This is a genomic window from Aquimarina sp. AWH4_224 (assembly GCF_056160245.1).
Genome location: NZ_JBSWWU010000010.1, coordinates 115,344 through 173,014, shown reverse-complemented (window position 1 = coordinate 173,014; position 57,671 = coordinate 115,344). Strand labels below are relative to the sequence as shown.

Sequence of the window (57,671 nt, the reverse complement as noted above, 5' to 3'; positions counted from 1 at the left end):
ATTATGATCTATCTCAAGCTGATGTGGCTATCGACTTTAGTATCCCAACAGCGGCGGTGACCAATATTTCTAATTGTTTTGAGGCTGGGGTACCCGTGGTTTCGGGAACCACAGGATGGCTTGATCATTATGAAGAAATGATCTCCTTATGTAAGGAAAAAAAGGGCGCTTTTATTTATGCTTCTAACTATAGTTTGGGTGTCAATCTTTTCTTCGAACTCAATAAAAAGCTAGCAAAAATGATGAATCCTGTAGAAGGATATTCAATAGCTATGGAAGAAATTCATCACACTCAAAAATTAGATGCACCAAGTGGAACAGCTATCACACTTGCAGAAGGAATCATAGACAATACTAATAAAACAGGATGGCAATTGGATCAAGGAGACCAAAACACTATACCTATTGTTGCCAAAAGAATAGAACAAGTTCCTGGCACACATACCGTTACTTATTCTTCTGAAGTAGATGATATAGAGATTACTCATACCGCTCATAACCGACATGGTTTCGCTTTAGGTGCGGTGGTTGCAGCAGAATGGCTGAAGGATAAAACCGGTATTTTCGGAATGAAAGACGTTTTAGGTCTATAAAAACGTAACACTTTTCCAATATAGGGTACATATACTAAAAAAATAAATACTTATGGCGCTCACAGAATGGCTTATATTTTTCCTAGTACTTCAGGTGATTCACTTTCTAGGAACCTGGAAATTATACACAAAAGCGGGTAGAAAAGCTTGGGAAGCTATTGTTCCTATTTACAACGCAGTAGTTTTGACAAAGATCATCAATAGACCGTGGTGGTGGGTTATTCTACTATTTATACCTGTTATCAATGTCATTATGCTTCCTGTGATTTGGGTAGAAACTATCAGAAGTTTTGGTAGAAACTCCACAACAGATACCATTCTGGTTGTTGTAACTCTTGGGTTTTATATATTTTATATAAACTACGCTCAAGATGTAACATACATTGAAAACCGAAGCCTAAAGCCTAGAACTTCAACAGGAGAATGGATAAGTTCCATTTTGTTTGCAGTAGTAGCTGCTACTATTGTACATACATATTTTATGCAGCCATATACTATTCCTACAGGTTCATTAGAAAGAACATTGCTGGTTGGTGACTTTTTGTTTGTAAGTAAATTTCATTACGGAGCGCGCACTCCTATGACTGCAGTTTCTTTTCCTATGGTACATGACACCATACCATTAGTAAAGACAAAATCCTATGTAAGTAAGCCACAATATCCATATTTCAGACTTCCTGGTTTTCAGAAAATAAAACGTAATGATATTGTAGTATTTAGCTGGCCAATAGATACGGTTCGTTTTTTTAGAGATCGATCCAAAAAAAGCTACTACAAACCTATTGATAAGAAATCAAACTATGTGAAGCGCTGTGTAGGTGTACCTGGTGATTCTTTGTCGGTAGTTGATGGATATGTACATATCAATGGCGAAAAAAATGTGTTACCAGAAAGAGCACAACTACAGTTTTCTTATTTTGGAAATACTAAGGGCAGTGGTTTTAATCCTCAAAACCTTTACGATCGTTATAAAATCAAACCCAATGAATTTGGGTATAACAATACTCAGTTTAGTGCGGTAGGTCTTACAGAAAGTGCTGCTGCAAGGTTTAAAAACCATCAAAACGTTGCTTCTATAGAACGTGTTGTAACTCCTAAAGGGCAAAAAGATCCTAGTATTTTCCCGAACAATGGAAAAGTAAATTGGAATAACGATAATTTTGGTCCTATCTATATTCCTGAGGCTGGCAAAACAGTGAAGATGGATCTGAAGAGTTTCTCTTTATATCGCAGAATTATTGAAGTATATGAAGGCTCTGAAATGGGTATAGATAATAAACTTTCCGTAAACGGAACTCAAGTGCTACTTAATGGAAAACCACTAGATTCTTACACCTTTAAGCAGGATTATTACTGGATGATGGGAGACAATCGTCATAACAGTGAGGATAGCCGTGTATGGGGTTATGTCCCTGCCAATCATGTAGTAGGAAAACCAGTTTTTGTATGGTTCAGCTGGGATTCTAATGCCAAGGGACTATTGAATAAAATAAGATGGGATCGCATGTTTACTACTGTTGGAGGTAGCGGAGAACCTGTATCTTATTTTAAATACTTCTTGATCCTATTGGCAGGATGGATTATTTATAATCAGTACCGAAAAAGAAAAAAAGGAGCTTAAACCACAGAAACTAAGTTCTTCCAAATTTTAACTGTCAAGGCATTGAAAAAAGTTTTGTTACACCCTATGTATTTTGGCTCTATAGCGCAATATGTTGCTTTGGTACAGGCTGATGATGTTATTTTCGAAAATGAAGATAACTATCAAAAACAAACCTACCGTAATCGCACATACATTTATGGAGCTAATGGAAAGCTACTTTTAACCATACCCATAAAACATACGGGAAAGGCAGGAAGACAATTGTACAAGGACGTACGTATTGAAAACGATTTTAGCTGGCAGACGTTACATTGGAAATCCTTGGAAACAGCATATAGAACCTCTCCTTTTTTTGAATACTACGAAGATGAACTCACTCCCCTTTTCGAAAAAAAGAAAGAGTTTTTATTAGATTTTAATTTCGAGTGTTTTCAAGTACTTCAGGATTGTTTACAATTAGACACTTCTTTTACAAAAACCTCCGAATATCAAGAACAACCAGCAAGTCATCTGGACCTGAGAAATTTGGTGGTTGCCAAAAAAGAAAAACCGTACGATTTGGAATCTTATATCCAAGTGTTTGGCGACAAACATGGTTTTATCCCCAATCTTTCAATATTAGACTTACTTTTTAATGAAGGCACCAATGCCTTAACCTATTTAGAAAATCAGTCCATTATTTATTAAAATCTGCATCATCACAAATTCTTTTTATTTATTTTGTAATTACAATTTACATTTTCAATACTACCGGCTCAGTTTAACCATTCAAAATGGTTCATTATCAAATTATAATTATAAATTCACTCCGTAGTAACATCAGATTTAAACACTAAATAAACCAAAACACATTATAATGGATATAAAATTATGGCTTAGAGAAAAAATTGCAGAAGAGACAGAATTACCAATAGAAGAAATATCATACAATGAAGAGTTCACAAACTTCAGCATGGATTCTTTATCTATGTTAACTCTGGCTTTTGATCTAGAAGGAAAATTAGATATTCAAGAAATTGATCCTACAGTTTTTTCCGAATATAACACCATAAACAAGCTTGTAGAATGGATAGAAAATCAGAAATAATTTGGAATCCCTATACCAAAGGCTATTTTCAAAACCCATATGATCATCTTAAAGATTGTAGAGAGAAGAATCCTATTCACAAAGGAGCTCATAAAGAGTGGATATTTTTTAAATACAGTGATGTAAGTAAAATTGTGCGGTCAAATGAATATGAAGTATCAGAATTAAGCTCTTATTTCAATCAAAAAGAACCCTACATCTTTAAAAATACGGATATGTGTCCATATCTATCCAAAGGCACAAAAAAATGGACAATGTATTTAAATGGTGATGATCATAAAAATTTAAGATCAGTAATGGGAAAATCATTTAAAGAATTTGATTTGGACCCTATTATCATCCAATCTATGGGCATTTTAAATGATCGTTATAAAGCTCATAGTACTATAGATTTGGTTGAATATTGTGCTTATTTTATTTTTTTAGTTACTGAGAAACTTTTCGGGATTAAAAATTATGAGAGTTTCGAACATGTCAAAAAATACTCAAACATGTTGGCCCGAAGCCAGGATATATTTATTCCTAAACAAATATATCAGCAAATTAATTCGTGGTTTTTATGGGGTAAGGATATATTTCACGATTCGAGTTATAAAGAGAATATCAAATTTTATGCTAATCAATTAAATTTGGACTATTCTGATGAGGATATCTATTCTATTATGTCCATATCTGTTATGGCAGCTTTTGAAACTTCAAAAGATAACCTTACCATGGCTTTGTTTGAAATACTAAAAGACAAAGAGCTCATAGCCTATGTAATGGATAGCGACTTAAAACAATTAAATCTATTAATCGAAGAATTATTTAGGTTTTCCTCCCCTCTCCAATACACGATAAGAGTTAATAAAGAAGTAATGGAGTTTAACGATCTTGTTATTCCTGAAGGCTCGAGATTGTATCTTAGTCTCGCTAGCGCTAATCGCGACCCTGAATTCTTTTCTAATCCTAATAAAATAATTCCAGATAGAACACCAAATGATCACCTGGCATTTGGAGGAGGACATCATTTTTGCCTTGGAGCTCAAATATCAAGACAAGAAATGAGAAGTTGTCTTAAACCCATGATCAGTTTTTTGAAAAATTTTGAAATAGATCATTCTTATGAAGTGAAATGGGCCAAGCAAATTTTTATGCGCACCGTACACTCAATGAAGATCAAATCGATCATCAATTAAACAGGTATGATTACTCTTTAACAATGAGGAAAACACCTAAAAAACGACTATAAATTAAATGATAGAGTTCAATTTATTATTGATCTTTTTATATGTAATTAGTTCTGTCGCACTCACCTTCTTTTTCTCAAAAGAAAAAAGATGGAAAGGGCTTTTAATAACTAGCTTACTATTTTACTTTGTCTTAACTGGATACAAAATATTCATTTTAATTTTTATAGCATTACTTGTCTATTTAATGGGATTCGCAATACATCGCAAGCGTTCTAACATTAAGTTTTCTGTTTTTCTTATTCTGATCCCTCTAATCCTATCAAAAACATTTGGTTCAGGTTTTCATTTCGAAGATTATTCCTCAAAGGGAATGGAACTATTAAATTGGTTCAAATGGTCATCCGTTCTGGAAATAATCGGGCTTTCTTACTTTACTTTTAATGCTCTGAGTTATTTAATAGATATCAAAAGAAAATATATCGAACCTGAAAAAAACTTCTTTATCATACTGCTCTATCTGATTTATTTTCCTATCATTTTTTCAGGACCATTACAAAGGGCTAAAAATTTGATTCCACAATTTAAAAACATAGATATAACAAATGAATCTATTTCTAGGGGAACACGTCTTATTCTTTGGGGGCTATTCAAAAACATCATAATCGCTCAAAGATTATTCATCCTTTTAGAACAGTTCTTAAATACCGAAATTAGTGGTGCGTATTATTTTATATTAGGACTACTATTCTTTCTTTATCTCTATTGTAATTTTAGTTCATTCATAAATATATTTCAGGGTATATCTCAAATTTTTAATATTGAATTAAAGGACAATTTTAAGAATAGAGTTTATTTTTCATCATCGAGACAAGAGTTTTGGAAAGGATGGCATATCACTTTAAATGAGTGGTTTAGAGATTATTTCTTTTTTGTGATTGCGAGGTACGATAGAAAAAGAAAATATCTAGATGTAATACTACTTTCAACGTTTATTTTAATTGCACTATGGCACGAGTTTAGCACTACATTACTTTTATGGGGTCTAATGAACGGACTATGGATTATTCTTGAAAAAAAAGTCAATTTAAAAAAACTACCATTTCCAAAATTAAGAAAGGCAACTGGTTTCATGTACCATCTGGCATTCTCATGTATTCTAGCCCTAATTTTTATCTCTCCAGATATTTCATTTTTACTGGAAAAGATCTTTTTAACTCCGTCGTACTTTCCATTAGAAAAAATTAAAGTCAATTGGGCCAGTATCGTAATTGTGCTATTTTCTCTTTTTGTAATGGATTATCATTACTACAAAGCTAAAAGTATGAGATTTGATCTTTACTTAGAAAACAAACCGATAATCAATCGATGGTTTATTTATCTAAAACTCACATTAATCATCTTACTGTTTGGCTTAGTCGCCGGCGTAGATAATTACTACACGTTATTTTAATATTTTATTACAATGAACCTAAAAAAAACAATATTAAAACTAATCGTATTTATCATTTTTATAGCCTGTGTACTAGTACTGGTTAAAACAATATCTCCAAAAAACGAAAACAATCATTTTCAATCCATTATAAACACTTTACAAGATAATATAAATACCCCTTCATACTATTTTATTGGTTCGAGCAGACTTCAGCGAAGCGTAAACCCGAAAACATTAATTACTCATTTTAATACAGACAACATCCATAATTTGAGCATCAGTGGTTCTACTTTTCTCGGGAATTGTATTATAGCAGATTTCATACTAAAACAACAAAATTCAAAAGTAGTCTTTATAGAGCTTTCTCCCATTATTCCCGAACTTCCTGAAAATCTGATACAGTTTTGTGATCAAGCAGAAATTAATGTGTTTGAAACTATTCATTCCCTAACTGAACAAGAAAGCTTCCAAAAAAAAACAATGTTTAAACTAAACATATTAAATCATTATCTTTTTTCTAAAATATCAATCAAAAAAGATTTAAAAAGAATTCTAAATACAGATCCAAAAAAAGACAAAAAAATGATGGGTTTTGTGACTGCCGAAGCAAACAATTACAATTCTTCTCGTCCATTCATTACCTATGAAGAAATTGAGTATTGGAAAGGAGCCAATCAAAAAATCTATACCAATTACATCAACCATATTTTAGATTTAGGAAAGAAAAACAATTCTAAAATCGTTTTTATATTACCAGTCACTTTTAGAAGTGAAAAGGAAAAAGCCATTGTAATACCTCTATACAATTCGCTGCCAGATCATATGAAAGTTAAATACTCCAAAGAATTCATTAAAAGCATCACTGACTCCAAATACTTATTAGACGAGATTCATTTCAATAGCCTTGGATCAGAAAAATACAGCACTCTGTTATTGCCCTTACTAAAAGAACATTTACCGTAAAACCTCCTCCAATTTACATGTATCGTCCTTTTGTTCATTACAGCTTACATCTAATTGTTCCATTAATTGTGATTCTAATCTTCTTTCCAAAGCAATGGAAAAAATTATCACTCATTTTTCTACTCTCTATGCTTGTCGATTTGGATCACCTTTTGGCAACACCCATCTTTGAGGCCGATCGATGCAGTATTAACTTCCATCCTTTGCATAGTTATGTCGCTTTTTGGGGATATGCAATAATGCTGCTGTTTCCAAAAACACGAGTATTAGGCATAGCTTTACTTTGGCATATGATCACAGATCAAATTGATTGCTGGATGATGTAAAAACATTGGATATCAGTTCGTTTGTAAAATATTAATTATATTTAGAACGAAACTTGTACAACAAGCCCCATTAACCTTAATCTATGATCTATGAATAAATTTTTACTTGTATTGGTAATACCATTAGTATTATTCTCTTGCAAACAGCAACCTAAAGAATCAAAAAAAGAAGCCGAACAAGCGGCAACTCCAGAGGAATCTTATACTCCAATAACCCTTAAAAATAGTGATACTTTATCCCTAGACCCTAAATTCGCCAAAAGACTAACTCCTCAAGAAACCAACGGTATCTTTACCCGAAGAATTAAGCGTCAATATGAGGTGACCTATCCGATTCGTCAGGCGTATTCGTATCAGGATGAAGCTGGATCTTATTATGTAGCACTTGCTCAAGATCAATCTGAAATCACCAAAGAAGGAGATACTCTTTACAACAAATTACAAGGGCTTATTTTGACCAAAAAAGGCAATGGTCTCAAAAAGAAATCCAGTATTAATGATGAAACTGATAATGATTGGGAAACGTCTATTTTCTTCTGGAATCACTACTCGGAAATCCAGGATTTTGACAATGATGGATTAGCCGATTTGATATTGGTGTACGGTACCAAAGGACAAGAAGAATATGCCGATGGACGTATGAAAATGATGATTTATCACAAAGGAAAAAGAATTACAGTAAGGCACCAAAATAGTGATTATGATGGCAGATTGACCAAAATTAGCAGTAGATTCTATTCATTACCCGAGCAACTTCAAAAGGTAGTTATGGACAAAATGAGAGCGATGACCAAAAACAAACACGCTACTTTTTCTAAAAATTGGGAAAACAAAATGACGAAAGACAAAGCAACCCAATTGGAAGATTTGTAAAAAACAACTAGAACAATAGACTTAAAAAGAAACCAAAAGAGACCATACTCTATACCTACAATTGTACTCTAGAAAATATCGGATAATGATCGGATAGTTCTTGATGGATATTTTTGAATTCTAACACTTCATATTCTTCTGGAACCAAGATAAAATCTATACGCACAGGAAAAAGATCGAATTCCCAGGTTTTACCAAACCCCTTCCCTGCTTCTTTAAAGGTATCCTGAAGTCCCTCAGACACGATTTTATCATATACATAAGAGTATGCAGAGTTATTAAAATCTCCCATTACAATGTTTCTATAGGGGGATTGACGCATATGATCAATAAGTTTATCCACTTGTTCCTGTTGTCGTTCAAATGAAATTTGGATTCTTTTCAACAACTTTTGCGAATCTTCTTGAGAAATTCGGTTGGTATTCGAACTAATCTTATGGGATTGTAAATGGACATTATATATCCGCAATGTATCTTTTTGAATAGCTACATCACAAAAAATAACATTGTTTGCCGTTTTTTTGAAGTGAAGCGATCCTTTATTAACGATAGGGTATTTCGAAAAGACTACTAATGCCAACTCGCCATTATCATTATTAAAATCCTCGAACTTATACTGATATTGTGAAAAGTCGGTATCTGGATTATTGTAATACTCCTGAGCACAGAAAATGTCTGGACTTTCTGATCTTACAAAGGCAGAAATATCCTGAGGAATAGTTTTGGAATCAATCCATGAGAATCGATTAAAACTTCTTACGTTAAAACTCAATAAGGAAATACCATCCGCTGTATCTTCGGTAGATTTACCGCTTATTTTATACAAGGAAGTAACATGCGATATTCCTAATACCAATACTACTAGAGATAGAATTGCTTTTTTATTTAAGAGCACCACCCAATAGATCAGAAAAATAACATTGACCACAATCAAAATAGGTACTGCTAGACTCAGTACCGATAACAAAGGAAAAGTTTTGGGAGATACATAGGGCAATAAATACGATAGCAACAACGCAAACGCTGCTATAGAATTCATCAAAAAGATAAATTTATTTACTAATTTCCTCATAGATAGCCCCTATTCCTTACCTGCCTTAAATAAAAAATCCTTTTCTTCTTTCGTTAAACTATCGTATCCACTCTTGCTTATTTTGTCAAGAATTGCATCAATCTGCTCTTGATTTGGGGTTTTTACGTATTTCTTTGTAGAAGAACTCTTTCTTTGTTTAGGTTTTGTATATGATTTTGACTTGTGTACAGTTTTGAGTGGGCTTTTCTTTTTGGGTGAGAACATACTGGCAAATCCATCCATTATTTTTTCAAACCAAAGCCCAATATCATTTCCTTTTTTTAATTGAACGGCATACATATAACCAAATAGCGCTCCTCCCAAATGAGCTATAAGTCCACCAGCATTTCCTGAAGTCGGTATTTGAATAAGATCTGAAAGCACTACAAATACCCCGATTTGCCACAATTTCACATTAAAAAAGATAATTCTTACCTCTGCATTGGGTGTATAGGCTGCGATAAAAATCATGATCGCTCGCACTGCGGCAGAAGCTCCTATAAGATAAGCCAAAGTACCGGATAATACAGGAAATACATTATATGCTAATACAAACAACAACCCACCACAAATGGCGCCCAAAAGATATATAGTAAGAAAACGTTTCTCGGTAAATAAATTCAATACATATTGTCCAAACCAATACAACACCAACATATTCCAGAAGATATGCCAAAACCCAAAATGCAAAAAGCTATAGGTCAACAAACTCCATAATTGTACAATCAAAGAACCTGGTTCTACAGGTAATACAAACCATTTCATCAACTCACCAGCACTGGTTTTGAAGATCCATGAACCTAATGTAGCCACAAGAAACAAGGCCACATTAATAACGATAAGCTTAATGATAATATTTGCAGTCTTAAACTGATATGTAAAATTAGTTGATGCCATATCAATACCAACGATGTTGATTAAACGAATTCTTTTTCCAATACCACATAGTGATAAATCCAATTACTGCACCTCCTATATGCGCCCAATGAGCTACATTAGAAGGCCCTAAAATGGCTTGCCCTGTAATCCCTCCCCAAAGATCTAATAAGAAATATCCTCCTATCAAATACTTAGCTTTTATCGGTATCGGAATAAATATGATAAACAAAGGTAAGTTAGGAAACAATACCGCAAAAGCAGCCAAAACTCCAAAAATTGCACCCGATGCTCCTACCATAGGAGTAACATAAGCACGTATCATTTTCTCCGTCACTTCTTGAGGAATATTAGGATAAACCTTGTATTGACCTGAAGCAACTGTTTCCTGGATGAATGTATTTATTTCTGCTGAAGAGAAACCTGCCTCTAAATAAGCCTGGTAACCCGGAGCGAACTGAAAATAGGTAAAAAGAATCTGGAACCCAACCGCACCAAGTCCTGAGAAAAAGTAAACGAATAAAAATTTTCGTTGTCCCAAAGAATTTTCCAAATGGCTCCCAAACATATACAAAGCGAACATATTAAAGAATATATGACCTGCATCTGCATGCATAAACATATGAGTAACAATTTGCCAAATTTGAAAATTATCATTTTTTGGAAACCACAACGCTAACCATTCGAACGCATGATCTCCTAGTGAGATAGACCCTACAAAAAAAATGATATTAATTATCAATAAGACTTTTACTGTTTCTGTAATTCTACCCATTTAAAAAAATTTCTTATCGATCTCATCTACCGAAAACGTGATGAAAGTCGTCTTATTATCTGGTGTTATTGTTGGCTCGGTACAAGCAAAAAGACTATTCGCCAGATACTGTATTTGTTCTGTACCTAATTCAGTACCTGTTCTTACTGCTATACTCTTTGCCATAGATTTTGCTAATGCATCGGTTTGAGAAAATCCACTATCCGGAACATCATTCTCCAAATCGCTTATCAATTGTTCCAAAAGTGTTCCCACTTCTTTCTCTCCTACTACAGATGGAATTGCGGTTATTTCCAGCTCTCCCAAATTGTCGTCACCAAAAACAAATCCAGTATTTTCTAATTGCTCTTTTACCGTATCCAAAAGTGCCATTTCTGTTTTTGACAACGAAATCTTAAGCGGAAATAACAATTGTTGACTTACTGAGCTAGCCATAGTAATATTACGAAGTAATTCTTCGTACAAAATTCGTTGATGTGCTCGATGTTGGTGTATAATCACCATTCCACTTTTGATGGTGGTCACTATATATTTCTTTTGTAATTGATAGGTGTTTTGATGTACCAAATCCTTTTTTTCATCATCTTCAAACAAGGATCCTGTTACTTCGGCGCTCTCAAATTCTATAGTAGAAAAACCTTCTTCTTTTTCTGTTTTGGTATCTGTAGGTGAAGTTATTGGTTCCTCGGATTCTAAACCTACATACAGATTCTCCCAGCTACCGGCTGATTCCTTCTTAAATGATGAAAATGAAGACTTCCCAGAAGATTGGCTACCCGCTGAAGAAGAACTCTCTTTAAACGGGTTAAAATTACGATCCACCTCTACTTTGGGTATCTGAGCCGCTTTATTCTTATACCCATAAGGGGTATCCATAGTAGCATCCCGATCAAAATCTAATACAGGAGCCACATTAAATTGCCCCAAACTATGTTTTATTGTTGACCGCAACATGGCGTATAGTGCATGTTCATCCTCGAACTTGATCTCTGTTTTGGTAGGATGAATATTGATATCTACTGTTTCCGGATTTACTTCTAAATAAATGAAATAACTGGGATGCGTTTTTTCTTTTACCAATCCCTCAAAAGCAGCATTTACCGCATGGTTCAAATATGGACTTTTGATGTATCGATGATTAACAAAGAAAAACTGCTCTCCTCTAGTTTTTTTGGCATACTCTGGCTTCCCAACAAAGCCACTGATGGTTACTAAATCAGTTTCTTCGGATATAGGCACCAACTTTTCGTTCGTTTTACCGCTAAAGATGTTTACTATGCGTTGTCGATAATTCGAAACCGGCAGGTTAAAGATCTCACTACCGTTATGATACATATCAAACCGGATATCTGGATGCGCCATAGTCACTCTATGAAACTCATCGATAATATGACGTAACTCTACAGCATTTGATTTCAAAAAATTACGTCGCGCCGGAATATTATAAAACAGGTTTTTTACGCATATCGAGGTCCCTTTCGGTGTTACACATGCTTCTTGAGAGGTAATCTTACTACCTTCTATTTTGATTTCGGTACCCACCTCGTTACCTTCTTGCATAGTCTTAAGCTCTACATGGGCTATCGCAGCAATAGATGCTAAAGCTTCACCACGAAACCCTTTGGTATCCAAATGGAACAAATCCTCTGCAGATTTGATTTTTGAAGTAGCATGTCGCTCAAAACTCAATCTGGCATCGGTATTGCTCATCCCTACTCCATCATCAATAACTTGGATTAAGGTTTTACCTGCTTCTTTTATAATTAGTTTTATATACGATGCTTTTGCATCAATCGCGTTTTCTAACAATTCTTTGACTACAGAAGCTGGTCGCTGAACCACCTCTCCTGCAGCAATTTGATTAGCAACGTGATCTGGTAATAGTTGTATGATATTAGACATTTATCGTCTTGCAGTAAATATGGATAAATCAAAATCTATTAGAAATAGGAATACAAAAAGTAAGATCATAAAAATAATAAGAACTCTTCTGTTGATTCTTCTATCTGAGTCATGTCTTAGTTCATTCCAGGCATTTTTGAAACGATCCTTAAGGTTTCCGGTCTTACCAATCGTACTTCGGTATTCATCAAACTTATGTGTGATTTGATAAGGGCTACCTTCTCCTTTATCGTCCCAATACCTTGGCGTGTAACTAAACTTTTTATTTTTTCTTGTCTTAAAAATTCCCATAACGTATTCAAATATACTTAAAATGCATTGTAATGTAAAGCTTTTAGCATTACAATAACATCAAGCAACACTTGTGCCAAACAAAGAAGCTAAAGCACAAGTATTACGCTTTGTAGAATTTGGAATCTTTTCTTAGCTGAGCCATTTTAATTGCTGCTATTGCTGCTTCTGTCCCTTTATTCCCGTGCTTACCACCTGATCTATCTATGGATTGCTGCATATTATTGTCGGTAAGCACACAGAAAATTACTGGGATATCATTTTGGATATTTAAATCCTTGATCCCTTGCGTAACTCCCTCACAAACAAAATCGAAGTGTTTGGTTTCTCCTTGAATTACAGATCCTATAGCAATAATTGCATCCAACATATCAAAGGACTCTTGCATCTTTTTGCAACCGTAAATCAACTCAAAACTACCAGGAACATTCCAACGAACAATATTCTCTTTGATGGCTCCGCAATCAATAAGTGCGTCAAAAGCACCCTGAAAAAGACCCTGAGTTATATTTTCGTTCCATTCTGAAACAACAATCCCAAACCGAAAGTTCTTCGCGTTTGGGATTGTTGCTTTATCGTATTGTGATAAATTTTTATTTTCTGTAGCCATTATTATACGTTAAGCGTTTTTTTGGATCATGAGTTAAGAGTTACTCATAAAATCACTATACTCTTAACTACACAATCACGACTATTTTTGCATTGCACGTGCTTTTCCTAAATGTACCTCTGCTTGATTTGCCTCTACACTTTTAGGAAACTCGTTTTTAATTCTTTCTAAATACTGTACCGCTACCTCAGCTTTACCTACAGATATTGCAGTAATCGCAGCTTTCAATAAAAATTTTGGCGTGGTAAAATTATTAGTTTTTGATGAAGCTGCTTTTTCATAATATCCTAGCGCTTCGTCTAGTTGGTTTAATTGAGCAAAAGCATCTCCGATACCTCCCAAAGCTAATGGACCTAACATCTCATCATCACTTTTGAAATTATCCAAATAATCGATTGCCTCCTGATACTTATTCATATTCAAATAAGAAAAACCAACATAATAATTGGCAAGGTTAGCCGCTTTTGTACCTCCGTAATTATCTATGATTTCCAAAAATCCGTATTTACCCTCTCCTCCATTAAGAGCTAAGTTGTATATAGAGTCACGAACTGTAGAATTACCATTTATTGCAAGGTCAAAATATTGTTGGGCTTGAAACATCTCGTTGGCTGCTTCTTGTTCTTTTGGCTCCTGGATAAACTTTTGAAATCCTAAATAACCCAAAATTATCAAAGCAATAAGCCCTACACCACCTAAAATGTATTTTTGGTTCGCTGCAACCCATTCTTCAGTTTTAGAAGCACCTTCATCCAAGGTGTTAAACACTTCGGCTGTTGTTGAGTTTTCTTCAACCTGTTCTACTTCTTCCGCTTTATTTTTTGGTTTGTATCCGCGTTTCTTGTAAGTTGCCATAAATTTTCTTTAATGAAGGGCAAAAATAAAATTTTTATTCATAATTAAAAGCACAAGTATTTATTATTTTTCAATATTTTGCACCGATTAATTGCGAATCTTGTTTCCAGCACTATCTATTGATCATCAGTGTTTTATGTTTTTAAAATCACTTTCTTTACTCAATTATAAGAATTTTGAATCGATTGATTTCGAATTTGACCACAAGATAAATTGTCTCGTAGGAAACAATGGAGTGGGCAAAACCAATATTTTGGATGCCATTTACCACCTTTCCTTTGGGAAAAGTTATTTTAATCCGGTGACGAGTCAAAATATTAGACACGGCACAGATTTTTTTGTTATTGATGGTCTCTATGAAAAGAACGAACGAGAAGAGAAAGTTATTGTAAGCACCAAAAGAGGACAAAAAAAAGTCATTAAACGCAACGGAAAAGTATATGATACTTTTAGTGAACACATTGGTTTTTTACCACTAGTCATTATTTCTCCAGCAGATAGAGATTTGATTACTGAAGGGAGTGATACCCGACGTAAATTTATTGATGGAGTCATATCACAAAGCGATCATGGTTATTTGACTACCTTATTAAAGTACTCCAAGTTGGTCTCACAACGTAATTCACTCCTCAAGTATTTTAATGCCAATAACACCTTTGATGCTACCCAACTTGACATCTACAACCAACAATTGGATGAATTAGGAAATGTAATCTATGAAAAAAGAGTAGCCTTCCTGGATACCTTTATTCCTATTTTTATTAATCGATATCAAGCCATAAGTTCTGGTAAAGAAAATATTTCGCTCACCTACCAAAGTAAATTGTCTCAAAATCGTTTATTGGTTTTATTAGAGCAAAATCTGGAAAAGGATCGTGCATTACAGTATACCAGCGTTGGAGTTCATAAAGATGATTTGTCGTTTGAAATTGAAGGCTATCCTATCAAAAAATTTGGAAGTCAAGGTCAGCAAAAATCATTTTTGATAGCACTTAAATTGGCTCAATTTGATTTTATCAAAAAACAAAGCAATGTGAATCCAATTCTTTTACTAGATGATATTTTTGATAAACTAGATGAAAAGCGTGTGGAACATATTGTTAAGTTGGTAGACGACCAAAATTTTGGACAGCTATTTATCAGTGATACGCATGCCGACAGAACAGAAGAGGTAGTTAAAAAGATTTCACAGAGTTATAAAATTTTTAAGTTGTAGACATTATGAAAAAATTGTTTTTTGTCTTACTACTGGCTTTATGTACCGCTTGTACAAAAGTGGATCCTAATAGCTTTAAAAAGCATATCAATGGGTATTGGGAAATTGAGCGTGTAGTACAATCTACTGGTGAGGAAAAAGAATACAATTTCAATCAAAGTATTGACTTTTTTGAATTAAAAGATACTATAGGAACTCGAAAAAAAGTACAACCCAAAATAGATGGAAATTTCATTGTAACTCGAGACAGTGAAACGTTTGTGGTAAAAATCGAGAATGATAGTTTAAGAATGTACTACACTACTCCCCTTGACTCCTGGAAAGAAACTGTAATTTCTGCCAAAGAAAACCAGATCATCATCAAGAATGAAGCTGGAAATATGTACTTTTATAAACGCTATCAAAAGATTGAATTATAATGGCAAAAAGGAATCGCGAACATCAAAGCTTGAAAGAGGTTTTAGAAAATTTTGTCACCGACAACAACTTGCAAAAAGGGTTAGACAAAGTTAATGCCAAAGAAGTATGGGCAAAAGTTATGGGACCTGCTATTATGAATTATACTCAAAATATAAAGTTAGAGCGCAATACCTTATTCGTGCAATTAAACTCATCTGTATTACGAGAAGAATTGAGCTATGGTACTCAAAAAATAATCACCAATCTTAATGAAGAGTTAGGTAGAGAACTCATTAAAAAATTAGTTTTGCGCTAATCGATCCTTTACGTATTCTATTTTGGTTTTACCGTGGGGTGTTGGTTTTCCGTTTTCATCCAAATTTACCATGGTGATATTCTCTACATGAATTATGGTTTTTCTGGTTAATTTGTTACGAACAGTGCACTTTAGTATCAGAGACGTCCGACCAAACTTTACCACATCCATACCTATTTCTATTATATCTCCTTGTACCGCAGAGCTCACAAAATTGATTTCAGACATGAACTTGGTAACTACTCTTTTATTCTCTAGCTGTATTACGGCATACAAGGCGGCCTCTTCGTCTATCCATTCCAGTAATCGACCTCCAAACAAGGTTTCGTTAGGGTTTAAATCTCCAGGCTTTACAACTTTTCTGGTGTGATATCTCATAATTTCTTTGTTTTTCCTACTACAAAGGTATCGAAAACCATAACAAGAATGTAATGTTTATAGGGTTCTCGATAAGAATTACGAGATTGAGAATTATTACTTCCTTACATTAACATAACAGGAATTATAGCACTAGGTTTTTATGAGAATCTAAGTCTTTTAGGGCACAGTTACTGTTACACAAAACTTTGGAACAGGCTCGCATCCTACGATTTCACTCTCAATACAAACTTCATAAGTACCTGGTGTAAACTGAAATGTAAATGTATTATCACCGGTAACTCCTCCATCGGTCTCCAGAGGTTCGTTATCGATGATCCATTGATAAGTAACTTGCTCTATTCCTAAGAAATCAGCATTGAATACATAGGTATTTGTATTTCCTTCTTGTTCTGCGGTAAAGAACAATTCTGGGCATACGATAATATCTTGGCAAAATTCTGTTCCTTGTGGACACAATGGCGTTTCTGTAGAAATACACACTCGATGTGCTCCAGGAGTAAATTGAAATACAAAATTATTATCACCCTGGGCGCCACCATCATTTTCTTCGATCACCTGATCATCAACCACCCAATTGTATTGGGTATCGCTGATCCCTTCGAAATTTGCCGTGAAGTTATACTGAAAAGTCCCCTGCTCCTGCTCAAAAGTAAATCCAAGATTAGGGCATCTGCTTTGTACCACAAGGGTTTGGCAAGCTTCTTTCCCTTCTGGGCAATCTGGAGACACCACTTTTACACAAACTTCATAAGTTCCTGGTGTGAATTCTTGACTGAATATATTTCCATCCAGAATTGCATTCGATGCCACTTCTCCATTAATCTTTAGAGAAATTTGAAAATTGTTAAGAATTTCGAAATTAGTAACGATTTCGTACAGCGTATCAGAAACTGACCGAATTTCAAAACGAATATTGGGACATCCCACACAACTGTTGATGATGTTATAAAATTCAAAATAAGAAGAAACTGTTTCGGAGACCAAATCAGGCCCCACTAACACATTGATTGGAAACTTGAAATTAGGTTGATAAGTACCTCCTTGATCTACAAGAAATCCTACAAAAGCTTCCTGATTTTCTATGGTAACTTCTGAATTTTGGCTATTAATTACCGTAATTGGATAATCAAATTTGAAGCATTGTCTAAACAACGCATTAAATTCATCCCTAAAGGTTCCGAGCTCGCACTCTCTTAACACTTCGATTAACCCTGCTTCATTTTGGATAGTAACAGGACTTGTATTCGTTCCAAATTGAAGGGTTACCGGGAATGCTAATCCTGTAATATTAAAATTTCCGCTTTGACCTGAGATCGCATCAACTAATCCTTGAAAATCGTTGATCCGAATACTTGAATCGTTATTGAATCCCAGAACAATAGGATACTGAAATGAGAAACATAAATTATCTTCAGAAACTCCTGGGGTACTTACTAATTGGTTAAGCAACGTAACCAATGCAATAGAGGATGTAATCTCTCCTCTTTCTTCAGGAAAAAAGGAATCATCATCTACACATGAGCTTGCTAATACTAAAAAAATTAGCGCCAATGTTTTGAAATATGTCTTGATTATCTTCAAAATAAAAGTGTCTTATATAAATATAACGCTTTGAAAATCATTTACCCTACCCCCTTTGTTCCTATCACTTATATACCTTGAAAGTATAAAATTTTGTTTACAATATAAAAAACGTCCGCTATTCAACAAGGCATTAGTTGAAGATCGTATTGTTTTACCATAAAAAAATCCCCAGAAGAAGTTGCCGTTCTCCTGGGGATCAACCTAATTAATCTAACCTAAACTAAACCTATCTTATCGACGTTTAATTTTAAATTTCTTTATTCTATTACTAGTGTTTTACAATATCTTACTCCTTGCGGACAGTTTGGTGTCTCGGCAATAATACAGATCTCATAGGTACCTGCTCCAAACTGATAGTACAGATAGTCATCTTTTTCTTCGTTACTATCTACGATTTCTCTGTCTACTACTTCTCCATTAATCGTCCACTCATACGAAGTGTCTTGCATTCTATCAAAGCTTGCATAGAAGTTATACCCTGGTGTATCACCTTCTTGCTCCATTTCGAAGAATAGTTCTGGACAGTCATAATCGATTTCGATCACTTTACAGAAAGAAACTCCCTCTGGGCAATCTTCGGTCTCTATTAGCATACAAACTTCATATCTACCTGGTGCAAACTGGAAGTAAAATGGTTCATCGTGTCCTTGCGTGGTTCCTACAAAATCCTGATTTACTGACCAACTTATTGGAGTTTCTTCGATACCATCAAAGTATCTTGGATAGAAGTAATACGCAAGGTTATCACCATCTCTTTCGGCTTCAAAACTCAATTCTGGACAGCTTTGACCTACTCTAATCTCTTTACAGTATACCACTCCATCAGGACAATCTGGTGTTGTTACTTTTAAACATACTTCGTATACTCCTGGTCCGAATTCCTGTACCAATACTCTAGATCCTTCTTGTTGATCTGTAGCGTTCTCTACTTGCTGATCGTTTACATACCATAGGATTTCACTCACCTCATCTGCACCTTCGATCACTGCTTCAAAAACATAGGTTCCATCGGTACCTGGCTCCATTTCTTTTCTAAAGAATACTTCTGGACAAGCCAAATCAGATTCTTCAACTCTAATTTCTTTACAATAAGAAGCTCCTTCAGGACATTCGTCGGTTTCTGTCTTAATACATACTTCGTATACTCCTGGCTCTTCAAAATCCCAGATTAAATAGTTACGCTCATTTGGTGATGAATCTTCTACCAACTCTCCATTGATGTACCATCCGTAATCCAAACGTTCTATTCCTTCAAAATCAGCGATGAATTTATATGTGGATGGCTTTTCGTGGGTTCTGCTCTCAAAGAAAAGATCTGGGCATGGATCAGTTTCATCTCTTACTACATCTATTTCTTTACAAACTTGTATCGGACAATCGTCACTTGCCACCTTCACACAAACCGTATGTTTACCTGGCTCAAATCTATAATCTAAGATTTGACCAATAATATTATCAATATTCCCTGTTGCTATTTCTTCGTCGTCTACCGTCCAAGTAAATCGAATATCTTCTAACTCATCTAGCTGAGCAATAAATCTGTATACAGCGCTACCTGGTTCGTTTTCGATTTCCAGATTAATTTCTGGGCAGGTTTCAAATTCTTCATTTACCTCACAAGAAGTAAATGTTAACATCATAGCAAAAACTGTTATCAACCAAATACTAATTTTTTTCATCGTAAATAATTTTAGGGTTACTTGTTGTGAATGGCTTTACAGCCGCTCTATAAGTGAAACGCCTGTTTTAAAAAACACCCTACCCCCTGTGAGGGTATTTTCCCTAAAAAAATTAAAAACAAAACATCAAAGCCATAAAAAACAAGCGTTTACAACAATAAAAAGAGACAGCAAATTTGCTGTCTCTTTTAAAATTTTGGCTTTCTTAAACCTAAGATTACGGTAATCTAAAGTGCTAAAAAGTCTACTTCAATACATTTCTCCAAAGTTCCACAATCTTGTGATTCTCCTTTGTAACATACTTCATACTTACCAGGTTGAGTAAGATGATCATCCAAAATGATAAAATTACCCGTAGGAGAATTAGACGGTACTTGATTACCATCAATAGTCCAGACCACAGTACTTGGATCTACAAGAGGAACCAGAGGATTACGAGCCACAAATTCTCTATTTCCACTAGAAGCGTATATAATATTGAAAGCGTTACAATCTACTGGTTGCGGCATAGGAATAACCACTTCTAAGCAAAATTCTGTGCCTTGAGCGCACTCATTGGTTTCTGCTTTAATACATACTTCATATGTTCCAGGATTGTAAGATCCTAAATCCAGCATATCATCTCTTTCCTGACTTTGAAGATCTTCGGTCTCTACCAATTGACCATCTACGAACCATTCGTAAACATCTAATTGATCAATTCCTGGAAAGCTCGCGAAAAGAAGGGTTCCTTCTTCTATAAAAGATAAATCCGGACAATTATCTCCTCCTGTATTATCGTCTTCTATCACCACAACTTTACAGAATTCGACACCTTGTGGACATTCCGGGGATTCGAACTTAATACATACATTATATTCACCTGGGTTGTATGTGCTCAAATCCAGTTTATTATCTCTATCTTGATTTTGATTGCTTTCGGTTTCTACTACTTGCCCGTCTACAAACCACTCATAAACATCGATTTCATCAATACCTTCAAAACTAGCAGTAGCTACTCCACCTTCTAAGGTAAAAGCAAGTGAAGGACAGTCCTCATTCCCGTCAGGTTCTTCAATTGTGATTTCTTTACAGAATTCAACGCCCTCTGGACAAGTTTCTGTTTCAGCTTTTATACATACGGTATACGTTCCGGGATTATAGGAACTAAGATCGAGTTTATTATCTCTTTCGTTTTGAAGACTTTCGGTTTCTACCAATTGATCATCAACAAACCATTCGTATACGTCGAGGTCATTGATTCCATCAAAATCGGCAAACAACTCTTTTCCATCTTGTGTAAAAGATAATTGCAGACAGTCATTTTCTTCAATATCTTCACAAGATGATACCAAAGCCAATAGCCCAAATAATAGGTAAATTACATTTTTAAGATTTTTCATTTTAATTTTTAAATTAAGTTCTAGATTTATGCGAATGCTCAATTGAGATTTGAAATGTTATAACAAGAATAGAACGAGTGTAAAAAGGTATACCCTACCCGTCTTTCTTGATATTTTTTTGATAGCTTAGAAAAAAAATCTAGATTTGACCTCATCTATATCCACCCCAGATGTCTGACAATAAAAATTCTACATGTAACGAAAAGGTATTTGATAATTTCTTTAAAAGTCATTCCAAACTTTTAAGGAACTATCTGTATTATAAGTTTGGAGATCTTGATCAAGCAGAAGATATTGTACAGGATGCTTTTATTAAATTATGGAATAACTGTGCTAATGTATCGATAGACAAAGCCAAAAGTTATGTATACACCGTTGCAACCAATTTGGGGATTAGTATTACAAGACATCAAAAGGTAAAATTTAAATACCAGGATTATGTAACTCAGCGAAAATCAGATATCAATCACGAGTCTCCAGAGTTTATTGCTTTGGAAAAGGAGTACATGGAAAAACTAAAAGCAGCTATTGCTTCATTACCCGAAAGACAACGTGAGGTATTTTTGTTGAGTAGGATCGATAAAAAAACCTATAAAGAAATTGCTGAACTATCAGGAGTTTCTGTAAAGGCCATTGAAAAATTAATGCATAAAGCCTTGGGCACATTACGAAAAACATTAGGAAATATATAAAACACACAACAATACTGGTCAAATCAGGTTATGATGGTAGCTGTAATTCATAATAAAACAAGTAGTTAGATTATTTTTTTCAAAATAGTGGTAGGGTAATTTAAAGTTAATGCGTTCATATTATATAGACAGAAGTTATGTTTGATGATAAAAAAGATGATTTTTTCTTAGCCAGATGGGTAAGCGGAGAGCTTTCTGAAGAGGAACTCAAGGCGTTTAAGAAGCATCCGGAATATCAGTACTATGCCAAAATAATGGCTGGTGCAGATGCTCTTGATCTTAAGACGTATGATGTTGAAAAAGAACTCATCGCTTTGAAGTCTAAACGAGAAAACACTACTAATAAAAAGAAAAAAGGTACAGTAATCAAACTGTTACCTTATATGGCTGTGGCTGCGTCTATCGCTATCATATTTGGGATATTTTTATTTGGACCTAAGGATGATTTTGCCACCCAATATGGTGAAACATTAACCGTACAGTTACCTGATGGCTCTGAAATGATATTAAATGCAAAATCCAAGGCCAGTTTTGATAAGGACAATTGGAAAAACACCCGCCTTGTTTCTTTGGAAGGGGAAGCATTTTTTAAAGTTACCAAAGGAAGTAAATTTACGGTATCCACAAAAAACGGAGAAGTTTCTGTATTAGGAACCCAATTCAATGTTCAGTCTCACAATGCTCTCTTTGAGGTAAATTGTTATGAGGGAAAAGTAAGCGTGGTGAATAAAAATTATACAGAAATACTTACCGCTGGGAAGGCATATAGAAACTATGGAAATACTCCGGAAAACTGGACTTTTACTGGAGCAGAGCCTACATGGTTAAGCAATACAAGCTCTTTTAGAAGTATCCCTCTGAAATATGTTTTTAAAGAATTAGAAGAACAATACAACATACAAATCAACTCCTCTAATATTGATCTAACCACCATTTATACGGGTACATTTCCTAATAATAATAAGGAAGTGGCGCTTAGAACAGTTTTTAGTACCTTAGGCATGGACTACACCATATCGGAAGATGGAAATACCGTGGTGCTAGAAAAATAAAAGCATGATTAGATTTTTGTGTGTATGTATTTTTTTGTGGAATATCTCTGTTTTTTCTCAAGAAAGAACAACTACTGCTGCTTTAAAAAGCACTCCCCTATCTGAAGCACTTCCCATAATAGAAGAACATTATCAGGTAAAATTCTCTTTTATCGATAATTTGATCGCCAACAAAGAGGTATCTCTTGATATTACTTCTACCACATCTTTGGATCAAGTATTACAAGAAATCAGCAAACAATCCCAATTAAAATTTGAAAAGACTGGAGCCAATTTTGTCACCATCAGATCCTATGGCAAAAAAGACAATCTTAGCATTTGTGGATATGTTTTTGACGAAGAACAAAAACCCTTAAAAAACATTGGAGTTTTCTTCAAAGCGCTGCGACTCAATACAACTACTGATGAAAATGGTTATTTTGAGCATCCCGAAATTCCATTCAATTCTGTTACCCTTATCAGTGCACCCGGTTTTAGGCAAACAGTGCTAAAAACAGCTTCTTTTATCGATGGAGATTGTATCCATATATATTTGAGTCGGGCGAAAGAGGAAGAGCTAGAAGAAGTACTGATCCAGGAATATCTGGCCAAAGGAATTACTCAAAACAAAAAAGTCATTAATATTGACCTCAACAATGTAGAGGTACTCCCCGGTAGAACAGAACCAGACATACTTCAAACCGTACAGCTTACCCCTGGAGTAAATAATCCCAACGAAACGGCTTCAGGTTTATTTGTAAGAGGAAGCACACCCCACCAAAACCTTATTCTTTGGAACGGTATAAAAACCTACAACCAAGGACATTTTTTTGGTATGTTATCTGCTTTCAATCCTTACGTCGCCAAAGAAGTAAATTTCTCAAAAAGTGGGGTGAGTGCAAAATATGGGGATCGAATTGCCGGTGTTATCGATATCAGTTCTGAAAATAAAGTAGCCGATCGGTTCTCTGGTGGTGCTGGGATCAACATGATCAATGCAGATGCCATCATTACCACTCCAATCGTAAAAGACAAAATATCTCTCCAAATTTCCGGAAGAAGATCATATACCGATGTTTTAGAAACCTTTACCTATAATCAACTTTCGGATCGGGTGTTTCAGAATACTCAAATTGCAGAAACCACACCTTTGGATGAAGAAGACAATGATTTTTTCTATGCCGATTACAATGCTAATCTTATTATTCAGCCTTCAAAAAACCAACATATCGAGATCAACACTATTTACAATAAAAATGACCTCGATTTTAGAAGAAGTGATGGTGTAGAATCTCTAAGTGATGATTTGGTAACCGAAAATGAGGGATATAACATTCGCTGGAAAAGCCAGTATGGAGATCATCTCTTCCTAGATGTGAATGGATACTATACCAGATACCTATTAAATTATCAATTCATTACCAGAGATCTTGGAGCTATCACTGAAATCGAAAGCAAGAAAAATAGTATTCGGGATTTTGGAGGGCAATTCAATTTGGATTATAAGTTTACAGAATATCAGAGTCTATCGGCAGGCTATCAATTTTCTAACAACGATATCCGATTTGCTTTTGTCACCTCTACCCCTAGTTACGAACTGATTTTGGATGAAGATGATCGTTTCTTAAACACTCATTCTTTCTATTCTGAATATAAATACGAGGACCCTAAGAACATTTTCATATCTGCAGGGTTGCGTTTTAATCAATATGCAGAATTAGATGAATCATTTATTGAACCCCGAGTGTTTGTGCAAAAATATTTAAGTAAACACTGGACCATCAACACTAGCGCAGAGTACAGGAGTCAAGCTGCTAGTCAGATCCAAGAATCTGTGGTAAGCAATTTATCTCTGGAAAATCAAGTATGGACCTTATCTGACAATGATGAATTTCCTGTAGTGACTAGTTATCAGTTCACTCTTGGTTCTAGTTTTCGAAAAAACAGATGGTACATAGATGTTGATGGGTACTACAAACAAATTGACAACATTACCTCGCTTACCGCCGGTTTTATTAATCCGGTAGATAATACCTACCATAATGGAGAAAGCAGAGTATTTGGAATGGATATTTTCATCAAAAAAAGGTTTAGAAACTACAAAACCTGGGTGAGTTATTCCTTTATAAATACGCGTAACCGATTTGATGATGTAAATAACAATGAGTTTTTTCCGGGCAATTGGAATATCGAGCACACCGTAAAATGGTCTCAATTTTATAAAATCAAAAACTTTCAGTTTTCTTTAGGTTGGCTCTGGCATACAGGTAAAGCCTTTACCAACATATCTGGGGTTGATGACTCAGGAGATATTGTGGTTTTAGAGTTTGGAGAAATCAACAGTAATACCCTACCGATATATCATAGGTTAGACTTTTCGGCAATCTATGATTTTAAATTAAAAGCTAACTCTTCGGTAAAATACAGATTAGGATTATCTGTACTTAACCTCTACGACAGAGAGAATTTATTGAATAGAGAAATCAGAACTACAAACTCGCTAAATAATCAGTTTATTAGTGCAGATGTAGTTTCTTTGGGTATTACTCCTAATCTTAGCTTTAGAGTCTTCTGGTAATTAACACATTTCAATTTTATAATTACAGAATTTCTTGTACATTACTCACTCACAAATCACAATACAATGAAACGTTTCGCATTTATTGCATGCCTTACACTCTCTCTTGTTGGGTACGCACAAGAAATACATCCAGATTACACCATAACAGATCAAGTCTCGTATGAGTGCAATCCAGTAATAAGTCAAGGAAAAACGGGTACTTGCTGGAGTTTTTCTACTACTTCTTTTATTGAATCTGAAGTGGCTCGATTAGGCAAAGGGATGCACAATCTATCAGAGTTATATCAGGTACGAAATACCTATCTGGATAAAGCCAGAAACTATATCTTACGACAGGGTAAGGCACAATTTAGTCAAGGAGCGCTGGCACACGATGTTATGAATTCTATTCAGAAATATGGGATAGTACCTAATCCAACCTATACAGGATTTACCTCTGCTAAAGCGGATCGTCACGATCACAGCGAATTAATTCAGCTACTTACCAATATGGTTGATAATGCTGTAGAAAATCAAATTTTATCAGATAAATGGTGGAAAAGTTATGAAGCTATGTTGGACATCTACCTGGGAGAAAAGCCAACATCTTTCACTTATAATAACAAAACATATACTCCTCAGGAATTTGCCAAGGAATTAGGCATCGACACCAAGAACTATATCACCCTGACTTCTTTTACACATCATCCAGTGTATAGTAGTTTTATATTGGAAATCCCGGATAACTTTTCAAACGGGGTATATTACAACATTCCACTAGATGAATTACAACAAGTAGTAGATCATGCCCTAAAAGAAGGATACACCGTGGCTTGGGATGGAGATGTAAGCGAAGTAGGGTTTTCTCAAAAAAGTGGATTAGCCATTTTGAGTAAGGAAGAGGAAAAGAAAGATGCTTTTAAAAAATATAGTAAAGAAGAGGTTGTAACTCCTGAATCTCGTCAAAAAGAATTCGAAAACTACAATACTACAGATGATCATCTGATGCACATTGTAGGAAAAGGAGTCGATAAAAAAGGTAAAGTCTATTATAAGATCAAAAACTCTTGGGGCCAACAAGGAGTTCACAATGGATATCTCTACATGTCTGAAGCCTATTTTAGAATGAAAACGGTAGGCATTCTATTACATAAAGACGGTATGCCCAAACAAGTAAAAGAAAAAGTATAACAACAAAAAAAGGCTGTCGTAGGACAGCCTTTTTTATTCTAGTATATCGTTTAGAATTGCTCTCTTCCAGAAAAATGGAAAGCACCTTCTATAGCAGCGTTTTCATCACTATCACTTCCGTGTACAGCGTTTTCGCTTATCGATGTCGCATATTTTTTACGAATAGTTCCTTCTGCAGCTTCTTCAGGATTAGTAGCTCCGATTAAAGTTCTAAAATCCTCTACAGCATTTTCCTTTTCTAAAATAGCTGCTACAATAGGACCACTTGTCATATATTCTACTAACTCTCCATAGAAAGGACGCTCTTTATGCACCGCATAAAATTCTTTTGCATCATTGGTAGTAAGCTGAGTCAATTTCATAGCCACAATTCTAAATCCTGATGCTGTAATTTGTTCAAGGATCGCTCCGATATATCCTTTTCTTACCGCATCCGGTTTTAGCATTGTAAAAGTTCTGTTTGTTGCCATTGTATATTTTTTTATTGTCAACTTCTGAAAGTAGAAGCAGGTTTACATTAATTAACGGAAAAATCCGGTTTTTAAATTTTTGTGCAAAAGTAGCTATAAAAGCTTCAAAAACAAGAATTATTATAAGAAAGTATCGTTCTTAGGTCTCTACGTTCAAAATCTAATCTTTGGGATATTGCTTTTTATATTCCTGTAAAACAATATTATTATCCCCTACCATCTGCATAGTAACCGTATAAGCGTCCAGATCAAATTTTAACACTCCGTAGCTGGTTGAAGAAATGACTCTTCCTACCCGATATTGATTAGGCTCTCCTGTATAATTGGAATACGAATGCGTAAGCCCACTAGAAGTAAAATCAATCAATGGATATTTTAACCCTTCGATATTGGCCATAGAAAACTCTGAGATATGACGGTCTCCACTCAAAATGATCGCATTTCTTACTCCTTTTTTAACTAGTAAATCCTTAAGTTTTTTTACTTCGTGAGGAAAGTTTCCCCATGTTTCAAATCCATGCTCCCATGATAAAAACTGAATACTACTTACAATCACCAAAAAATCAGAAAAGTTATTCTCAAGTTCTTGTTCTAGCCATTGCCATTGTTTTTCTCCCAGAACTGTTCCCTCATCATTATCATAGGGCATATAACGTCTTTCTTCAGAAAAGTCTCTTTGTAAAGGAGATCTGAAATAACGTGTATCCAAAGTAATTACCTTTATACTTCCTTTTTCTATTTCAATCACTTCTGAAGTGTAAACCCCTTCTTGTGATCTTCTTGGATCATTTTTAGGCACACCAAAGAAATCTAAAAACAATTGTTGACTCTCTTTCTTTTTCTCCCATTCTACGCCAGCATCATTTTTACCAAAATCATGATCATCCCAAGTTCCCATAATGGGTACCGATTTTTTTAATTTTTGATACCCTTTGTTTGAGTTCTGTATAGCATAATCGCTTTTGATTTTGCTCATATCATCAGAATCCGCATAGACGTTATCACCTCCCCAAATGAATACATTAGGATTTTGTTTTAGAATTCCTTCCCAAAAAGGCTGTGGATTATTCTGTTTGTTACAGCTACCAAATGCAATCACAAAATCAGCTTGACTATCCAACTCTTTATGCTGCCCAATACCAAATTGGATAGTTATTGCGAACAAAAAGATCGTTAAACCCAGTTTTTTCATTACTTCATTTTAAGAATTCCTACAAAATTAATTGATCTAATATTACCAAAATATTATTTATCGTATATTCGCTGATCTATGAATATTCAAGAAATAAAACAGCTTTTAAGCACCCCAAAAAACATTGTAATCACCGCACATAAAAACCCTGACGGTGATGCAATAGGTTCTTCTTTGGGTTTACATCATTATCTTTCCTCTTTGGGTCATAACAGCACCGTAATCATGCCCAATGAATACCCGGACTTTTTGAAGTGGGTTCCTGGAGAAGAAAACATCTTAAAATACAATTGCGATACCGAAACCGTACAAACAAAGATAAGAGAAGCAGAAATGATTTTCACTCTCGATTACAATCACCTATCTAGAAGTGGCGAAATGCAAGAGAGCTTATCCTCTGCTGAAGCCATATTTGTAATGATCGATCATCACCAACAACCAGATGACTATGCGCAATTTGTATATAGCGATGTTACGATGAGTTCTACATGCCAGATGGTGTATCACTTCATTCAAAAACTGGATGACCTGGATAAAATCACTCCAGAACTGGCCACTTGTATTTATGTAGGTATAATGACCGATACTGGATCTTTCCGATTCCGATCTACGACAAGCGTTACGCACAAAGTTGTTGCCGATTTGATAGATCGGGGCGCTAATAATACCGCTATACATGAAAACATTTACGATACGAATACCTTGTCAAGATTGCAATTAAAAGGCGTAGCTCTTAAAAACCTCAAGGTATTATCCGAATATAATACCGCTTATATTTCACTTTCGCAAGCAGAGTTGGATCAACACAATTTCAAAAAAGGAGATACGGAAGGGTTCGTTAACATAGGCTTGTCTATTGAACGGGTAAAATTTGCGGCTATTTTTATAGAGAATAAAACCGAGGGAATCATTAAGATTTCTTTGCGTTCAAAAGGAGATTTTTCGGTCAACGAATTCTCTAGAGATCATTTTGAAGGTGGAGGGCACCACAACGCCGCAGGAGGAAAAAGTAATCTTTCTTTATCAGAAACTGTTGAGAAATTTATTAGTATCTTACCGTCATATAAAAACCTCCTGAATCCATGAAATTAGTACTATATATCTTTGGCTTTTTGATAGTATTTTCCTCTTGTAAAACTCAGGAAGCTCGTAGACCTGTGAGTGTAAAATCAGGTTCATTTATTTCTGAATCGATTACAAGAAACAAGCAACTTGCTGCAAAAGAAGAAGGTCTTATCAAAAAAATTATGGATAATGACACGCTGAATGAATATATCACTTCTGAAGGTGGCTTTTGGTATTACTACAACAAGAAAGACACAGTATCCAAAAAAACTCCAAAATTTGGGGATATCGTAAATTTCAATTACGACATCAAAGACTTAAACGGAAACCTCATTTATTCGAAGACCGAACTAGACACAGTAACTTATTACATTGATAAAGAAGAACTTTTCCTCGGATTGCGGGAAGGATTGAAATTAATGAAGGAAGGAGAAGTAGTTACTTTTTTATTCCCTTCGTATCAAGCGTATGGATATTATGGAGACAATCATAAGATTGGGACAAATATTCCGTTAATGAGTGAGGTAACTTTACATAAAATCACAAAAGAATCAACAACAGAAAATTAATTAAACCTAAAAATGAAAAAATTAAATCTCTTATTCTTAGCTATTATTGCTATTACTTTAGTGGGCTGCAAAGAAAAATATCCTGAATTACCTGAAGGAGTCTATGCCGAAATCGTTACCAACCAAGGTACCGCCGTTGCTAAACTATACTATGATGCAACTCCGCTAACCGTAGCAAATTTTGTTTCTCTAGCCGAAGGAACTAATACTATGGTAGATAGTTCTTACCTAGGAAAACAATTCTATAATGGTGTAGTTTTTCACCGTGTCATCAAAGATTTTATGATTCAGGGAGGAGATCCTCTTGGTACAGGATCTGGAGATCCAGGTTATAAATTCCCGGATGAAATCGTAGATTCTCTTACTCACAAATCAAAAGGAATTTTATCGATGGCCAACTCTGGACCAAACACTAATGGCAGTCAGTTTTTTATTACCCTAAAGGATACGCCTTGGTTAAACGGAAGACATACTGTTTTTGGTGAAGTAGTTGTGGGGCAAGATGTAATCGATAGCATTGGAGTAGCAGAAACCGGACAAAGAGATAAGCCAAAAAGTGAAATTAAAATGCTAGAGGTGAATATTCTTAGAAAAGGAAAAGAAGCTAAAAATTTCAAAGCAGCAGATATATTCACAGACAAGCTACAACAAATCAAAGAAGAAGAAGAGGAAAAAGAGCGAAAAGCAGAAGCAAAAGCTAAAGAAATTGCCGCCAACTTCGAGACTTTAAAAGAAAAAGCAACAAAGTTAGATAGTGGTTTAGAAATTTTATTTGTTCACAAAGAAGAAAATGGTCAAAAACCAAAACCTACTGATATTGTAAACATCAATTATGCTGGATACTTTACAGACGGTAAGGCGTTTGACACCAATATCCGTGAAAAAGCTGAAGAATTAGGCATATTTGATGAAAGAAGAGCCGCAGATCCTAGAGGATATGCGCCGATTCCTATGCCGTATTCTCCAGATGCACAAATGATTCCTGGATTCAAAGAAGGGGCTCAACAAATGAATATTGGAGATAAAGCCGTTTTATTCATCCCTTCTCATTTAGGATATGGAGAAAGAGGTGCTCGTGCGATTCCACCTAACTCTGATTTAATTTTCGAACTTGAGTTAGTAGGTATTAGAGACAAAGCTCCTGGAGCAGCGCAATAAACATTGAAAAAGTGATATAAAAAAACATCCCGATCGATTGATCGGGATGTTTTTTTATGCTTTAGTTTTTAGGAATATGACTTAGAATCTCCTTTACAAACTTCCAATATTTTTGTACCGAAGATATACTCGCTCTCTCATCCGGAGAATGTGCTCCCAGAATGGTAGGGCCAAAAGAAATCATATCCAAATTAGGATAATTCTGTCCCAATATCCCACATTCTAAACCGGCATGACAAGCGGCAACATGGGCTTTCTCTCCGTTTATATCCTGATACAATTGGTCAAGAACTTTTAAAATTGGTGAATCCATATTTGGTGCCCAACCCGGATAATCTCCACTTGTGGTTACCTCGCACCCTGTTAATTCAAAAGTCGCTCTTAACTTGTTCACCAAATCAATTTTTGAAGACTCAACGCTACTTCTGGTTAAACATTCGATAACCACCTTTCCATTTCCTATAGAAACTTTGGCGATGTTATTTGAAGTCTCTACCAAATCAGTGATCGAAGCACTCATGGTGTACACTCCATTATGCGCCGCATACAATGCTTTCAATATTCCTTCTTGAACTCCCAATTCCATTACACTTTCAGGAAGATCTGTCTTTTTAATTTCGATCTTCAAATTCGGTTCTGTTATGGCCAGTTCCTTTTGAATGGTTTGAACTAATTGTTCGGTTTCAAAAACAAAAGCTTCTTCCTGTATCCCATCGACCACAATCGTAGCAAAACTTTCTCTAGGAATTGCATTTCGTAAGCTCCCTCCTTTTATAGCACTCACTTGCAAACCGAAATTTTCAAAACCTTCAAATAATAGTCTGTTCATAATTTTATTGGCATTACCCAATCCTTTATGAATATCCATCCCAGAATGTCCACCATTAAGTCCTGTAATGGCAATAGTATACCCTATTTTACCTTCAGCAACATCTTCTTCCTGATAGGTTCTTTGGGCAGTAACATCAATTCCTCCTGCACATCCTACTCCTATTTCATCATCTTCTTCGGTATCCAAATTCAACAAAATATCACCTTTCAACCATCCACCTTCTAATCCCATAGCACCAGTCATTCCTGTTTCTTCATCAATGGTGAACAACGCCTCTATAGCTGGGTGTTCAATATCTTTGGACTCAAGAATCGCCATAATCGTAGCTACTCCCAATCCATTGTCTGCACCCAAGGTTGTACCTTTTGCACGCACCCAATCTCCATCTACATACATTTCAATGCCTTGTTGATCAAAATCAAAATCCGTATCCGCATTTTTTTGGTGTACCATATCTAGATGCGACTGCATCACCACAGTTTTTCGATCTTCCAGGCCAGGTGTTGCTGGTTTTTTGATCAGTACATTTCCAACTTTATCGACCTCTGTAACCAAACCAAGAGATTCTCCAAACGCTGTCATAAAGGCAATAACACGTTCTTCTTTTTTTGAGGGCCTGGGAACCGCATTAAGATCTGCAAATTTATCCCAAAGTACTTTAGGTTCTAAGTTTCTTATTTCTGAATTCATGAGTATTTTGTCTTTTCGCAAATGTACTATATTAAGATAATCTTAAACATAATGATATATTAAATGTTGTAGATTTATCGTTCTATTATATATTTATCGAATGCAATCCAAAACCAAACTTTATCTTACTTTATTCTTACCGGTCCAGATACTACTGATTAAAGTAATTTCTTTTTTCCCTGAGCTTATAGAAAGTGTGTACAGTAATGGAGTTTTTGTATATACCTCCAAAGCGTTGAGATATGTTTTTGGTTGGATCCCTTTCTCTTTTGGAGATGTATTATATGCTGTATTGATCGTATTATTAATTCGTTTTTTGATCCGAAAAGTATTCACAAAAAAGATACTTTGGAAAGAAGTGCTCTTAGATATTGGTGCAACTTTGTCGGTAGTATATGCTTGTTTCCACTTATTATGGGGAATGAACTATTACAGGTTACCACTTCATGAAATTATAGACATTGAAGATCAGTACACGGAGCAAGAACTAATTTCGGTGACGGAAAATCTTATAACACATGCAAATCGATTTCATACCAAATTAGAACCCAACGACTCTTTGTCCATTGCAATGCCCTATACGAAGGATGAGATTTTTCAAAAAACGGTGCCGGCGTATCAACAATTGCAAACCTTGTTACCACAGTTGAATGCATATAACCCAAAAAGCATTAAAACTTCTTTGTTGAGCATTCCACTTACCTATATGGGGTTTAGTGGATATCTCAATCCCATTACCAACGAGGCACAGGTTAATGGACTTATTTTAAACTACAAAGCTCCGACTACCAGCTGCCATGAAGAAGCACATCAAATTGGTTTTGCCAAAGAAAACGAAGCTAACTTTCTAGCCGCTTTGACCACAATAAACTATGATGATGATTATTTTAAATACAGTGGAACTACATTTGCACTAAAATTCTGCATCAATGATCTTTATTTACGAAATGAGGAAAAAGCCATTTGCCTCATAGAGGAACTGCGACCAGGAATCAGAAAAAACTATCGAGAGGTTAACGAGTTCTGGGAATCTTATGAAAATCCTTTAGAACCCATTTTTAAAAGCACCTACGATAGTTATCTAAAAGCCAACAATCAACCAGATGGTATAGAAACCTATAGTTATGTAGTGGCTTTATTGGTGAATTACTACAAAAAGCATTCGATATAACCCAATCAGCACTTCTACTATCCGACTTATCCTTTTTTAAACTCTTTCATATCTTCTAACGCACTTACCAACATATTGACATGATTAAGGGTACAACTTTCCCCCATAATTCCTACTCGCCAAATCTTACCTGCAAAAGCACCAAGTCCTCCTCCAACTTCAATATTATACTCATTCAACAATTTTGATCGTATTAACCCCTCGTCATTACCCTCGGGTAAGAAAACAGAGTTCAGGTTTGGTAATCGATACGGTTCTTCTACCAGGTATTTAAATCCAAGTGCTTCTAACTTGCTTTTCAATACCTGATGTACCTCCTGATGTCGTTTCCAACGATTTTCCAATCCTTCTTCCAGAACAATTCTAAGCGATTCTCTAAGCGCATATACCGAAGATACAGGTGCCGTATGGTGATAAGCGCGCTTGGCTCCTCCCCAATAGTTTTTTACCAAACTCAAATCCAAAAACCAACTTTGCACTTTGGTTTTTCTATTTTCTAATGCCTTGACTGCTCTATCCGAAAAACTTACTGGAGATAAACCCGGAGGAGCACTTAGGCATTTTTGTGTACCCGTATAAATCGCATCTACATCCCATTCATCTACTTTAAGCTCTACTCCACAATACGAGGTTACCGCATCTACCATCAACAAACCACCTGCATTATGCACAAGATCACTAATTTCTTTAAGAGGTTGTAATGCTCCCGTAGAAGTTTCGGCATGTACCAAAGCCAACAATTTTGGTTTGGGACATTTTTCCAAAGCCTTCTTTACATCTTCTGGGGTTACCACAGTACCCCATTCTTTTTCTATTTTGTATACATTAGCTCCACAACGTTCTGCTATATCTGCCATTCTACCACCAAAAACTCCATTGATACAAATGATAGCATCATCCCCTGGCTCTAAAAGGTTAACCAGACAAGTTTCCATACCGGCACTACCTGGAGCAGAGACAACAAAAGTGAGATGGTTCTTGGTGATAAAGGTATCTTGTACCATGGTTTTCACCTCATCCATAATCGTTACAAATTGTGGATCCAGATGTCCTATCAAAGGTGTACTCATGGCCTTTAATACTCTAGGGTGTGCATCTGATGGCCCTGGCCCCATTAAAATTCTTGTACTGGTATTTAACTCATTATACATAAAGAAAGCGTTTTTAAGCTACTATATCGTTTTCGTAAATCAAATAAATAAAAAGCATAAAATTAGCTAATTCTTTGCGTTTGCTTTTGAGCACAAAAGAGGACTTTACCTCAAAACCTTTATAAAAATGACAAATACGCAATTCCAACAATAAAAAAGACTTCTTAAATGAAATATTCTCAAAATACAAAGGTTATTTTTATCAAAAAAAGTTTGTGATAGATATGAAAAAAAGAAATGCCTATTGCGATTAGCAATAGACATTTTATCTTTCTCTTCTATTCGTTCTCTCTAGAGAGATTCTTGCTTTTCTTCTTTTGGTTTTTGAAATAGACTAGCTGCGGGCTTATCCTTGCTAGCAGTTGCATTCACAAAGTTTCTTTCGCTTTTTACATCTCCTACTACTCCTTCTTTATAATCTCTCCACTTCAACGTTTTAGGAAGTATTAGACCATTAACATCACTCCAGTCGGCATACTCAATCAGGCTTATTTTTTCGCTGGTTTCTTTGCTAAAGAAAGTAACCGTATATCCTAAAAACTTCATTTGCTTAGAATTGGCATCATAGTACAAGAAATAATTATCCTTTGGAGAATCTCCTACGCCTTCTCCGTAAGAAATTTTATATCCGGGATACGATACTCCGTCTACCTGTAAATCTTCAACTTTTTCATAGAACACTCCTTCGTCACCCAAAACAAAAGGCATTGCATAAAAGTAGAACATCAGGTTATGATAGAATCTTGGATTTCCTTTGAAATATGCTGAATCTTGTTCTAACCAGGCTTCTTTTCCGTCAAAACCTAAGGCGAATTTATTGGATTCGATTCGTGCATGTCGGGATTTAAGGTCAGTAGTATGTTTTTCGTTTCCGCCTTCTTTTTCCATTTCAAATACGAGAGTATTCATAGTATCGAAGGCTTTGATACCACCATGGGCGGCAAAAACAGCGTTAATTTCTTCTGGAAAATTACCCGATCTGTCTGGTGTAACTTCTTCTTTAGGAGTTTCTGATACTACTGTTGTTTGGTCTGATTTAACCTCTTGCTTACAGGAGATCAGCACTAACACTAATAGTAAAAGTGTTGATAGTTTTTTCATGTGTAAGATTGTTCTTTTAGTTTTAAGAGGAAGTAGTCGTAAATAACGATCAACCTTACAAAAGGTACCGGATTTTATCTTTTTCTTGTCTTTTTCCCTCCTTCGTACACATAATTTTTATCGTAAAAAAAGTAATCTCTATCATTATATTTAAAAGTTTCGGGATCTGCTCCTTCAATTATTTTTCCCAGAAAAAAAACATGATTAGCATCCTTAACATAACCGTAAGCTACTTCTTCAAACGATGAGGCATCGGCCTGATTAAAAACTTCTCCTTCAAAATACATTTTATCCCCTACCTTAAGCCATGCTTTTTCTTCAAAAAACACAATCCCTTTTGGGTCTTCAAAAGGAATGCTAATAATTATATCGGTGTCTTCGTATTTTACACTTCCCAAATGAAAAAACACATTTTGGTTGTCTCGTATACAATACGGTGTAAGGGAAACTACTTCTCCATCATTAATGCTATCTACTTTTTGTAAAGGTTCTTGGTACTTGTAATGGTATATGCCATCTTTATCCTTGCAAAACTCTCCGTTTATAATTTCAAATGATCTATGATCGATCTTGGTTAATTTCTTGTTATTTTTGAAGATAACATTTTTATCTCTTGCAAAATCATAGTTTAACTGTTCGTAGGTATCGGGATCTGCATCTTCTAATATTCTGAAACCTTCCTTAGTATCGTCAAGATAGGCATAGGCATCGACCAGCACGTACACATGATTTTTATCCAAAGGCACATAGCCCTCAAGGACTCTAAAAGAAGGCACATCAATACCAAAATCAATAACCCTGGATTTGAAATAAGCATTTTCTTTATCCTTTGCATAATCTATTCCCAACACTTGAAAAGAACTCATATCCACTTCCATTTCAGTTTTACCAAGTTCAAACCAATTTCCCATGGGGCTGTAAACTATCTTCTCCTTGTCTCTGGTATAATAATAGGAATTCGAAACCTCTTTATCTACTAATCCCCCAAAAGGATTAAAGAAACGGTACACCCCATAGACTAATAAAGAAACTAGGATAACGAAAATAATTGCGATTGTCATGAGCACTTTTTTAACCATAAGACATTTCATTTTTAAAATGAACTAGAACAAAGCTATAAAAAAGTATGATAGCAACCTTTCCCTATAAACCGTGAAAATAAATGTGGTATGAATAAAAAACGTTTAGGTCTTTTGCTTTTTCTTTTTTGCCGCGGGAAAAAGAACATTGTTCAGTATCAAGCGATAACCCGGAGAATTGGGATGTAGCTCAAGCTCTGTCTTTGGATCTCCAACCCGGTGTGTATAATCTTCTGGATCATGCCCTCCGTAAAAAGTAAAGAAGCCTTTTCCTTTGATCCCATGAATATATCGGGCTTCTCCATTGGTTTTATTTTCACCTAGAATCAACACATTAGATTTAATTTCATTGGGATTAAAGGCTGTAGTTTGCCCCATAAAACCTTTGACCAAAGCGGTATGATTCTGACATAACATGGTGGGAATAGGGTCCCATTTAGCTGAAAAATCCATCAAAGTAAAATAATCTGTTGTTTTTGAAATACGACGTTTACGAGTCATATCTATCGAAGAGAATTCATATACATTAGGACTACGCTCTAGCGTATAGTTCTTAAAAGCAAATGTCTTGCTATAGTCAATTTTTGATTGATAGCCAGGCTCGCTAGGATCTCCATCAAACATGGGTTCGCAAATATCTACATTTTCTGCAGAAAGCGCAATTTCAAAACTATCGGTAGCACTGCACATCGCAAACATAAAACCGCCACCTACAACATAATCTCTGATTTTGAGAGCAACCGCTAGTTTTTCTTCAGACACTTTATCATAGCCCAGGGACTTCGCCAGTTTTTCTGCTTCAGCCTTTTCTTTTATATACCATGGAAATGCTCTGTAGGTTGCATAAAATTTTCCGTATTGCCCTGTAAAATCTTCATGATGAAGATGTAACCAATCGTATAGAATTAGATTATCCTCAAGTACTTCTCTATCATAAATGGTTTTGTATGGGATTTCAGCAAAGGTAAGCACCATGGTTACTGCATCATCCCAAGGTTGTTTTTCTTTTGGGGTGTATACAGCAATTTTCGGAGCTTTTTCTAAAACAACAGCATCCATATTTTGCGAAGGACTGGCAATCTCGGTTAGAATATCTTCAGTTTCACTGTCACTTAACACTTCATAGGTTACACCCCGAATAGTGCATTCCTTTTTTATGGCTTCGGTATCCGGTAAAAGAAAAGAACCTCCCCGATAATTCAACAACCATTTCACCTTAAGATCTCTACTTAATGTCCAATAAGTAATCCCATAAGCTTTTAAATGATTTTGTTGACCATCTGCATCCATAGGTATTAAAACATAAGATGCATAAGACGGTATTGCACACAGCAAAACTACTATGAGAAGAATACTATTTTTTAACTTTCCAAATACAATTGTTTTTTTAGAACGGTACTTCATCATCATTATCAGAATCATTTATGCTCCCCCCGAAGGCTTCATCAGCACTTGGCAAATGACTAGTGCTAAATGGATCTTCTTCTTTTTCGTCATTCATCTTTGAATGAAATTCAAAAGGAGTGCTAAAATCATCTAAGTTATCAAATTTACCTAAGTGACCAATGAATTTTAACCTAATATTCTCAAGTCCACCATTACGGTGCTTGGCAACGATAAACTCTCCTTGTCCCTGAGTTGGTGATCTTTCTTCGTCATCCCACTCATCAATTTTGTAGTATTCTGGTCGATAAATAAAAGCTACAATATCCGCATCCTGCTCGATCGCTCCCGATTCACGAAGGTCACTAAGTAGAGGTCTTTTACTCCCTCCTCTGGTTTCTACTGCACGAGAAAGCTGGGATAGCGCGATTACTGGAACGTCTAATTCTTTGGCCAAGGCTTTCAGGTTACGAGAAATGGTAGAGATTTCTTGTTCACGGTTACCATTTTTACCAGTTCCCCCTGCTGTCATTAACTGCAAATAATCAATTACGATCATTCGTATTCCATGTTGAGAAGACAAACGACGCGCTTTTGCCCTAAGGTCAAAAATAGATAAGGAAGGGGTGTCATCAATAAATAAAGGAGCTTTTTCTAAGTCCTTTACTTTTACATTCAATTGTTCCCACTCGTGTTTTTCTAATTTTCCTGTACGCAACTTTTCTGAAGACAGTCCTGTTTCCGAAGATATCAATCGAGTAATTAACTGTACCGAGGACATCTCCAGAGAAAAGAATGCTACTGGAATATTTTGTCCTACGGCCATGTTTCTAGCCATCGAAAGTGTAAGTGCCGTTTTCCCCATACCAGGGCGGGCAGCCACAATAATCAAATCACTGGGCTGCCAACCCGAAGTTAGTTTGTCTAGCTTATCAAAACCAGACGGGATTCCACTTAAACCTTCTTTGTTTGATATTTCCTGTATCTTCTTTTTTGCCTGGATCACCAAACTTTGTGCAGTTTCGGTTGATCGCTTTATATTTCCTTGAGTAACCTCATATAATTTGGATTCGGCCATGTCCAAAAGATCAAAAACATCGGTAGTTTCGTCATACGACTCTTCGATAATCTCATTAGATATTTTGATCAGACTACGCTGAATATACTTTTGCAAAATGATCCGAGCATGAAACTCGATATGTGCAGAAGAAGCAACTTTTTGAGTCAATTGTATCAAATAGTAGTCTCCACCTGCTAATTCGAGCCTTCCGTCCTTCTTTAACTGACTCGAAACCGTTAATAAGTCAATAGGTTCCGAATTTTCGAAGAGTTTATAGATAGACTCAAATATGTATTGATGCGCTTCGCGATAAAAGACATCAGGATTTAGTATATCGATTATTTCGTCAACCCCCTTTTTGTCAATCATCATTGCTCCGAGCACAACTTCCTCTAAATCAACGGCTTGAGGCGGGATTTTACCTTTCTCAAGTGCGATTACGTTCCCCTTTCCGTAACCAGCTTGTTGCAACTGCTGTACTTTTTCCATAACCACGAATGTAAAAAAATTGTAAAGAGATATACCCAATTACAAAGATACGAATGTCCACTGTTCTTCAACAAATGAACTGTTAATAAGTAAATTTTATTGTTAATAAGCATAAAAAAATCTGAAGTACAAAACTTCAGATTTAGGTAATAAGTGATTTTTTAGGGTCTAACCTTTAAAGACTCCCATATTTGCATATTTGTCCATACGTTTTTCGACCAAATCTTCTGGTGATAAGTTTTTTAGTTCTTCGTATGATGACAAAATTTTGTCTCTTACTGTTTTGAATATTTTTTCTCGATCACTATGTGCACCTCCCAAAGGTTCCTTCACAATTTCATCGATCAATTTCTGTTTCTTCATGTCGGTAGCAGTAAGCTTTAAGGCTTCTGCAGCTTGCTCCTTAAATTCCCAACTACGCCATAAAATTGAAGAACAAGATTCTGGAGAAATTACCGAATACCAAGTGTTTTCCAACATCAACACCTTATCTCCAACTCCTATACCTAAGGCTCCACCACTAGCTCCTTCTCCAATAATCACAACGATAATGGGTACTTTAAGGCGAGTCATTTCTAAAATATTACGAGCAATGGCTTCTCCTTGTCCTCTTTCTTCTGCTTCCAGTCCTGGATAAGCACCTGGCGTATCTACAAAACACACTACAGGGATATTAAATTTTTCGGCACTCTTCATCAATCGCAGTGCTTTTCGGTAGCCTTCTGGATTCGCCATACCAAAGTTACGATACTGTCTGGTCTTGGTATTATATCCTTTTTGTTGACCAACAAACATAAAACTCTGATCTCCGATTTTTCCTAAACCGCCGATCATCGCTTTATCATCCTTTACTGTTCTATCACCGTGTAGTTCCAAAAAAGACTCTCCACAAATGGCATCTACATAATCTAATGTATATGGCCTAGAAGGGTGTCTTGAAAGTTGCACCCGTTGCCACGGAGTTAAATTTTTGTATATATCTTTTTTTGTCTCTTGTAGTTTCTTTTCTATCTGCTTGCAAGTATCAGTAACATCCACTTCGCTTTCCTCGCCTATGGCGCAAGCTTTTTCAAACTGTTCTTCAAGCTCTTTTATGGGGAGTTCAAATTCTAAATATTCCATAATCAAGAATATAATTTATGTTAACTAGGGTTAGCTGACAAATATAAAAACTTTACTTCGTAATGTTACCTAAAGTTGAAGTACTTTTTCTTTTTTTAGCATTTTTAAGGATTCCGTTGAGGATTACCGTACTCAAAATGATCAATGCACCGTAGTAAAACTGAGGGCTCATTTTTTCGGATTCTCCAAAAATCACCACCGCCAACATGATTCCATACACAGGTTCCAAATTGATGGTAAGCATTACAGTATAAGGACTCAAATATTTCATCACCTGCACAGAACCAATAAAAGCATAGGCAGTACATACAGAAGCAAGAATAAGCATATACGTCCAATCGGATACAGAAAGTTGAAAAAAGGAAATAGTAAATCCTTCAGTTTGGCTCCCAAAAAACGTAAGAAACAGTAAATACAAAGTAATCATCCCAACACCACTTAGTAACTCATAAAACGAAATCATTGAGGGATTATACTGCTGTGCTACTTTTCCATTGATTACTGAAAACACTGAAGATAGAAAAGCCGAACATAAGGCATATAGAATCCCTAAAAAATAATCTCCCTCTACCTGAAATATAATATAGAGCCCTAAAATGACCAGAAGACCAAAAAGGACCTCGTACCAGATCACTTTTCTTTTGTAAAATATAGGCTCTAAAATGGATGTAAAAAAAGCTCCTGTTGATAACATTGCTAATGTTATAGAAACATTAGAAACCTTTATGGCAGCAAAAAAAGTAATCCAATGCAAGGCAATTACAATACCTGCAAAGAACAAGGTGAAAAAAAGTTTTCTTGAAATATGGAGCGCAATTTTCTTGAAACGGATATACAGGTAAATAAATCCTGATGCCAAAAGCATTCTATACCAAACCAAAGGTAAAGCTTCTATAGAAATTAGTTCCCCCAAGATAGCCGTAAAGCCCCAGACAAATACAATAAAATGGAGGTGTAAGTAATTTTGAAGTTTAACGTTTGGCATTATACAGTAGGTAAATTGCTAAAATCCCAAAAGATATATTCGGAAACCAAACCGCAATAACTGGCGGAAAATCTGATTGATTCGCCAATGTACCCAATACCTTATCAAAAAAGATGAATATAAAAGCTAATGAAATTCCAACAGCAAGATTAACCCCCATACCTCCTCGCCTTTTCATAGAGGATACCGCCACCCCTATAATCGTCAGGATAAATGCAGACACGGGAATACTCCATCTTTTGTAAGCTACAACTTTGTATCGGTTGATATCTGACGATCCCCGCTTACTTTCTTTTTCAATAAACTTACTTAACTCGGTGTAGTTTAAAGTTTCTGCCACATAAGTTACCGGAGTAAATTCATCTATATTAAAAGGAAGCACCGTATCCTTCTTGATTGCTTTTTCTAGGATATCTTCGTTTTCCAACACTTTGCGTTTTACAAAATCCCGAAGTTCATAAATGCTGTCCTTGAAAGTAATTTTTTTTGCAGAAATCTTGGTGTCCAATACATTTCCGTTGAAATATTCTAAAGTAAAATTAGTTGCTGATTTATCTAAAGGCTTAAAATTATTGGCATACAAAAAGATACTATCATTAAGTTGTCGGTATACATTCTTGGTCTCCTGAACTTTTCGACCTTTTTTAAGATAGGAATATTTAAACTCATTAAATCCCTGACTGGCTTTAGGCGCCAAAAACAGTCCCATTGCCAGAGCACCCAGGCAGATGATTACTGCACCAATCATATACGGTCTTAAAAATCGCCAAAACGATACTCCCGAACTTAAAAAAGCAATGATTTCAGTCTTGTTAGCCAACTTGGAAGTGAACCAGATAACAGATAAAAAGACAAATAATGGAAATAGTAAATTGGCAAAATACACCATGAAATCAAGATAATACCCAATCACTGCTTCAACAGGAACTTTATGCTCCAGCATATTATCTATTTTTTCTGAAAGATCAACAATGATTCCTATTGGGATAAACAACAAAATCATTGTAAAAAATGTTCCCAAATATCTTTTCAGTATGTACCAGTCTAATATCTTCAATCTATAATCTTTTATCCATTTGTTTTACCATCATATTTTTCCAGGAATAAAAATCTCCCGCTAAGATATGTTTTCTTGCCTCTCTAACCAACCATAAATAAAATCCTAAATTATGTATGGTAGCAATCTGTCTACCTAACATTTCGTTAACCGTAAACAAGTGACGTAAATACGCTTTCGAATATTCTGTATCAACAAATGTTATTCCCATTTCATCAATTGGTGAGAAATCATCTTCCCACTTTTTGTTCTTTATATTTATGGTTCCATGAGCTGTAAACAACATTCCGTTACGCCCATTACGAGTGGGCATCACACAGTCGAACATATCTACTCCCAAGGCTATATTTTCTAAAATATTAATCGGAGTTCCTACTCCCATCAAATATCTGGGCTTATCTTCTGGCAATATATCGGTGACCACCTCGGTCATTGCATACATCTCTTCGGCGGGTTCTCCTACCGACAAACCTCCAATTGCATTTCCTACGGCTCCAGCATTTGCTATATATTCTGCAGACTGTTTTCTCAGATCCTTATAGGTACTTCCCTGTACGATCGGAAAAAAAGCCTGATCATATCCATATTTAACCGGAATTTTTTCTAAATGTTGCATACAGCGATCTAACCATCGATGCGTCATGTGCATACTGCGCTTTGCATACTGGTAATCACAAGGGTATGGCGTACATTCATCAAAAGCCATGATAATATCTGCTCCAATGGTACGTTGGATCTCCATTACATTTTCTGGAGTGAAGACATGATAAGATCCGTCAATATGGGATTTAAACTTTACTCCTTCTTCTTTAATCTTTCGATTAGCGGATAGCGAATACACCTGATACCCCCCACTATCTGTTAAGATATTTCTATCCCAGTTCATAAACTTGTGCAATCCTCCAGCTTTTTCCAAAATAGGAGTTTGTGGACGTAAATACAGGTGATAGGTATTCCCTAATATGATATCTGGATTGATATCATTTTTGAGCTCTCGCTGATGAACTCCTTTTACAGAAGCTACAGTACCGACAGGCATAAAAATTGGAGTTTCTATAACTCCATGATCAGTAGTTATTTTTCCCGCTCTCGCTTTGCTTTGAAGGTCTTTGGATAAAAGGTCAAATTGCATATTTTCATTTTCGTAGAGCGCAAAGATAACTAACTAAAATCATATCCGTAACTCTTGGTTTTCGAAAACTTTTCGTTATTAACATCGAATTCTTAATTAAAAGCTAGGTATACATTTTGTAGCCGTATTCAAAACCTTTATTTTTGGGGCTTTATTATCAAGAAATCAGCATTATAATGCCTAAAACAAAACAACTAGAAGATTTTGCAACACAGGTCCGTAGAGATATTCTACGTCAGGTGCATAAGGTAAATTCAGGTCACCCAGGAGGTTCTTTAGGATGTACCGAATTTTTTGTAGCTCTGTATCAAGAAATCATGGAAAGAAAAGATGATTTTGATATGGACGGAATAGGAGAAGATCTGTTCTTCCTATCTAACGGACACATTTCACCGGTGTACTACAGTGTATTAGCAAGAAGTGGATACTTCCCTGTTGAAGAATTGAACACTTTTAGACTTATCGACAGTAGACTACAAGGTCATCCAACAACACACGAAGGCCTACCTGGTATACGTATCGCCTCGGGATCACTAGGTCAAGGAATGTCTGTTGCCATAGGTGCAGCCGAAGCCAAAAGATTAAACAATGATCAACATTTGGTGTTTAGTTTACACGGAGACGGTGAACTACAAGAAGGCCAAAACTGGGAAGCGATCATGTACGCTTCTGCCAAAAAAGTTGACAACCTTATCGCTACTGTAGACCTTAATGGACAACAAATCGACGGATCTACAGATGATGTATTACCTATGGGAAGTCTAAAAGCTAAGTTCGAAGCATTTGGATGGGATGTTTTGGAAATCAAAGAAGGTAATAATATGACTGCCGTAATTGATGGTCTAAATGAAGCTAAAGAAAGAACAGGTAAAGGAAAACCGGTTTGCGTACTTCTTTACACAGTAATGGGTAATGGTGTTGATTTTATGATGCATACTCATGCTTGGCATGGAAAAGCTCCAAATGATGAACAATTAGAAATCGGATTGGCTCAAAATCCTGAAACTCTAGGCGATTACTAATACATCCAAATTAAATAAACAGATGAAAAAATATATAGATACAGGAAAAAAGGATACACGTTCAGGTTTTGGAGCAGGTTTGGAAGAATTGGGCAAGACCAACGAAAATGTTGTTGCGCTATGTGCTGACTTGATAGGATCTCTTAAAATGGATGCTTTTATAGCTAATAACCCAGAACGTTTTTTTCAAGTTGGAATTGCAGAAGCCAATATGATGGGGATCGCAGCTGGATTAACTGTTGGTGGCAAGATTCCATTTACAGGAACTTTTGCAAATTTTTCTACAGGTAGAGTTTATGACCAAATTCGTCAATCTATTGCCTACAGTGGTAAGAATGTAAAAATATGTGCTTCTCATGCTGGTTTAACACTAGGAGAAGACGGTGCTACACACCAGATTCTTGAAGATATCGGTTTGATGAAAATGTTGCCAGGTATGACGGTAATCAATACTTGTGATTACAACCAAACAAAAGCGGCTACTATAGCTATAGCTGATCATCAAGGACCTGTTTACTTACGTTTTGGAAGACCAAAAGTAGCAAACTTTACCGCAGAAGATCAGAAGTTTGAAATTGGTAAAGCAGTAACCTTGCAAGAAGGTACAGATGTGACCATTGTGGCTACCGGACATTTGGTTTGGGAAGCACTACAAGCAGCAGAAAGCCTGCATGAAGAAGGTATTAGTGCTGAAGTAATTAATATCCATACCATCAAACCTCTTGATGATGAAGCTATATTAAATTCTGTAAAGAAAACAGGATGCATGGTTACCGCAGAAGAGCATAATCACCTTGGTGGATTGGGAGAAAGCGTCGCTAGAGTATTGTCGCAACAACACCCTACACCACAAGAATTTATCGCCACCAATGATACTTTTGGAGAAAGCGGTACTCCTGATCAACTTATGGAAAAATACGGCCTTAACGCCGATGCAATCAGCAAAGCTGTACACAAGGTTATCAAAAGAAAATAATATTTTTATATACCTAAAAACTAACCGCCTTTTGACAATGTTCAAAAGGCGGTTTTCTTATAAAGACATTTCATTTAAAACAGCTTTTGAAAAAACATTCATCAGATTACTGTTTTATGGCAAACTTTTTGATCATAGAATAAACCAATTATTAAAATCGTTTAACCAATACCAGCCAATTCACATCATCATTCAATTATTAATTAAAACTTATTCACAATGAAAAATGCACTTGTTTTTTTAATGTTATTCACTATCTGTACGGTTTCCGCACAACAAAAAGGAATTACTTTTGGTGTAAAAGCTGGACTTAACTACGGAGACAATGGAAAAATTGAGATTTCAGATCTCGCCGATGCTGGTAGCAACGTATTATCAGAAAGAGCGGATGATAGGGTTGGATACCACTTTGGTGTTTTTTTAAGAGGAAATCTAACCGAAAACCTTTATTTGCGACCAGAATTACAATATACGGTAAACAATAGTACCTATGAACTGGATGGAAGAAGCCTGGACTACGACATCAAAAAAATAGATTTACCCATTTTACTTGGAACACGTATCTTAGGTCCAATTCATGTATTTGGAGGACCAGCATTGCAATTTATAGTAGATAACGAACTGGAAGATGTACGACTAGGAGATGTAAAAAATGAATTTACCGTTGGGGTTCAATTTGGAGCTGGCGTTCAATTAGGAAGGCTAAACGCAGATGTACGATATGAAAGAGGATTAAGCCGAAATAGAGCACAATCTATCGACGAAAGCATTCGTGTTGACTCTAGACCTGATCAATTCATATTAGCGCTTTCTCTGGACTTATAAGAGCCTTAAATTATAAAAAAAACTCCGGTATGTTTCATACCGGAGTTTTTTTATTTAGTCATTTTTCGAATCTCTATCATCTGGATCAAGATGGTTTTCGATTCCATCACCATCATCATCATAAAAAGTAATTTCATCCAAACTAATAAATCCATCTCCGTTGGCATCATTTACCGTAATTTCGTCTCTAGTTTGAGTCCCATCACCATCATCGTCGGTATCCAAATAGTTTGCAGCATTATCTCCATCGGTATTATCATCTGCATCCAATACCAATCTGTCATTATCTAAATCTTCCAAATATGAAGGAATCCCATCTCTATCGTGATCAGATTCATTAATAGCATACAATTGTATATTAAAAATTAACGCTTTGTAAGCTCCTATTCCTGTTCCAAGAGGTGGATTCTCAAAGTAAGCTAATCCGGAAGGGATAAACACTGTAAAATTACCGAAATCATCAGTAAAATCTACTGTACCATCTCCATTGACCATACTTCCAGAAGCTCCACTAAAACCTGTAGTAGCTTCTCTAAACCCGTCAATCACTCCAACTAAATCGAACCATACAGGAGTTACTGCATTATCAAAAACTCTTCGGTTAGGATCATTGTTATCCACAGGATCATTTTCATCGATGATACCATCTCCATCAGAATCTACTTTGCCTGGATCAGTACCCGGAGTACCATCATCATCAGCATCACTATCATCTGCAATACCATCATTATCTCGATCTGTTCTTGTTTCTCCATCTAGTTCATCAGCAACATTATCTCCATCAGCATCCACATCTGCCGCATCCGGAATACCATCACCGTCCATATCAAGATTTTCATAAAACTGTTCTCCCCTAAAGGTCACCAATGCCGAATCTGCAAATTGAGGTTGTCTTTCTGTAGGTGCTCCATTTCGTAAATTCAAAATATACAAAGTGTAATCAATATTTTCTTCAGTAACAGGGTCTTCTCTGGTTATTGTTCTTGTTTCCAAAAACTCTGAATCAATAATTGCTTGTTCTCCACTATTGGCACCGGCTATGGTATCTAACTCTACAATTTGGTAATCTGGGTTAAACGGATTATCAATTAATCTAAAGAAATGTGTTTCCAAATACCTTCTTATGATGGGATCTTCATTTGCTTGCTGTTCTGCTCTATCCCGAATAGGAATGGTCTCTAATCCTGGATCATCATCATCATTATTACAAGCGAATAAAGCTACCAAAGCAAAAATGGTAGCAAAAACATATTTGTTAATATTCATCGAATTACTTTTTTGAAGGCGCAAGATACGATTTTCTTGTACTTTTGTTTTACAATTTTTTAATATAAAACGCATTTTAAACACTTTTTATGCGAGTTGATAAATATTTATGGTGTATTCGATACTTCAAAACGAGAAGTATCGCCACAAAAGCCTGTAAAGAAGGAAAGATAAGAGTTAATGGAGATCTTATCAAACCCTCTAGAGAAATCTACCCAATGGATAAAATTTCTGTCAGAAAAAACCAAATAAACTACGAACTCGTTGTTTTAGACACCCCTGATAGCCGTATCGGCGCAAAATTGGTTGATATCTACCGTAAAGACATCACTCCAACCGAAGCGTTGCAAAAATTAGACCTTTTAAAATATTCCAAAGATTATTACCGAAAAAAAGGAACCGGGCGTCCAACCAAAAAAGACCGAAGAGATATCGATGATTGGTTTATTGATACGGATGACCATCAGTCTTCAGATTCAGAAGAAGAATAAGGTAATATCTGTTCTTCATAGACCAAAGACTCCTTTAACATTGGGAGCAATTGTCTATCTTTACCCCATCAATCATATTCAACAAGATTATTTATGAATACTGAAAATAACATCATTCTTACCCACGAGCAAATACAGCATAAAATAAAAAGGATTGCGTATCAGATCTACGAAACAAATGTCAATGAAAAAGAAATTGTTATTGCTGGAATCGCTCAAAACGGATATGTTTTTGCCGAAAGAATTAAAGAGATACTGGAAGATATCTCGGAATTAACCGTTATTCTTTGCAAAGTGACTATGGATAAGAAAAATCCAACAAATACAGTTAACACCTCTCTTTCTACAAAAGAATATCAAGGTAAATCTCTTGTGCTTATTGATGATGTATTGAATTCTGGAACGGCCTTAATGTATGGGGTAAAACACTTTTTGGATGTACCACTTACCCGATTCAAGACAGCTGTGCTAGTAAATCGAAATCATAAAAAATATCCAATAAAAGCTGATTTCAAAGGAATTTCTCTTTCGACTTCTCTACATGAGCATGTAGAAATCATTTTTGGCGAAGAAGACTCTGCTATTTTAAAGTAAAACTGCCTGAATCTCTTTGCTAATTTCTTCTGGATGTTTTTGATCTGTGTTTACCTTATGGGTGGACTGATTATAATAAAAAGATCGTTCAAAAAGATGTTTTCGAATAAAATCTTTTAACGCCTCATGACTTTCTAGATGTGCGATTAGAGGTCTTTTTTCTTTTTCTGCATACAATCTTTGTGTTAGCTCATCTAGAGATGTCTGCAGATACACTGTAGTTGCGTTACTTTTTTGCTGAATGAATTCTAGGTTTCCGGCAAAACAAGGAGTCCCTCCTCCTAAAGCAAGCACAGTATTTTCAAAATTGGCAAGTATCTCTTTGAGATAAATTGTTTCCTTTTTTCTAAAATATATCTCTCCATGGTCCTGAAAAATATCTTTTATTGTTTTTTTTTCTTGTTCTTCGATATACGCATCCAAATCTAAATAATCATACCCTATTTTCTCGGCTAGCGTATTGCCTATCAGGGATTTTCCACTCCCCATGTATCCTATTAAAACTAAAATCATAGCCCTATTAATTGGTGAAAAAAAAAATCATTTTAAACAAAAAGCAAATTTATATTAATTTCTTCTTGAAAAATAAATTAATGATAGTATATTTGCACCCGCATTCAGGAAATAGTCTAATGCTATGACTTGGTAGCTCAGTTGGTAGAGCATCTCCCTTTTAAGGAGAGGGTCCTGGGTTCGAGCCCCAGCCAAGTCACAAAGAATAGTTCTGTAAAATACTAGAAAAAACAACAAATGACCAGGTAGCTCAGTTGGTAGAGCATCTCCCTTTTAAGGAGAGGGTCCTGGGTTCGAGCCCCAGCCTGGTCACTAAAAAGTATCGTATATAGTACGATACTTTTTTAGTTTTATAGTATATTGTTCTGCTAAAAATTACTGCCCAGATGCTGGAATTGGTAGACAGGCATGGTTGAGGGCCATGTGTCCATTAGGGCGTGCGGGTTCGACTCCCGCTCTGGGCACTTAACTACCAAAGTTGAAATCTTAAAAAACGAATCGAAAACGTAACGGATTTCTATTAATTATTGCAGTTCTTGATTTCTTCGTAAAAAACATGATATTCTGCTGTAGGAATAACATCTCCTTTTTTACTTAATTTGATCGACTGATTTTCCTTAAAATTCCGTAAAGACAACATATTTATCGAATATCCTTTGTAGACAATTTCAAAATGACTTTGATCCTTTAATCGTAATTCGTCTACAGAGAATTCAAAACGACCTTCGGCATCAGTATAGGCACTCATACAATCATCATCATCCAGATAAAGCTTTACAGCAGCATATTCCACGCTTTTTCTTTTATCATCTACCACTTTACCTTTAAACACCTTTAATTCTTGTCCTGAAGCATTAGAATCTACATCGCTATTAGAATTTTCCTTTGATTTACAGGAAGCTAAAAAAACTAAGCTCGCACAAAACACAACTATTTTTCTCATATACATTAATTTATTTTGCAAATGGTTATAGTTTTTAAGAGTCTTAAAACTCAGTTAATATTTATTGTTACTGTTAAATATACAAAATTATGTAGTGAGTTACACTATGCTTCAATTTTCTAGAAAAAACGTAAAAAAAGCACCTTTTCACTGATAAAAATCAAAAAATAAAAAGTTTTATTAAAAAAACATCAAACCTCCAGTTATGGTTTTTCTTGTTTTGATTTGTTAAAATAACACAAAAGTTGTTCTCCAGAAATCGTAGAATATTCTGGTATTTTAACAAAAATATCTACATTTTTAACAAATAATGAAAAAGAATATGAAATCTTTTAAGTAAGTTTGTTTAACTATTTTTTAGAAAAGGTGAACAATATTAAACAAACATTCAGTATCAAGGATCTTGAAAACCTTTGTGGGGTAAAGGCTCACACGATACGTATTTGGGAAAAAAGATACAATTTACTCTCTCCCGATCGTACTGAGACTAACATAAGAACCTACAATTTAAAGAGCTTACAGAAACTACTTAATGTAACTTATCTAGTAAATAGTGGCTACAAAATCTCCCGTATATCCAAATTGAATGAACAGGAAATTAATGAATATGTAAGGAGTATAGTCTCTGATAACAGCACAAAAAATCAAGCTATCAATTCGTTCAAGATCGCCATGCTCAATTTTGATCTTGAACTATTTCTAGGCACATATGAGCAATTGGAAAGCCGACGAAATTTCAGACAAATATTTACTGATGTATTTATTCCTTTGCTAAAAGAGATTGGTCTGCTTTGGCAAACGGACACTATCAGTCCGGCTCATGAGCATTTTGTAACTAATCTAATTAAACAAAAGCTCTTACTGAATATTGAAAAGCTTCAATATTCTAAACCGACAAAAAAGGAGAAAGCCTTTATTCTGTTTTTACCGGAAAATGAAATACATGAATTAGGCTTATTATATATTAATTACGAAATCCTGCTACATGGTTACAAAGCCATCTATCTAGGTCCAAGTATTCCTCTAGATAGCCTTCCAAATATGCTTACATTTCATGAGAACACTGTATTTGTATCCTATTTCACTATCAAACCCGAAAAGGATCAAATATCAAAATATGTTCAAAGTTTTAATGAAATGATTTGCAAGGAAAGGGAAAGCGAGTTTTGGATGTTAGGTAAGCAAATTATGCACATTTCTAAGAGCAGTGCTCCTAATCATCGCTATTTTGACTCCATTAGCGCTTTATTAACCGAACTTTAATATCACTACTATTACATGTCTAAAAAAGTCGTAATTATTGGCTCAGGGTTTTCTTCCCTATCCGCATCATGCTACCTTGCACAAATGGGATATGATGTAGCTATTTATGAAAAAAATGCTACAGTTGGAGGTAGAGCCAGACAATTAAAAAAAGAGGGATTTACTTTTGATATAGGGCCTTCCTGGTATTGGATGCCTGATGTATTCGAAAGTTTCTTCAACGACTTTGGGCGCCAAGTATCTGAGTATTATACTTTAGAAAAACTAAATCCTGCTTACAAAGTTTTTTTTGAAAATCATGAAAGCATAATCATAGAAGATACATTGGAAAAGATCTATGCTGCTTTTGAAAATGAGGAAAAAGGAAGTTCGGTCAAGCTGAAAAAGTTTATAGATACCGCCAGAAGAAATTATGATATCGCCATCAAAAATCTGGTATATCGCCCAGGTGTATCCCCTTTAGAATTAGTAACCAAGGAGACTATTCTAAGAGTAAGTCAATTTTTTAGCACAATTTCCAAAGAAGTAAAGAAAGAATTTACTAATAAAAAATTAATACAAATCCTTGAATTTCCTGTTCTCTTCTTAGGAGCTAAGCCAAGCGATACTCCAGCTTTTTACAGTTTTATGAACTATGCAGATTTTGGACTAGGCACTTGGCACCCCAAAGGAGGAATGTATCAGGTTATCTTGGGAATGAAACGATTAGCCGAGTCTCTTGGAGTAGATTTTTATACAGATGCCGAAGTTGAAAAAATCACTGTTGAAGGAAGCAAAACTAAGGGAATCGTAGTAAATTCAGAATTGATAACCGCTGATATTGTATTATGTGGTGCCGACTATCATCATGGAGAATCTTTGTTAGATCCTGAATACAGACAATATTCAGAAAAATATTGGGACAAAAAGACTTTTGCTCCTTCTTCTCTACTCTTTTACGTAGGGTTCAACAAAAAACTTAACAATATTCATCATCATAATCTATTTTTTGATACTGATTTCAATGCGCACGCCAAAGATATTTATGATGACCCTAAGTGGCCTGAAGAACCTCTTTTTTATGCCAATTTTACCTCTGTTACGGATCCTGGTACTGCCCCAGAAGGAAAAGAAAATGGTTTTTTCTTAATTCCCTTAGCGCCGGGAATAGAAGACACAGAGGAGCTTAGAGCGGAGTATTTTGAAAAAATTATGACTCGTTTTGAGGCACTTACCAATCAAAATGTTAAAAATAGTATTATCTTTAAAGAAAGCTTTTGTGTAAAAGATTTCATTAAAGAGTATAATTCTTACAAAGGAAATGCATACGGAATGGCCAATACGTTGCTACAAACAGCATTCTTAAGGCCCAAGTTAAAAAGTAAGAAAGTTGACAACCTATTTTTTACCGGGCAGCTTACCGTGCCTGGACCTGGAGTACCGCCATCATTGATTTCAGGAAAATTGGTAGCTGGATTGATTCAAAAGCAATACAAGCAGACAAAAGAACTACAACCAACATAACAATACGTAAACTTAGAACCTTCTTAAACTCATTCTTATGAAAGCTATTTTTGATAATGTATCTTATGATTGCAGTAAAATCGTAACCAATTCTTATAGTACTTCATTCTCTTTAGCATCCAAAATGTTATCTGAATCCATACGACAAGATATTTACAATATCTATGGCTTTGTGAGATTTGCTGATGAAATTGTGGATACTTTTCATGAATATGACAAAGAGGTTCTTTTTAATGACTTTGAGAAAGAGATGTATAAGGCTATTGAAAACAAAATAAGCCTGAATCCCATTTTGAACGCTTTTCAAAAAACAGTGCATCAATATAACATACAACCAGAGCTTTATGAAGCATTTATGAAAAGTATGCGATTAGATCTTCATAAAACAGATTATCTCACCGATGCAGAATATAAAGAATACATCTATGGTTCTGCAGATGTGGTTGGTCTTATGTGCCTAAAAGTATTTGTAAATGGTGATGAAAAGAAATACAATGATCTTAAAGATAGTGCTATGCACCTGGGTTCTGCTTTTCAAAAAGTAAATTTCTTACGAGACCTTAAAGCTGATTTTGAAGAGCTAAACAGAACGTACTTCCCGAATACAGATTTAAGACAATTGGATGAAGCTTCAAAATTGAAAATCATTCAAGAAATTGAAGAAGACTTTGAAAAAGGATTAAAAGGCATTTTAAAGCTTCCTGTTGAAGCAAAATTTGGCGTCTATACTGCTTTTATTTATTACAGAAAATTATTGAATAAACTTAAGAAAACTCCGTCGTTAGAAATTAAAAACACCCGTATACGAGTACCCAACTATCAAAAACTTGGTTTGTTGGCCAAATCGTATTTTGATTACCGATTAAATTTAATTTAAACGTATTTTTGTAAAAACATTCGAACTGTGAAATTATTTATTCAAATACTGGTTTTTTTTGGTACATTTTCGATCATGGAGTTTATGGCTTGGTTCACGCATAAATATGTAATGCATGGTTTTTTATGGGTTTTGCATAAAGATCATCATCATAAAGATCATGACAGCTGGTGGGAGCGAAATGATCTTTTCTTTGTTTTTTATGCTGTAGTAAGCATGTCTAACATTTTGTTTCACGATTCAGAAACATATTGGCTAGGTATTCCTATTGGCTTAGGAATTTTGGCTTATGGTATTGCCTATTTTGTAGTGCATGACATTTTTATCCATCAACGTTTCAAGATGTTCAGAAATGCAAATCATTGGTATGCTAAAGGCGTAAGGCGAGCTCATAAAATTCATCACAAAAATCGATTCAAGGAAGAAGGAGAATGTTTTGGGATGTTAGTCGTTCCTTTTAAATACTTTAAAAAATAAGCAACTACGATAGATTATCGCTCAGCCAATAACTTATCGATTGTTTCTCTCACTTTATCACTGTTCCAATTAGCAGCATTGCTTTTATCGATAACAATATTACCTTTTTTATCTATAAGATAGGTTTGTGGTATTGGATTATTTACTAATGGTTTTGGACGTGATGAAAGAGATCTGTATATCGGGAAATAGTACTTTTTATTTTTCATAAATTTATTTAGTTCAGGATCATCATCTGTGGTAACAAATAAGAAAACCACCTCATCCTTATAATCATTGTACAATTTCTGCAAAGAAGGCATCTCTGCAATACAAGGAGGACACCAAGTAGCCCAAAAGTTGATCAACACAACTTTTCCTTCTGCAGTATCAAAGTTTATAGACTCTGTATTGACTCCGTGCAATTTCCAGTTAAATGAAGCCACCTCTGCACGTTCTTCGACCTGTACGATACCAGGACTGAAAGAAAAAATTCTGGTTAAAAATATCTGCATCATCCCTCGAGTATTTGGGATAAAAAACAGAATCAAAAAAATAGCAAAAACTAAATTCGAAACATTTTTTTTATTCAATTTTCCTTTCATATCCATTTTATATAAAACCTCTTTAGATCAACCTATTTTAATCAATAAAGCGCAATCTTAGATTGCGCTTTAAAACTAACAAAAAAACAACGAACTATCTTGGCAAAAATTCTAAAATAGAATTTGAAATCTCTAAGGAGTTCGAAAGTATTATCTTTATGTGTGTTTATTCTCTATTTACTGTAATCGAATTGGACAGGTCGAAACATCCCTCAAGTTCGTTTGCATTCATTCCCATTTCAAGTCCTTTCAGCCCTGCTTCGTAACGTATGTACCAAATCAAACAAACTCCAACACCAGCTTCATCAAAGTCTACCCCTTCTACTTGTGCTAATGTTTCCGGTAAACCAAGAATCATACCTTGATCGTCTGTGATGATCCATGAACTATTTGTTCCCGAAGCTCCGGTAGCATCTAGCATGATACCTGATACCATATCAGGAGTTCCGTCTACAGTAAATGTAAAAGGCCCACCAGAAAGCGTTCCTGCTTCGGTCATTCCGCATTCACGAACTACCTCTATAGAATTTGACAAATCAAAATCACCTTGTAGATCTCCTGCATTCATACCCATTGCCAATCCCTGTAAACCGTCTTCATATCTCAAATACCAGATCAAACAAGTACCAGGTCCAGCATCATCAAAATTAACATTTTCTACATCTGCCAAGGTTGGTGGTAACCCGAGGATATTCAACGCGTCATCAGTAATCACCCATGTGCTATTGGTACCAAAGGCATTGGTATCATCTAATTCTATACCAGATACCATATCCGGAGTCCCATCTACGGTTGTGGTAAAAGGTCCACCGGTAATTTTCCCAGCGTTTACCACTTGATTTCTTACTACTGTGATCGCATTAGACAAATCGAATTCGCCTGTTACATCATTAGCATTCATTCCCATTTCTAAACCAGTAACCATACCATTGTATCGAGCATACCAGATTAAACATGTACCTGCCCCAGCATCATCAAAATTCACACCTTCTACTGCTGCTAACGTTTCCGGCAATCCAAGAATCATCCCTTGATCATCTGTAACAATCCAAGTACTGTTCTCACCAAAGGCGTTGGTATCATCCAAAGTAATTCCAGTTACCATATCAGGTTCCCCGTCCACATCAAACTCAAATGGTCCACCAGCGATACTACCTGCATTTGCAACCTGGTTACGCAATACTGTTATAGAATTCGATAAATCAAATTCACCTTCAACATCATTAGCATTCATCCCCATTTCTAAACCAGTAACCATACCATTATATCTAGCATACCAGATCAAACAGGTACCTGCACCAGCATCATCAAAATTCACACCTTCTACAGCCTCGATTGTAGGAGGTAATCCCAGAATCATCCCTGCGTCGTCGGTAACAATCCAAGTACTATTTTCTCCTATTGCATTCGTGGCGTTTAAGGTAATCCCGGTCACCATATCCGCTTCACCATCTACATCAAACTCAAAAGGTCCCCCAGAAATCTCTCCGGCGTTTACCACCGGAACATTATCATCGTCGTCGTCACAAGAGGCAGCAATAAGCCCGATTGCCAAAACCCCTAACATTAATTTTTTGAACATTGCTTTTGTTTTTTTATGATTATTAGACCATAAAATTATTGACAATGAACATCTTAAAATGTTAGGTGGCTAACATTACGCCACACTTTTCAATCGAATTTCCTTACGACTGAAATCGATGATATTTAATTCTTTCAACTCATTAAGAATGATATTAAGAGTAGGTCTTGAAGTCCCTATTAGATTAG

The 57,671-nt window shown here is 35.5% G+C and carries 58 protein-coding genes and 3 tRNA genes (2 of these 61 cut by a window edge); 32 read left to right on the top strand and 29 right to left on the bottom strand.

Annotation, left to right across the window (positions count from 1 at the left end):
• From dapB to ACXAGJ_RS19400, 9 genes are all read left to right on the top strand, one after another.
• Positions 1-593, top strand: partial view of a 4-hydroxy-tetrahydrodipicolinate reductase gene (dapB, locus tag ACXAGJ_RS19440; protein WP_474842151.1) — the 3' portion only. Its footprint begins 106 nt before the window's first position; 593 of the gene's 699 nt are visible here — the last part of the coding sequence; its start codon lies off the left edge, out of view; its stop codon occupies positions 591-593.
• Between the two features lie 52 nt (positions 594-645).
• Positions 646-2,214 carry a signal peptidase I gene (gene lepB / locus ACXAGJ_RS19435; RefSeq protein ID WP_474842150.1) on the top strand — a complete coding sequence of 523 codons (1,569 nt, stop codon included), beginning with the start codon at positions 646-648 and terminating at the stop codon, positions 2,212-2,214.
• Positions 2,215-2,256: 42 nt separating this feature from the next.
• Complete coding sequence (locus ACXAGJ_RS19430; RefSeq protein ID WP_474842148.1) at positions 2,257-2,883, top strand: WbqC family protein; 627 nt, start codon at positions 2,257-2,259, stop codon at positions 2,881-2,883.
• 169 nt (positions 2,884-3,052) lie between these two features.
• Positions 3,053-3,283, top strand: coding sequence for an acyl carrier protein (locus ACXAGJ_RS19425; protein ID WP_474842146.1), 231 nt, complete (start codon positions 3,053-3,055; stop codon positions 3,281-3,283).
• Complete coding sequence (locus tag ACXAGJ_RS19420; RefSeq protein ID WP_474842145.1) at positions 3,262-4,461, top strand: cytochrome P450; 1,200 nt, start codon at positions 3,262-3,264, stop codon at positions 4,459-4,461. Before ACXAGJ_RS19425 ends, ACXAGJ_RS19420 begins: the two co-directional genes overlap by 22 nt.
• A 238-nt stretch (positions 4,462-4,699) precedes the next feature.
• Positions 4,700-5,905 (top strand): MBOAT family O-acyltransferase, encoded by a 1,206-nt coding sequence (locus ACXAGJ_RS19415; protein ID WP_474842143.1) that lies wholly within the window; start codon positions 4,700-4,702, stop codon positions 5,903-5,905.
• Between the two features lie 12 nt (positions 5,906-5,917).
• Positions 5,918-6,850 (top strand): hypothetical protein, encoded by a 933-nt coding sequence (locus ACXAGJ_RS19410; RefSeq protein ID WP_474842141.1) that lies wholly within the window; start codon positions 5,918-5,920, stop codon positions 6,848-6,850.
• A gap of 17 nt (positions 6,851-6,867) precedes the next feature.
• Complete coding sequence (locus ACXAGJ_RS19405; protein ID WP_474842140.1) at positions 6,868-7,176, top strand: DUF6122 family protein; 309 nt, start codon at positions 6,868-6,870, stop codon at positions 7,174-7,176.
• Positions 7,177-7,266: 90 nt separating this feature from the next.
• Positions 7,267-8,049 carry a M949_RS01915 family surface polysaccharide biosynthesis protein gene (locus ACXAGJ_RS19400; RefSeq protein WP_474842138.1) on the top strand — a complete coding sequence of 261 codons (783 nt, stop codon included), beginning with the start codon at positions 7,267-7,269 and terminating at the stop codon, positions 8,047-8,049.
• Positions 8,050-8,104: 55 nt separating this feature from the next.
• On the opposite strand, the gene ACXAGJ_RS19395 is transcribed toward ACXAGJ_RS19400, so the two are convergent.
• The 7 genes from ACXAGJ_RS19395 to ACXAGJ_RS19365 form a co-directional block, all read right to left on the bottom strand.
• Complete coding sequence (locus tag ACXAGJ_RS19395) at positions 8,105-9,088, bottom strand: endonuclease/exonuclease/phosphatase family protein (RefSeq protein ID WP_474842136.1); 984 nt, start codon at positions 9,086-9,088, stop codon at positions 8,105-8,107.
• 42 nt (positions 9,089-9,130) lie between these two features.
• Complete coding sequence (locus ACXAGJ_RS19390) at positions 9,131-10,018, bottom strand: rhomboid family intramembrane serine protease (protein WP_474842134.1); 888 nt, start codon at positions 10,016-10,018, stop codon at positions 9,131-9,133.
• Between the two features lies 1 nt (position 10,019).
• The gene (locus ACXAGJ_RS19385; protein WP_474842132.1) at positions 10,020-10,772 is read right to left on the bottom strand and encodes a rhomboid family intramembrane serine protease; all 753 of its coding nucleotides are present in this window, start codon (positions 10,770-10,772) and stop codon (positions 10,020-10,022) included.
• A complete protein-coding gene (mutL, locus tag ACXAGJ_RS19380) occupies positions 10,773-12,674 on the bottom strand; it encodes a DNA mismatch repair endonuclease MutL (protein WP_474842130.1) in 1,902 nt (633 codons plus the stop codon).
• Positions 12,675-12,965 (bottom strand): riboflavin synthase subunit beta, encoded by a 291-nt coding sequence (locus ACXAGJ_RS19375; protein ID WP_474842128.1) that lies wholly within the window; start codon positions 12,963-12,965, stop codon positions 12,675-12,677.
• 103 nt (positions 12,966-13,068) lie between these two features.
• Positions 13,069-13,575, bottom strand: coding sequence for a 6,7-dimethyl-8-ribityllumazine synthase (gene ribH, locus ACXAGJ_RS19370; protein WP_474842126.1), 507 nt, complete (start codon positions 13,573-13,575; stop codon positions 13,069-13,071).
• 81 nt (positions 13,576-13,656) lie between these two features.
• Positions 13,657-14,430, bottom strand: a complete 774-nt coding sequence (locus tag ACXAGJ_RS19365; protein WP_474842124.1) for a tetratricopeptide repeat protein — start codon at positions 14,428-14,430, stop codon at positions 13,657-13,659.
• 136 nt (positions 14,431-14,566) lie between these two features.
• Between ACXAGJ_RS19365 and recF the strand changes: the two genes are divergently transcribed.
• The 3 genes from recF to ACXAGJ_RS19350 are packed head-to-tail and all read left to right on the top strand — an operon-like array spanning position 14,567 to position 16,361.
• Positions 14,567-15,646, top strand: a complete 1,080-nt coding sequence (recF, locus tag ACXAGJ_RS19360; RefSeq protein WP_474842122.1) for a DNA replication/repair protein RecF — start codon at positions 14,567-14,569, stop codon at positions 15,644-15,646.
• A 5-nt stretch (positions 15,647-15,651) separates the two neighbouring features.
• Complete coding sequence (locus ACXAGJ_RS19355) at positions 15,652-16,065, top strand: lipocalin-like domain-containing protein (RefSeq protein WP_474842120.1); 414 nt, start codon at positions 15,652-15,654, stop codon at positions 16,063-16,065.
• Positions 16,065-16,361 (top strand): DciA family protein, encoded by a 297-nt coding sequence (locus ACXAGJ_RS19350; protein WP_474842118.1) that lies wholly within the window; start codon positions 16,065-16,067, stop codon positions 16,359-16,361. Before ACXAGJ_RS19355 ends, ACXAGJ_RS19350 begins: the two co-directional genes overlap by 1 nt.
• On the opposite strand, the gene ACXAGJ_RS19345 is transcribed toward ACXAGJ_RS19350, so the two are convergent.
• The 4 genes from ACXAGJ_RS19345 to ACXAGJ_RS19330 all read right to left on the bottom strand — a co-directional run bounded on the left by ACXAGJ_RS19345 (position 16,347) and on the right by ACXAGJ_RS19330 (position 21,387).
• The gene (locus ACXAGJ_RS19345; RefSeq protein WP_474842116.1) at positions 16,347-16,739 is read right to left on the bottom strand and encodes an acyl-CoA thioesterase; all 393 of its coding nucleotides are present in this window, start codon (positions 16,737-16,739) and stop codon (positions 16,347-16,349) included. The two genes, ACXAGJ_RS19350 and ACXAGJ_RS19345, sit on opposite strands and share 15 nt — an antisense overlap.
• A 159-nt stretch (positions 16,740-16,898) precedes the next feature.
• Entirely contained in the window at positions 16,899-18,293 is a 1,395-nt protein-coding gene (locus ACXAGJ_RS19340) for a hypothetical protein (RefSeq protein WP_474842114.1), read from the bottom strand.
• Positions 18,294-18,583: 290 nt separating this feature from the next.
• Positions 18,584-20,005 (bottom strand): hypothetical protein, encoded by a 1,422-nt coding sequence (locus tag ACXAGJ_RS19335; protein WP_474842112.1) that lies wholly within the window; start codon positions 20,003-20,005, stop codon positions 18,584-18,586.
• A 227-nt stretch (positions 20,006-20,232) separates the two neighbouring features.
• Positions 20,233-21,387, bottom strand: coding sequence for a hypothetical protein (locus ACXAGJ_RS19330; protein WP_474842110.1), 1,155 nt, complete (start codon positions 21,385-21,387; stop codon positions 20,233-20,235).
• A gap of 170 nt (positions 21,388-21,557) precedes the next feature.
• On the opposite strand from ACXAGJ_RS19330, the gene ACXAGJ_RS19325 reads away from it, so the two are divergent.
• The 4 genes from ACXAGJ_RS19325 to ACXAGJ_RS19310 all read left to right on the top strand — a co-directional run bounded on the left by ACXAGJ_RS19325 (position 21,558) and on the right by ACXAGJ_RS19310 (position 26,861).
• On the top strand, positions 21,558-22,079 hold the full coding sequence (locus ACXAGJ_RS19325) for an RNA polymerase sigma factor (protein WP_073315100.1): 522 nt from the start codon (positions 21,558-21,560) through the stop codon (positions 22,077-22,079).
• Between the two features lie 137 nt (positions 22,080-22,216).
• Positions 22,217-23,131, top strand: a complete 915-nt coding sequence (locus tag ACXAGJ_RS19320; RefSeq protein ID WP_474842108.1) for a FecR family protein — start codon at positions 22,217-22,219, stop codon at positions 23,129-23,131.
• Positions 23,132-23,135: 4 nt separating this feature from the next.
• Positions 23,136-25,688 carry a TonB-dependent receptor domain-containing protein gene (locus ACXAGJ_RS19315; RefSeq protein WP_474842106.1) on the top strand — a complete coding sequence of 851 codons (2,553 nt, stop codon included), beginning with the start codon at positions 23,136-23,138 and terminating at the stop codon, positions 25,686-25,688.
• Positions 25,689-25,754: 66 nt separating this feature from the next.
• On the top strand, positions 25,755-26,861 hold the full coding sequence (locus ACXAGJ_RS19310; RefSeq protein ID WP_474842104.1) for a C1 family peptidase: 1,107 nt from the start codon (positions 25,755-25,757) through the stop codon (positions 26,859-26,861).
• Positions 26,862-26,911: 50 nt separating this feature from the next.
• On the opposite strand, the gene ACXAGJ_RS19305 is transcribed toward ACXAGJ_RS19310, so the two are convergent.
• Together ACXAGJ_RS19305 and ACXAGJ_RS19300 are read right to left on the bottom strand one after the other, a co-directional pair.
• The gene (locus ACXAGJ_RS19305) at positions 26,912-27,331 is read right to left on the bottom strand and encodes a nucleoside-diphosphate kinase (protein ID WP_073315106.1); all 420 of its coding nucleotides are present in this window, start codon (positions 27,329-27,331) and stop codon (positions 26,912-26,914) included.
• A gap of 160 nt (positions 27,332-27,491) precedes the next feature.
• Positions 27,492-28,523, bottom strand: coding sequence for an alkaline phosphatase D family protein (locus ACXAGJ_RS19300; RefSeq protein ID WP_474842102.1), 1,032 nt, complete (start codon positions 28,521-28,523; stop codon positions 27,492-27,494).
• Between the two features lie 78 nt (positions 28,524-28,601).
• Between ACXAGJ_RS19300 and ACXAGJ_RS19295 the strand changes: the two genes are divergently transcribed.
• Genes ACXAGJ_RS19295 through ACXAGJ_RS19285 form a run of 3 tightly spaced genes read left to right on the top strand, consistent with a single transcriptional unit; the run spans position 28,602 to position 31,315 of the window.
• Positions 28,602-29,609: a DHH family phosphoesterase gene (locus ACXAGJ_RS19295; protein ID WP_474842100.1), complete on the top strand. Its 1,008-nt coding sequence runs from the start codon at positions 28,602-28,604 to the stop codon at positions 29,607-29,609.
• Complete coding sequence (gene gldI / locus ACXAGJ_RS19290; RefSeq protein WP_473285981.1) at positions 29,606-30,157, top strand: gliding motility-associated peptidyl-prolyl isomerase GldI; 552 nt, start codon at positions 29,606-29,608, stop codon at positions 30,155-30,157. The genes ACXAGJ_RS19295 and gldI overlap by 4 nt, the downstream gene beginning before the upstream one ends.
• A gap of 12 nt (positions 30,158-30,169) precedes the next feature.
• A complete protein-coding gene (locus ACXAGJ_RS19285) occupies positions 30,170-31,315 on the top strand; it encodes a peptidylprolyl isomerase (protein WP_474842098.1) in 1,146 nt (381 codons plus the stop codon).
• Between the two features lie 61 nt (positions 31,316-31,376).
• Here ACXAGJ_RS19285 and ACXAGJ_RS19280 read toward each other — a convergent pair whose 3' ends face one another.
• Positions 31,377-32,837, bottom strand: coding sequence for an aminoacyl-histidine dipeptidase (locus ACXAGJ_RS19280; RefSeq protein ID WP_474842097.1), 1,461 nt, complete (start codon positions 32,835-32,837; stop codon positions 31,377-31,379).
• A gap of 100 nt (positions 32,838-32,937) precedes the next feature.
• Here ACXAGJ_RS19280 and ACXAGJ_RS19275 point away from each other — a divergent pair, with 100 nt between their 5' ends.
• Positions 32,938-34,008: a DUF3810 domain-containing protein gene (locus ACXAGJ_RS19275; protein ID WP_474842095.1), complete on the top strand. Its 1,071-nt coding sequence runs from the start codon at positions 32,938-32,940 to the stop codon at positions 34,006-34,008.
• A 26-nt stretch (positions 34,009-34,034) separates the two neighbouring features.
• On the opposite strand, the gene ACXAGJ_RS19270 is transcribed toward ACXAGJ_RS19275, so the two are convergent.
• The 9 genes from ACXAGJ_RS19270 to tgt form a co-directional block, all read right to left on the bottom strand.
• Positions 34,035-35,159 carry a pyridoxal-phosphate-dependent aminotransferase family protein gene (locus ACXAGJ_RS19270; protein ID WP_474842093.1) on the bottom strand — a complete coding sequence of 375 codons (1,125 nt, stop codon included), beginning with the start codon at positions 35,157-35,159 and terminating at the stop codon, positions 34,035-34,037.
• A 291-nt stretch (positions 35,160-35,450) separates the two neighbouring features.
• The gene (locus ACXAGJ_RS19265; protein ID WP_474842092.1) at positions 35,451-36,260 is read right to left on the bottom strand and encodes a DUF6503 family protein; all 810 of its coding nucleotides are present in this window, start codon (positions 36,258-36,260) and stop codon (positions 35,451-35,453) included.
• A gap of 74 nt (positions 36,261-36,334) precedes the next feature.
• Positions 36,335-37,321, bottom strand: a complete 987-nt coding sequence (locus ACXAGJ_RS19260; protein ID WP_474842090.1) for a DKNYY domain-containing protein — start codon at positions 37,319-37,321, stop codon at positions 36,335-36,337.
• 123 nt (positions 37,322-37,444) lie between these two features.
• Complete coding sequence (locus tag ACXAGJ_RS19255; protein WP_474842088.1) at positions 37,445-38,629, bottom strand: asparagine synthetase B; 1,185 nt, start codon at positions 38,627-38,629, stop codon at positions 37,445-37,447.
• Positions 38,630-38,726: 97 nt separating this feature from the next.
• A complete protein-coding gene (gene dnaB / locus ACXAGJ_RS19250; protein ID WP_473285974.1) occupies positions 38,727-40,271 on the bottom strand; it encodes a replicative DNA helicase in 1,545 nt (514 codons plus the stop codon).
• 168 nt (positions 40,272-40,439) lie between these two features.
• The gene (locus tag ACXAGJ_RS19245) at positions 40,440-41,393 is read right to left on the bottom strand and encodes an acetyl-CoA carboxylase carboxyltransferase subunit alpha (protein ID WP_473285973.1); all 954 of its coding nucleotides are present in this window, start codon (positions 41,391-41,393) and stop codon (positions 40,440-40,442) included.
• A gap of 52 nt (positions 41,394-41,445) precedes the next feature.
• Entirely contained in the window at positions 41,446-42,378 is a 933-nt protein-coding gene (locus ACXAGJ_RS19240) for a DMT family transporter (protein WP_474842085.1), read from the bottom strand.
• Positions 42,365-43,435, bottom strand: a complete 1,071-nt coding sequence (locus tag ACXAGJ_RS19235; RefSeq protein ID WP_474842083.1) for an LptF/LptG family permease — start codon at positions 43,433-43,435, stop codon at positions 42,365-42,367. The genes ACXAGJ_RS19240 and ACXAGJ_RS19235 overlap by 14 nt, the downstream gene beginning before the upstream one ends.
• A gap of 1 nt (position 43,436) precedes the next feature.
• Positions 43,437-44,567 (bottom strand): tRNA guanosine(34) transglycosylase Tgt, encoded by a 1,131-nt coding sequence (gene tgt, locus ACXAGJ_RS19230; protein WP_474842081.1) that lies wholly within the window; start codon positions 44,565-44,567, stop codon positions 43,437-43,439.
• Between the two features lie 176 nt (positions 44,568-44,743).
• On the opposite strand from tgt, the gene ACXAGJ_RS19225 reads away from it, so the two are divergent.
• The 3 genes from ACXAGJ_RS19225 (at position 44,744) to ACXAGJ_RS19215 (ending at position 47,390) form a co-directional block, all read left to right on the top strand.
• The gene (locus ACXAGJ_RS19225) at positions 44,744-45,589 is read left to right on the top strand and encodes a transketolase (protein ID WP_474842079.1); all 846 of its coding nucleotides are present in this window, start codon (positions 44,744-44,746) and stop codon (positions 45,587-45,589) included.
• Between the two features lie 22 nt (positions 45,590-45,611).
• Entirely contained in the window at positions 45,612-46,565 is a 954-nt protein-coding gene (locus ACXAGJ_RS19220) for a transketolase family protein (protein ID WP_474842077.1), read from the top strand.
• Between the two features lie 219 nt (positions 46,566-46,784).
• Positions 46,785-47,390 (top strand): outer membrane beta-barrel protein, encoded by a 606-nt coding sequence (locus ACXAGJ_RS19215; protein WP_473285968.1) that lies wholly within the window; start codon positions 46,785-46,787, stop codon positions 47,388-47,390.
• A 54-nt stretch (positions 47,391-47,444) separates the two neighbouring features.
• On the opposite strand, the gene ACXAGJ_RS19210 is transcribed toward ACXAGJ_RS19215, so the two are convergent.
• On the bottom strand, positions 47,445-48,656 hold the full coding sequence (locus ACXAGJ_RS19210; RefSeq protein WP_474842075.1) for an FKBP-type peptidyl-prolyl cis-trans isomerase: 1,212 nt from the start codon (positions 48,654-48,656) through the stop codon (positions 47,445-47,447).
• An 89-nt stretch (positions 48,657-48,745) separates the two neighbouring features.
• Between ACXAGJ_RS19210 and ACXAGJ_RS19205 the strand changes: the two genes are divergently transcribed.
• Together ACXAGJ_RS19205 and ACXAGJ_RS19200 are read left to right on the top strand one after the other, a co-directional pair.
• Complete coding sequence (locus ACXAGJ_RS19205) at positions 48,746-49,147, top strand: RNA-binding S4 domain-containing protein (RefSeq protein ID WP_073315141.1); 402 nt, start codon at positions 48,746-48,748, stop codon at positions 49,145-49,147.
• 93 nt (positions 49,148-49,240) lie between these two features.
• Positions 49,241-49,741 (top strand): phosphoribosyltransferase family protein, encoded by a 501-nt coding sequence (locus ACXAGJ_RS19200; RefSeq protein ID WP_474842073.1) that lies wholly within the window; start codon positions 49,241-49,243, stop codon positions 49,739-49,741.
• Here ACXAGJ_RS19200 and ACXAGJ_RS19195 read toward each other — a convergent pair.
• Positions 49,733-50,254: a shikimate kinase gene (locus tag ACXAGJ_RS19195; protein WP_474842071.1), complete on the bottom strand. Its 522-nt coding sequence runs from the start codon at positions 50,252-50,254 to the stop codon at positions 49,733-49,735. The two genes, ACXAGJ_RS19200 and ACXAGJ_RS19195, sit on opposite strands and share 9 nt — an antisense overlap.
• 126 nt (positions 50,255-50,380) lie before the next feature.
• On the opposite strand from ACXAGJ_RS19195, the gene ACXAGJ_RS19190 reads away from it, so the two are divergent.
• The 3 genes from ACXAGJ_RS19190 to ACXAGJ_RS19180 all read left to right on the top strand — a co-directional run bounded on the left by ACXAGJ_RS19190 (position 50,381) and on the right by ACXAGJ_RS19180 (position 50,718).
• Positions 50,381-50,453 (top strand) — tRNA-Lys (locus ACXAGJ_RS19190).
• 40 nt (positions 50,454-50,493) lie between these two features.
• Positions 50,494-50,566 (top strand) — tRNA-Lys (locus ACXAGJ_RS19185).
• 68 nt (positions 50,567-50,634) lie between these two features.
• A tRNA-Leu gene (locus ACXAGJ_RS19180) sits at positions 50,635-50,718 on the top strand.
• A gap of 56 nt (positions 50,719-50,774) precedes the next feature.
• Here the strand turns inward: ACXAGJ_RS19180 and ACXAGJ_RS19175 are convergent.
• The gene (locus tag ACXAGJ_RS19175) at positions 50,775-51,197 is read right to left on the bottom strand and encodes a lipocalin-like domain-containing protein (protein WP_474842069.1); all 423 of its coding nucleotides are present in this window, start codon (positions 51,195-51,197) and stop codon (positions 50,775-50,777) included.
• Between the two features lie 366 nt (positions 51,198-51,563).
• Between ACXAGJ_RS19175 and ACXAGJ_RS19170 the strand changes: the two genes are divergently transcribed.
• The 4 genes from ACXAGJ_RS19170 to ACXAGJ_RS19155 all read left to right on the top strand — a co-directional run bounded on the left by ACXAGJ_RS19170 (position 51,564) and on the right by ACXAGJ_RS19155 (position 55,317).
• A complete protein-coding gene (locus tag ACXAGJ_RS19170; RefSeq protein ID WP_474842067.1) occupies positions 51,564-52,460 on the top strand; it encodes a MerR family transcriptional regulator in 897 nt (298 codons plus the stop codon).
• 15 nt (positions 52,461-52,475) lie between these two features.
• Positions 52,476-53,963, top strand: coding sequence for a phytoene desaturase family protein (locus ACXAGJ_RS19165; RefSeq protein ID WP_474842066.1), 1,488 nt, complete (start codon positions 52,476-52,478; stop codon positions 53,961-53,963).
• Positions 53,964-54,000: 37 nt separating this feature from the next.
• The gene (locus ACXAGJ_RS19160) at positions 54,001-54,840 is read left to right on the top strand and encodes a phytoene/squalene synthase family protein (protein WP_474842064.1); all 840 of its coding nucleotides are present in this window, start codon (positions 54,001-54,003) and stop codon (positions 54,838-54,840) included.
• Between the two features lie 75 nt (positions 54,841-54,915).
• A complete protein-coding gene (locus tag ACXAGJ_RS19155) occupies positions 54,916-55,317 on the top strand; it encodes a sterol desaturase family protein (RefSeq protein ID WP_139241931.1) in 402 nt (133 codons plus the stop codon).
• A 14-nt stretch (positions 55,318-55,331) separates the two neighbouring features.
• Here the strand turns inward: ACXAGJ_RS19155 and ACXAGJ_RS19150 are convergent, their stop codons facing one another.
• The 3 genes from ACXAGJ_RS19150 to ACXAGJ_RS19140 form a co-directional block, all read right to left on the bottom strand.
• Positions 55,332-55,814 (bottom strand): TlpA family protein disulfide reductase, encoded by a 483-nt coding sequence (locus ACXAGJ_RS19150; protein WP_474842062.1) that lies wholly within the window; start codon positions 55,812-55,814, stop codon positions 55,332-55,334.
• 253 nt (positions 55,815-56,067) lie between these two features.
• Entirely contained in the window at positions 56,068-57,483 is a 1,416-nt protein-coding gene (locus ACXAGJ_RS19145) for a hypothetical protein (protein ID WP_474842060.1), read from the bottom strand.
• 75 nt (positions 57,484-57,558) lie between these two features.
• Positions 57,559-57,671 carry the final stretch of a Crp/Fnr family transcriptional regulator gene (locus tag ACXAGJ_RS19140; RefSeq protein WP_474842058.1) on the bottom strand. Its footprint extends 556 nt past the window's final position, so only the last 113 of its 669 coding nucleotides appear in the window; the start codon falls outside the window, past its right edge; it ends in the stop codon at positions 57,559-57,561.

Coding starts and splice junctions, on each gene's coding strand:
- lepB (WP_474842150.1), top strand. CDS start 646: ATGGCGCTCACAGAATGGCTTATATTTTTCCTAGTACTTCAGGTGATT.
- ACXAGJ_RS19425 (WP_474842146.1), top strand. CDS start 3,053: ATGGATATAAAATTATGGCTTAGAGAAAAAATTGCAGAAGAGACAGAA.
- ACXAGJ_RS19420 (WP_474842145.1), top strand. CDS start 3,262: ATGGATAGAAAATCAGAAATAATTTGGAATCCCTATACCAAAGGCTAT.
- ACXAGJ_RS19415 (WP_474842143.1), top strand. CDS start 4,700: ATGGGATTCGCAATACATCGCAAGCGTTCTAACATTAAGTTTTCTGTT.
- ACXAGJ_RS19410 (WP_474842141.1), top strand. CDS start 5,918: ATGAACCTAAAAAAAACAATATTAAAACTAATCGTATTTATCATTTTT.
- ACXAGJ_RS19405 (WP_474842140.1), top strand. CDS start 6,868: ATGTATCGTCCTTTTGTTCATTACAGCTTACATCTAATTGTTCCATTA.
- ACXAGJ_RS19400 (WP_474842138.1), top strand. CDS start 7,267: ATGAATAAATTTTTACTTGTATTGGTAATACCATTAGTATTATTCTCT.
- ACXAGJ_RS19395 (WP_474842136.1), bottom strand. CDS start 9,088: ATGAATTCTATAGCAGCGTTTGCGTTGTTGCTATCGTATTTATTGCCC.
- ACXAGJ_RS19390 (WP_474842134.1), bottom strand. CDS start 10,018: ATGGCATCAACTAATTTTACATATCAGTTTAAGACTGCAAATATTATC.
- ACXAGJ_RS19385 (WP_474842132.1), bottom strand. CDS start 10,772: ATGGGTAGAATTACAGAAACAGTAAAAGTCTTATTGATAATTAATATC.
- mutL (WP_474842130.1), bottom strand. CDS start 12,674: ATGTCTAATATCATACAACTATTACCAGATCACGTTGCTAATCAAATT.
- ACXAGJ_RS19375 (WP_474842128.1), bottom strand. CDS start 12,965: ATGGGAATTTTTAAGACAAGAAAAAATAAAAAGTTTAGTTACACGCCA.
- ribH (WP_474842126.1), bottom strand. CDS start 13,575: ATGGCTACAGAAAATAAAAATTTATCACAATACGATAAAGCAACAATC.
- ACXAGJ_RS19365 (WP_474842124.1), bottom strand. CDS start 14,430: ATGGCAACTTACAAGAAACGCGGATACAAACCAAAAAATAAAGCGGAA.
- recF (WP_474842122.1), top strand. CDS start 14,567: ATGTTTTTAAAATCACTTTCTTTACTCAATTATAAGAATTTTGAATCG.
- ACXAGJ_RS19355 (WP_474842120.1), top strand. CDS start 15,652: ATGAAAAAATTGTTTTTTGTCTTACTACTGGCTTTATGTACCGCTTGT.
- ACXAGJ_RS19350 (WP_474842118.1), top strand. CDS start 16,065: ATGGCAAAAAGGAATCGCGAACATCAAAGCTTGAAAGAGGTTTTAGAA.
- ACXAGJ_RS19345 (WP_474842116.1), bottom strand. CDS start 16,739: ATGAGATATCACACCAGAAAAGTTGTAAAGCCTGGAGATTTAAACCCT.
- ACXAGJ_RS19335 (WP_474842112.1), bottom strand. CDS start 20,005: ATGAAAAAAATTAGTATTTGGTTGATAACAGTTTTTGCTATGATGTTA.
- ACXAGJ_RS19330 (WP_474842110.1), bottom strand. CDS start 21,387: ATGAAAAATCTTAAAAATGTAATTTACCTATTATTTGGGCTATTGGCT.
- ACXAGJ_RS19325 (WP_073315100.1), top strand. CDS start 21,558: ATGTCTGACAATAAAAATTCTACATGTAACGAAAAGGTATTTGATAAT.
- ACXAGJ_RS19320 (WP_474842108.1), top strand. CDS start 22,217: ATGTTTGATGATAAAAAAGATGATTTTTTCTTAGCCAGATGGGTAAGC.
- ACXAGJ_RS19315 (WP_474842106.1), top strand. CDS start 23,136: ATGATTAGATTTTTGTGTGTATGTATTTTTTTGTGGAATATCTCTGTT.
- ACXAGJ_RS19310 (WP_474842104.1), top strand. CDS start 25,755: ATGAAACGTTTCGCATTTATTGCATGCCTTACACTCTCTCTTGTTGGG.
- ACXAGJ_RS19305 (WP_073315106.1), bottom strand. CDS start 27,331: ATGGCAACAAACAGAACTTTTACAATGCTAAAACCGGATGCGGTAAGA.
- ACXAGJ_RS19300 (WP_474842102.1), bottom strand. CDS start 28,523: ATGAAAAAACTGGGTTTAACGATCTTTTTGTTCGCAATAACTATCCAA.
- ACXAGJ_RS19295 (WP_474842100.1), top strand. CDS start 28,602: ATGAATATTCAAGAAATAAAACAGCTTTTAAGCACCCCAAAAAACATT.
- gldI (WP_473285981.1), top strand. CDS start 29,606: ATGAAATTAGTACTATATATCTTTGGCTTTTTGATAGTATTTTCCTCT.
- ACXAGJ_RS19285 (WP_474842098.1), top strand. CDS start 30,170: ATGAAAAAATTAAATCTCTTATTCTTAGCTATTATTGCTATTACTTTA.
- ACXAGJ_RS19280 (WP_474842097.1), bottom strand. CDS start 32,837: ATGAATTCAGAAATAAGAAACTTAGAACCTAAAGTACTTTGGGATAAA.
- ACXAGJ_RS19275 (WP_474842095.1), top strand. CDS start 32,938: ATGCAATCCAAAACCAAACTTTATCTTACTTTATTCTTACCGGTCCAG.
- ACXAGJ_RS19270 (WP_474842093.1), bottom strand. CDS start 35,159: ATGTATAATGAGTTAAATACCAGTACAAGAATTTTAATGGGGCCAGGG.
- ACXAGJ_RS19265 (WP_474842092.1), bottom strand. CDS start 36,260: ATGAAAAAACTATCAACACTTTTACTATTAGTGTTAGTGCTGATCTCC.
- ACXAGJ_RS19260 (WP_474842090.1), bottom strand. CDS start 37,321: ATGACAATCGCAATTATTTTCGTTATCCTAGTTTCTTTATTAGTCTAT.
- ACXAGJ_RS19255 (WP_474842088.1), bottom strand. CDS start 38,629: ATGGATGCAGATGGTCAACAAAATCATTTAAAAGCTTATGGGATTACT.
- dnaB (WP_473285974.1), bottom strand. CDS start 40,271: ATGGAAAAAGTACAGCAGTTGCAACAAGCTGGTTACGGAAAGGGGAAC.
- ACXAGJ_RS19245 (WP_473285973.1), bottom strand. CDS start 41,393: ATGGAATATTTAGAATTTGAACTCCCCATAAAAGAGCTTGAAGAACAG.
- ACXAGJ_RS19240 (WP_474842085.1), bottom strand. CDS start 42,378: ATGCCAAACGTTAAACTTCAAAATTACTTACACCTCCATTTTATTGTA.
- tgt (WP_474842081.1), bottom strand. CDS start 44,567: ATGCAATTTGACCTTTTATCCAAAGACCTTCAAAGCAAAGCGAGAGCG.
- ACXAGJ_RS19225 (WP_474842079.1), top strand. CDS start 44,744: ATGCCTAAAACAAAACAACTAGAAGATTTTGCAACACAGGTCCGTAGA.
- ACXAGJ_RS19220 (WP_474842077.1), top strand. CDS start 45,612: ATGAAAAAATATATAGATACAGGAAAAAAGGATACACGTTCAGGTTTT.
- ACXAGJ_RS19215 (WP_473285968.1), top strand. CDS start 46,785: ATGAAAAATGCACTTGTTTTTTTAATGTTATTCACTATCTGTACGGTT.
- ACXAGJ_RS19210 (WP_474842075.1), bottom strand. CDS start 48,656: ATGAATATTAACAAATATGTTTTTGCTACCATTTTTGCTTTGGTAGCT.
- ACXAGJ_RS19205 (WP_073315141.1), top strand. CDS start 48,746: ATGCGAGTTGATAAATATTTATGGTGTATTCGATACTTCAAAACGAGA.
- ACXAGJ_RS19200 (WP_474842073.1), top strand. CDS start 49,241: ATGAATACTGAAAATAACATCATTCTTACCCACGAGCAAATACAGCAT.
- ACXAGJ_RS19195 (WP_474842071.1), bottom strand. CDS start 50,254: ATGATTTTAGTTTTAATAGGATACATGGGGAGTGGAAAATCCCTGATA.
- ACXAGJ_RS19175 (WP_474842069.1), bottom strand. CDS start 51,197: ATGAGAAAAATAGTTGTGTTTTGTGCGAGCTTAGTTTTTTTAGCTTCC.
- ACXAGJ_RS19165 (WP_474842066.1), top strand. CDS start 52,476: ATGTCTAAAAAAGTCGTAATTATTGGCTCAGGGTTTTCTTCCCTATCC.
- ACXAGJ_RS19160 (WP_474842064.1), top strand. CDS start 54,001: ATGAAAGCTATTTTTGATAATGTATCTTATGATTGCAGTAAAATCGTA.
- ACXAGJ_RS19155 (WP_139241931.1), top strand. CDS start 54,916: ATGGAGTTTATGGCTTGGTTCACGCATAAATATGTAATGCATGGTTTT.
- ACXAGJ_RS19150 (WP_474842062.1), bottom strand. CDS start 55,814: ATGATGCAGATATTTTTAACCAGAATTTTTTCTTTCAGTCCTGGTATC.
- ACXAGJ_RS19145 (WP_474842060.1), bottom strand. CDS start 57,483: ATGTTCAAAAAATTAATGTTAGGGGTTTTGGCAATCGGGCTTATTGCT.